The sequence below is a fragment of the Aliivibrio sifiae genome, from assembly GCF_002954715.1.
Taxonomy (GTDB): domain Bacteria; phylum Pseudomonadota; class Gammaproteobacteria; order Enterobacterales; family Vibrionaceae; genus Aliivibrio; species Aliivibrio sifiae.
On sequence record NZ_MSCP01000002.1, the window covers coordinates 997,297 to 1,050,554 of the forward strand.

46 protein-coding genes are annotated in these 53,258 nt (G+C 38.7%); 28 read left to right on the forward strand and 18 right to left on the reverse strand.

Annotation, left to right across the window (positions count from 1 at the left end; genetic code table 11):
- The first annotated feature begins 285 nt into the window (after window positions 1-285).
- Window positions 286-1,269 carry an integron integrase gene (locus BTO23_RS15745; RefSeq protein WP_061005843.1) on the forward strand — a complete coding sequence of 328 codons (984 nt, stop codon included), beginning with the start codon at window positions 286-288 and terminating at the stop codon, window positions 1,267-1,269.
- A gap of 6 nt (window positions 1,270-1,275) precedes the next feature.
- Here the strand turns inward: BTO23_RS15745 and BTO23_RS15750 are convergent, their stop codons facing one another.
- From BTO23_RS15750 to BTO23_RS15760, 3 genes are read right to left on the reverse strand one after another with little or no spacing between them, the layout of a single operon-like run.
- Window positions 1,276-1,449: a hypothetical protein gene (locus BTO23_RS15750; protein ID WP_105063991.1), complete on the reverse strand. Its 174-nt coding sequence runs from the start codon at window positions 1,447-1,449 to the stop codon at window positions 1,276-1,278.
- Between the two features lie 2 nt (window positions 1,450-1,451).
- Window positions 1,452-2,276, reverse strand: a complete 825-nt coding sequence (locus BTO23_RS15755; protein ID WP_061005841.1) for an HDOD domain-containing protein — start codon at window positions 2,274-2,276, stop codon at window positions 1,452-1,454.
- Window positions 2,277-2,297: 21 nt separating this feature from the next.
- Window positions 2,298-2,723, reverse strand: a complete 426-nt coding sequence (locus BTO23_RS15760; protein ID WP_061005839.1) for a hotdog fold thioesterase — start codon at window positions 2,721-2,723, stop codon at window positions 2,298-2,300.
- A 147-nt stretch (window positions 2,724-2,870) separates the two neighbouring features.
- On the opposite strand from BTO23_RS15760, the gene BTO23_RS15765 reads away from it, so the two are divergent.
- Entirely contained in the window at window positions 2,871-3,578 is a 708-nt protein-coding gene (locus tag BTO23_RS15765) for a DUF445 domain-containing protein (RefSeq protein WP_061005837.1), read from the forward strand.
- An 80-nt stretch (window positions 3,579-3,658) separates the two neighbouring features.
- On the opposite strand, the gene BTO23_RS15770 is transcribed toward BTO23_RS15765, so the two are convergent.
- Together BTO23_RS15770 and BTO23_RS15775 are read right to left on the reverse strand one after the other, a co-directional pair.
- Window positions 3,659-3,859 (reverse strand): hypothetical protein, encoded by a 201-nt coding sequence (locus BTO23_RS15770; protein ID WP_060993023.1) that lies wholly within the window; start codon window positions 3,857-3,859, stop codon window positions 3,659-3,661.
- 79 nt (window positions 3,860-3,938) lie between these two features.
- Window positions 3,939-5,852, reverse strand: coding sequence for a methyl-accepting chemotaxis protein (locus BTO23_RS15775; protein WP_105063992.1), 1,914 nt, complete (start codon window positions 5,850-5,852; stop codon window positions 3,939-3,941).
- A 193-nt stretch (window positions 5,853-6,045) separates the two neighbouring features.
- On the opposite strand from BTO23_RS15775, the gene BTO23_RS15780 reads away from it, so the two are divergent.
- From BTO23_RS15780 to tkt, 8 genes are all read left to right on the forward strand, one after another.
- Window positions 6,046-7,002: an AAA family ATPase gene (locus BTO23_RS15780; protein WP_061029449.1), complete on the forward strand. Its 957-nt coding sequence runs from the start codon at window positions 6,046-6,048 to the stop codon at window positions 7,000-7,002.
- A gap of 17 nt (window positions 7,003-7,019) precedes the next feature.
- Entirely contained in the window at window positions 7,020-7,991 is a 972-nt protein-coding gene (locus BTO23_RS15785) for a DUF58 domain-containing protein (RefSeq protein WP_105063993.1), read from the forward strand.
- On the forward strand, window positions 7,991-8,521 hold the full coding sequence (locus BTO23_RS15790) for a DUF4381 domain-containing protein (protein WP_105063994.1): 531 nt from the start codon (window positions 7,991-7,993) through the stop codon (window positions 8,519-8,521). Before BTO23_RS15785 ends, BTO23_RS15790 begins: the two co-directional genes overlap by 1 nt.
- A complete protein-coding gene (locus BTO23_RS15795) occupies window positions 8,514-9,479 on the forward strand; it encodes a vWA domain-containing protein (RefSeq protein ID WP_105063995.1) in 966 nt (321 codons plus the stop codon). Before BTO23_RS15790 ends, BTO23_RS15795 begins: the two co-directional genes overlap by 8 nt.
- Window positions 9,472-11,358, forward strand: a complete 1,887-nt coding sequence (locus BTO23_RS15800) for a vWA domain-containing protein (protein ID WP_105063996.1) — start codon at window positions 9,472-9,474, stop codon at window positions 11,356-11,358. The genes BTO23_RS15795 and BTO23_RS15800 overlap by 8 nt, the downstream gene beginning before the upstream one ends.
- A gap of 65 nt (window positions 11,359-11,423) precedes the next feature.
- Window positions 11,424-13,055, forward strand: coding sequence for a BatD family protein (locus tag BTO23_RS15805; protein WP_245922123.1), 1,632 nt, complete (start codon window positions 11,424-11,426; stop codon window positions 13,053-13,055).
- A 380-nt stretch (window positions 13,056-13,435) separates the two neighbouring features.
- Window positions 13,436-14,386, forward strand: a complete 951-nt coding sequence (gene tal / locus BTO23_RS15810; RefSeq protein ID WP_105063998.1) for a transaldolase — start codon at window positions 13,436-13,438, stop codon at window positions 14,384-14,386.
- 190 nt (window positions 14,387-14,576) lie between these two features.
- A complete protein-coding gene (gene tkt / locus BTO23_RS15815) occupies window positions 14,577-16,583 on the forward strand; it encodes a transketolase (RefSeq protein ID WP_105063999.1) in 2,007 nt (668 codons plus the stop codon).
- Window positions 16,584-16,688: 105 nt separating this feature from the next.
- On the opposite strand, the gene BTO23_RS15820 is transcribed toward tkt, so the two are convergent.
- Window positions 16,689-17,642, reverse strand: coding sequence for a Kdo(2)-lipid IV(A) acyltransferase (locus BTO23_RS15820; protein ID WP_060993013.1), 954 nt, complete (start codon window positions 17,640-17,642; stop codon window positions 16,689-16,691).
- A 208-nt stretch (window positions 17,643-17,850) separates the two neighbouring features.
- Entirely contained in the window at window positions 17,851-18,639 is a 789-nt protein-coding gene (locus BTO23_RS15825; protein WP_060993012.1) for a helix-turn-helix domain-containing protein, read from the reverse strand.
- Window positions 18,640-18,898: 259 nt separating this feature from the next.
- Between BTO23_RS15825 and BTO23_RS15830 the strand changes: the two genes are divergently transcribed.
- On the forward strand, window positions 18,899-19,729 hold the full coding sequence (locus BTO23_RS15830) for a hypothetical protein (protein WP_105064000.1): 831 nt from the start codon (window positions 18,899-18,901) through the stop codon (window positions 19,727-19,729).
- Window positions 19,730-19,759: 30 nt separating this feature from the next.
- Window positions 19,760-23,821 carry a zinc-dependent metalloprotease gene (locus BTO23_RS15835; protein ID WP_105064001.1) on the forward strand — a complete coding sequence of 1,354 codons (4,062 nt, stop codon included), beginning with the start codon at window positions 19,760-19,762 and terminating at the stop codon, window positions 23,819-23,821.
- Between the two features lie 64 nt (window positions 23,822-23,885).
- Here the strand turns inward: BTO23_RS15835 and BTO23_RS15840 are convergent, their stop codons facing one another.
- On the reverse strand, window positions 23,886-24,542 hold the full coding sequence (locus BTO23_RS15840; protein WP_060993009.1) for an NAD(P)H-dependent oxidoreductase: 657 nt from the start codon (window positions 24,540-24,542) through the stop codon (window positions 23,886-23,888).
- A gap of 74 nt (window positions 24,543-24,616) precedes the next feature.
- Complete coding sequence (locus BTO23_RS15845; RefSeq protein WP_245922124.1) at window positions 24,617-25,927, reverse strand: GGDEF domain-containing protein; 1,311 nt, start codon at window positions 25,925-25,927, stop codon at window positions 24,617-24,619.
- A 299-nt stretch (window positions 25,928-26,226) separates the two neighbouring features.
- Between BTO23_RS15845 and BTO23_RS15850 the strand changes: the two genes are divergently transcribed.
- Window positions 26,227-26,427: a hypothetical protein gene (locus tag BTO23_RS15850; RefSeq protein ID WP_060993008.1), complete on the forward strand. Its 201-nt coding sequence runs from the start codon at window positions 26,227-26,229 to the stop codon at window positions 26,425-26,427.
- Between the two features lie 68 nt (window positions 26,428-26,495).
- On the opposite strand, the gene BTO23_RS15855 is transcribed toward BTO23_RS15850, so the two are convergent.
- On the reverse strand, window positions 26,496-27,539 hold the full coding sequence (locus tag BTO23_RS15855; protein ID WP_060993007.1) for a GMP reductase: 1,044 nt from the start codon (window positions 27,537-27,539) through the stop codon (window positions 26,496-26,498).
- Between the two features lie 461 nt (window positions 27,540-28,000).
- On the opposite strand from BTO23_RS15855, the gene BTO23_RS15860 reads away from it, so the two are divergent.
- Complete coding sequence (locus tag BTO23_RS15860) at window positions 28,001-29,305, forward strand: inosine/guanosine kinase (RefSeq protein WP_060993006.1); 1,305 nt, start codon at window positions 28,001-28,003, stop codon at window positions 29,303-29,305.
- A 152-nt stretch (window positions 29,306-29,457) separates the two neighbouring features.
- Here the strand turns inward: BTO23_RS15860 and BTO23_RS15865 are convergent, their stop codons facing one another.
- Window positions 29,458-29,736, reverse strand: a complete 279-nt coding sequence (locus tag BTO23_RS15865) for a peptidylprolyl isomerase (protein ID WP_105064002.1) — start codon at window positions 29,734-29,736, stop codon at window positions 29,458-29,460.
- Window positions 29,737-29,879: 143 nt separating this feature from the next.
- Here BTO23_RS15865 and BTO23_RS15870 point away from each other — a divergent pair, with 143 nt between their 5' ends.
- Complete coding sequence (locus BTO23_RS15870) at window positions 29,880-30,779, forward strand: chemotaxis protein (RefSeq protein WP_061005815.1); 900 nt, start codon at window positions 29,880-29,882, stop codon at window positions 30,777-30,779.
- A 91-nt stretch (window positions 30,780-30,870) separates the two neighbouring features.
- Here the strand turns inward: BTO23_RS15870 and BTO23_RS15875 are convergent, their stop codons facing one another.
- The 3 genes from BTO23_RS15875 to BTO23_RS15885 all read right to left on the reverse strand — a co-directional run bounded on the left by BTO23_RS15875 (window position 30,871) and on the right by BTO23_RS15885 (window position 33,785).
- A complete protein-coding gene (locus BTO23_RS15875) occupies window positions 30,871-31,554 on the reverse strand; it encodes a MaoC family dehydratase (protein WP_060993003.1) in 684 nt (227 codons plus the stop codon).
- Between the two features lie 427 nt (window positions 31,555-31,981).
- Window positions 31,982-33,100 (reverse strand): glycine cleavage system aminomethyltransferase GcvT, encoded by a 1,119-nt coding sequence (gcvT, locus tag BTO23_RS15880; protein ID WP_105064003.1) that lies wholly within the window; start codon window positions 33,098-33,100, stop codon window positions 31,982-31,984.
- A 76-nt stretch (window positions 33,101-33,176) separates the two neighbouring features.
- Window positions 33,177-33,785: a helix-turn-helix domain-containing protein gene (locus tag BTO23_RS15885; protein ID WP_105064004.1), complete on the reverse strand. Its 609-nt coding sequence runs from the start codon at window positions 33,783-33,785 to the stop codon at window positions 33,177-33,179.
- A gap of 301 nt (window positions 33,786-34,086) precedes the next feature.
- Here BTO23_RS15885 and gcvH point away from each other — a divergent pair, with 301 nt between their 5' ends.
- From gcvH to BTO23_RS15900, 3 genes are all read left to right on the forward strand, one after another.
- A complete protein-coding gene (gcvH, locus tag BTO23_RS15890; RefSeq protein WP_060993000.1) occupies window positions 34,087-34,467 on the forward strand; it encodes a glycine cleavage system protein GcvH in 381 nt (126 codons plus the stop codon).
- Window positions 34,468-34,490: 23 nt separating this feature from the next.
- Window positions 34,491-37,358: an aminomethyl-transferring glycine dehydrogenase gene (gene gcvP, locus BTO23_RS15895; RefSeq protein ID WP_105064005.1), complete on the forward strand. Its 2,868-nt coding sequence runs from the start codon at window positions 34,491-34,493 to the stop codon at window positions 37,356-37,358.
- 371 nt (window positions 37,359-37,729) lie between these two features.
- Complete coding sequence (locus BTO23_RS15900; protein ID WP_170066777.1) at window positions 37,730-39,760, forward strand: EAL domain-containing protein; 2,031 nt, start codon at window positions 37,730-37,732, stop codon at window positions 39,758-39,760.
- Between the two features lie 11 nt (window positions 39,761-39,771).
- Here the strand turns inward: BTO23_RS15900 and BTO23_RS15905 are convergent, their stop codons facing one another.
- Entirely contained in the window at window positions 39,772-40,647 is an 876-nt protein-coding gene (locus tag BTO23_RS15905) for a DMT family transporter (RefSeq protein WP_061005807.1), read from the reverse strand.
- Window positions 40,648-40,870: 223 nt separating this feature from the next.
- On the opposite strand from BTO23_RS15905, the gene BTO23_RS15910 reads away from it, so the two are divergent.
- The 3 genes from BTO23_RS15910 to BTO23_RS15920 are packed head-to-tail and all read left to right on the forward strand — an operon-like array spanning window position 40,871 to window position 41,708.
- Window positions 40,871-41,086, forward strand: coding sequence for a DUF4177 domain-containing protein (locus BTO23_RS15910; RefSeq protein ID WP_060992998.1), 216 nt, complete (start codon window positions 40,871-40,873; stop codon window positions 41,084-41,086).
- Window positions 41,086-41,310, forward strand: coding sequence for a membrane protein insertion efficiency factor YidD (yidD, locus tag BTO23_RS15915; RefSeq protein ID WP_060992997.1), 225 nt, complete (start codon window positions 41,086-41,088; stop codon window positions 41,308-41,310). The genes BTO23_RS15910 and yidD overlap by 1 nt, the downstream gene beginning before the upstream one ends.
- A complete protein-coding gene (locus BTO23_RS15920; protein WP_061005804.1) occupies window positions 41,310-41,708 on the forward strand; it encodes a hypothetical protein in 399 nt (132 codons plus the stop codon). Before yidD ends, BTO23_RS15920 begins: the two co-directional genes overlap by 1 nt.
- A 12-nt stretch (window positions 41,709-41,720) precedes the next feature.
- Here BTO23_RS15920 and BTO23_RS15925 read toward each other — a convergent pair whose 3' ends face one another.
- Window positions 41,721-42,575 (reverse strand): helix-turn-helix transcriptional regulator, encoded by an 855-nt coding sequence (locus BTO23_RS15925; protein WP_060992995.1) that lies wholly within the window; start codon window positions 42,573-42,575, stop codon window positions 41,721-41,723.
- A gap of 306 nt (window positions 42,576-42,881) precedes the next feature.
- Here BTO23_RS15925 and BTO23_RS15930 point away from each other — a divergent pair, with 306 nt between their 5' ends.
- Together BTO23_RS15930 and manA are read left to right on the forward strand one after the other, a co-directional pair.
- Window positions 42,882-44,783, forward strand: a complete 1,902-nt coding sequence (locus tag BTO23_RS15930) for a PTS fructose transporter subunit IIABC (RefSeq protein WP_061005802.1) — start codon at window positions 42,882-42,884, stop codon at window positions 44,781-44,783.
- A 72-nt stretch (window positions 44,784-44,855) separates the two neighbouring features.
- Entirely contained in the window at window positions 44,856-46,052 is a 1,197-nt protein-coding gene (gene manA / locus BTO23_RS15935) for a mannose-6-phosphate isomerase, class I (RefSeq protein WP_105064007.1), read from the forward strand.
- Between the two features lie 71 nt (window positions 46,053-46,123).
- Here the strand turns inward: manA and BTO23_RS15940 are convergent, their stop codons facing one another.
- Together BTO23_RS15940 and BTO23_RS15945 are read right to left on the reverse strand one after the other, a co-directional pair.
- A complete protein-coding gene (locus BTO23_RS15940; protein WP_060992992.1) occupies window positions 46,124-46,909 on the reverse strand; it encodes a PTS sugar transporter subunit IIA in 786 nt (261 codons plus the stop codon).
- Complete coding sequence (locus BTO23_RS15945; RefSeq protein WP_060992991.1) at window positions 46,906-47,205, reverse strand: PTS fructose transporter subunit IIB; 300 nt, start codon at window positions 47,203-47,205, stop codon at window positions 46,906-46,908. The genes BTO23_RS15940 and BTO23_RS15945 overlap by 4 nt, the downstream gene beginning before the upstream one ends.
- 191 nt (window positions 47,206-47,396) lie before the next feature.
- Here BTO23_RS15945 and BTO23_RS15950 point away from each other — a divergent pair, with 191 nt between their 5' ends.
- The 5 genes from BTO23_RS15950 to tssK all read left to right on the forward strand — a co-directional run.
- Entirely contained in the window at window positions 47,397-49,286 is a 1,890-nt protein-coding gene (locus BTO23_RS15950) for a fructose-specific PTS transporter subunit EIIC (RefSeq protein WP_105064008.1), read from the forward strand.
- Between the two features lie 345 nt (window positions 49,287-49,631).
- On the forward strand, window positions 49,632-50,234 hold the full coding sequence (locus BTO23_RS15955; RefSeq protein WP_060992989.1) for a hypothetical protein: 603 nt from the start codon (window positions 49,632-49,634) through the stop codon (window positions 50,232-50,234).
- 9 nt (window positions 50,235-50,243) lie between these two features.
- Window positions 50,244-51,668, forward strand: coding sequence for a type VI secretion system-associated FHA domain protein TagH (tagH, locus tag BTO23_RS15960; protein ID WP_105064009.1), 1,425 nt, complete (start codon window positions 50,244-50,246; stop codon window positions 51,666-51,668).
- Window position 51,669: 1 nt separating this feature from the next.
- On the forward strand, window positions 51,670-52,170 hold the full coding sequence (gene tssJ / locus BTO23_RS15965; protein WP_081091631.1) for a type VI secretion system lipoprotein TssJ: 501 nt from the start codon (window positions 51,670-51,672) through the stop codon (window positions 52,168-52,170).
- 11 nt (window positions 52,171-52,181) lie between these two features.
- Window positions 52,182-53,258, forward strand: a 1,077-nt coding sequence (gene tssK, locus BTO23_RS15970) for a type VI secretion system baseplate subunit TssK (protein ID WP_105064010.1), incomplete at its 3' end; no start/stop codon positions are given.

Below are 53,258 nucleotides of genomic sequence, written 5' to 3' on the forward strand. Positions count from 1 at the left end.
ATTTAATTATACCAACTAGATTCGCCATTTCTTCCGAATCTATTCCATTACAACTAAATCACCATATTTTACTTTAAAACCAATACAATAACTTATTTTCGACCTGAAAAAACAACTAAAATATCTGAATATGATTCGTATATCCCACTTTATGGTTTCGCACATGTAACTGATTAATCTAACATTTCCATTAAATTAATAACCACATTACAAATATGCGAAACTAAATTGCGAGTTAAACTTAAATCACTACACTCACCTTATCATTCACAAAAATTAGTTACTATGGATATTCCATTAAACCTTAATCCAAGCTCACAACGTTTTACAGATCAATTACGTATTTTTATCCGAACACGCGGCCTCGCTTATAATACCGAAAAGCATTATATTTACTGGATAAGTAATTTCATTCGTTATAAAAATTATACATCAAAAGATGAAATCGAAGCATTTGATATCCCTAGCTATCTCGAACACCTTGTTGTAAAACAAAATGTCTCACCCAATACACAAAAAACAGCATTAAACGCCCTAATATTTTTATGTCGTGAATTTTTACAACAATCTGTCGATAACTTGGATTTTAAACGCTCTAAAAAAGCGACTAAACTACCCACTGTATTTACTCATAATGAAGCGATATCTGTTATTAACGAATTGAAACACCCCATGAAATTAATTGCACAGCTTATGTACGGCAGTGGATTAAGGATAAACGAAACACTACGACTCAGAGTTAATGATATAAATGTAGACAAAAAAATAATTACTATTAAAAGTGGAAAAGGAAATAAAGATCGAACATCGATATTACCTGACAGCGTTATTAACTCGATTAAAACCCAACTCGACTTTGTAAAACAGCAGCATAAACTTGATGCCTTAAATGGCAACGATGAGGTTTATATGCCTTACGCTTTGGCTGAAAAATACCCTACACAAGCCAAAAGTTATGGCTGGCAATATGTATTTCCATCACCACAGTTAAGTAATGACCCTCGTTCAGAAAAATACCGACGTCATCATTTATTAGATAGAACCGTTCAATCGGCAGTGAGGAAAGCAATACAAAAAGTAGGGATAGATAAGAAAGCAAGTTGCCACACCTTTCGGCACAGTTTTGCGACTCGAATTCTAGAAAGGGGGGCGGATTTAAGAACAATACAAGAATTACTGGGTCATTCTGATATCAAAACGACCCAAATTTACACTCATGTTATTGGTTTACATTTTTCAGGAACAAAAAGTCCATTGGATTTCGACTAATAACAATTACATCTCATATTGACGATGTTTTAGTGAGTAAAAAATAGCTTTTACTGCTTTCGCCAAAAAGATCACTGCGATAATCACAAAAATTTTACTCGCAATAAAACCAGGCGCTAAATACGAAATGATGGCAAAAAAAGCACCGATAAGTGCAGACAACATCCACTCTTTTTGCATGATTACATTACCAACCGAGCCATTTCAATACCAGAGCCTTTTACTCCCTCGATATTTTCAATAATAGAATTATTAATAAATAAAATATCAGCTTCAATCTGCTCTGATAACCACACTGATTTTGCATCCATTGTTGGTAGATTATCCCAATCACGATTAATCGCATTTGCTAGACGAACGGTTGCCGCTAATGGAGAATAAATATTATCTATTTTTGGTTCATACTGTTCAGAAATAGCAAAAACTAACTCTTCAGAGAAAGACCAGTTCTCAGCCAATTTAGCCCCTAAAATCGCACTATCTGTCCCAATAGTTGAGCGCTGCGCTGTAACTTTAGCGCTACCCGCTTCCATTTTTTCAAGGATTGTTGATACTTTCTCAGCCATTACAGTGTAGATCATTAAATCGCCAATATTATGTAACATGCCTGCAGTAAAAGCACTGTTAGGATTTACTGTACAGCTTTGAGCAATTGCTTTACTTAAAATAGCGACTTCAAACGTCTCTTGCCAGAACGTTTCTAAATCGATGACTTCTACGTATGGGAAGGCACTAACTAAAGAAGAGGCAATGATTAACGTTTTTAGTGGCTCAAGCCCTAAACGAACAACAGCTTGATCAACTGATGATACACTTTTACCACGAGAGAAATGTGCAGAGTTAGCTAAACGAATAACACGTGCACTGACAACTTGTTCCATTGAAATAGTTCGAGCTAACTCTTGAAGCTCTACTTCAGGATCATTTACAAGCTCCATCATTTCACGGATCACTTTTGGGATCTTTGGCAACTCATGCGCATGACTTAAAATTTCATTTTGTTCCATTTTCTTCTCCACAACGAGTCGCTATTTTTTCTTTTTCATCACAGCAACAGTAAAACGACTGGTGCAGACTAAGCGTTCTCGCTGATCTCTAATATCAATTAACCAAACTTGGGTTATTGCACCTAAATGCATTGGTTTTGCTGTAGCGTAAACTGTACCTTCTCGTACAGCACGAATGTGATTGGCATTTATATCCAACCCCACACAATATTTTGATTCATCAACACACCAATTAGCAGCGATTGAAGCGACTGACTCAGCCAACGCAACAGAGGCTCCACCATGTAACATTCTAAGGGGCTGGTGTACTGTCGAGTTTACAGGCATTGACGCAGTAAGGGAGTCATCAGTGTACTGACAATACTCAATATTTAATGCTTCCATCAAAGTATTTCGTGATGTTGAATTTAATATTGCCAAGTCCATCGGACGCTTCCAAATACTCATCGCCTATCCTTAAATTATCTTTGCTAATGTGTATCGCCTCAGTTTACACCCAACAAACCAGATCAAAAACACATTTTCACTTGTTGTCTGCTTTTAGTAGCTGATAAACTTCACAAAATTTTTCACTTTCTACTTCATAGGCTTGATATGTTAAATAAAAGCATGATCACTAATTTAATCTCACTACTCTTGTTAGCAGTCGGTTATTACATGCAACAAAATACTCTGTACTATATTGGCTTATTTGCTTTTTCTGGCGCATTAACTAACTGGCTTGCCATTCATATGTTATTTGAGAAAGTTCCTGGTCTATATGGTTCTGGTGTGATCCCTGCACGATTTGAAGAGTTTAAAGCCAGCATCAAACATTTGATGATGGAACAATTTTTCACAAAATCAAATGTAGATAAATTCCTATCTAAAGAGATGGCCTCGGCAACCAATATCAATCTAGAGCCAGTGATTGAAAAAATCGATCTATCGCCTGCGTTTGATTCTTTAGTTGACGTGATCATGAACTCTCAATTTGGTGGCATGTTAGCAATGATGGGTGGCAGTGAAGCGATTCAGCCTATGCGTGAACCTTTTATTGAAAAGATGAAAATATCGATCACTGAAATCAGTCAACAAGATCAATTTAAGAACGCACTAAAAGATGAATTAGAAAGCCCTGCGATGATGGATGATATTCAAGTAACTATTGAGGAGATCATTGACCAACGCTTGAACGAGCTTACACCTAAGTTAGTCAAAGAGATGGTTCAGGGTATGATTAAGAAACACCTTGGCTGGCTTGTTGTTTGGGGCGGTATCTTTGGTGGCGTGATTGGACTTCTGTCTACGCTCATACAATAACTCCAAGCTACAAATACAAAAATGCCAGCAATTCAATTGAAATGCTGGCATTTTTATTAGATGAAAAACAAATTCAGCAATTAGTGAATTGGGGCTTCATCATCTGCATTAAACTTACCAAAATGCGCTTCAAGAATTTCAGGTGTTAGTTCCCCTGCTTCTTCAAGACGTTTAAGCTCTGCAACAATCGCTTTTTGCTCTTCAATAGAAGGCAATGCTACTTCTGGTTTATCTGATTCTTGTTGAACCATATCTTGCAGTTCTTTTTCGATATCACTCATGATTATTTTCTCAATTCACTAAAACAATTACGGAGATTCTACAAGAAATCCTCGTTAAAGGTAAACCTAAAGCAGTCGGTTATACTTTAAAAGCACCAACTAATTGATCTAATCGTTGTGAAAGTGCGTTAAGTTGCTGACTTGAATCTGCCAACTCTTGTGCTGTAGCCGTGGTTAACTCATTAATACCATTGATCTCTTCAATATTTTGATTAATGGTGTACACCACAGTAGATTGCTCTTCTGTTGCCGTTGCTACTTGTGTGTTCATGTCTGATATGTCGGTGATACTTAACGCAATACCCGCTAACACTTCAGTTGCATTATCTGCCGATGACACTCCACGAGCCGTAACAGTATGACTGGCTTCCATTGCGTTTACTGCGTTTTGAGCTTCAGTTTGCAGCTGATCAATCATTTTCTGAATTTCATCCGTAGACTCTGAAGTACGACTTGCTAGCTGACGAACCTCATCTGCAACGACGGCAAACCCACGACCATGCTCACCAGCACGTGCGGCTTCAATGGCAGCATTCAATGCTAATAGGTTAGTTTGGTCTGAAATACCACGAATTACATCTAGGATTGAACCAATATCTTGTGTGGTTCCTGCAAGTTGTTCCACCACATGACTTACTTGGACTAAATCACCTTCAAGTTGCGTAATAGCATCACGAGATTCAATAACGGTTTGACGACCCTCTTGCGTGCTTACTTCTGCCTTATTTGCTGATTGCGCTGCGCTTGCTGCATTAGAGGCAATCTCATGAATCGTTGACCCCATTTGGTTGATCGCGGTAACGACTTGCAAGGTTTGATCACGTTGCATTTCACTATTATCACGAGTCGATGTTGCTTTTAATGCGACATGCTCTGCTGTTGTATGCAATACATGACCAGTTTCAACCACTTCTGATACGGTATTGTGAATCTTCTCTACAAAGCTGTTAAAGCCTTTTGAAAGCTCTGCAATTTCATCATTGCCTTTAACTTCGATACGATGAGTTAAGTCTCCCTCTCCTTCACCTAGCTCACGAAAACGACACGCTAATTCATTAATTTTATTAGTAATAGAACCAGCACCCCAAATAGCTATAGTGATAAATACCGCAATAATAACGACAATCCACATTACAATGTCTTGTGTTGAGCTATGAAGGCTTTCAAATACTTCATCTACAGGCACTTCAGCAACGATAAACCACTCCATTGACGGAATGTAATGCGATGCAATGAAGATCTCTTGGCCATCTTTCATTATACGGCTTAAATTGAAGTTTTGTTTGGTAAGTAAAACAGAGGCTTCTTGAGATCCAACCACATTACTAATAGATTGTTTACCCATGATGCTATTATTTTTATGGATCTTAATATCCCCATTTCCATCCATTAAATAAACAAATCCGGTTTTTTCTATTGTGAACCCATTGAGCAGCGATACCATATCATCGAGTGATTTAGAGAAACCAGCCATAGATACACCATTCAATTGCTGGAAGTTAACGAAAAGTTTAACCTCACCATTCTGCTCAGTGAATACATTCAGCATTCGCTCTGGCCCACCTTGAGTGAAGCCAAAGAACCAAGCATCTTGTTGTTGAGTCAACTGACGTAAGAAACCGTCTTGATTCCAATAATATGCGTTATGACGGTTAGCAACCGAGGCATCATTCAACTGATATTGTTGTTTTAATTGTTTTAATTGTTGAATAAGAACCGTTTGCTCTTCTGGTGAGATAGTTGGATCAGAAATCGCATCAATAATGAAGCTGTTATTTGCCATTTGTTCTGCGGCAGAAGATATAACCTCTACTTCTTTATCAACCTCCCCACCAATTTGGTTAAGAATGGTTGGCAGTTCGAGAGTGGTTAAACGCTCATCTAGTGTCTCGAATGCTTTTTTTTGGGCAACAATACCCACAAGTGAAGTCGATGCAATAATTGCAATTACAATACCAGCGACGAGTTTCTGTTTAATTGTTAGATTTATCATATTAATTCCACAGCTTTGAATAGACATTTTATATATCGACTTGGATCATAATAGCTTTAATAAATGGTTACAAATTTATTCACGACCTAAATACTTGAATAATCGAAATTAAACCTCATCTATTAAGGAACTAATGTGATTTTCATCAGTCACAAAGAAATAATTACTACGTAATCCAGAAAATGGGTGAACTATGCCAGCGTTAAAAATTCAACAGTTACAAACTTATCTTGAATCTCAAGTCATTGGTCAGCCTGCATTAGTGAAGCAGTTACTGATTGCTCTGCTTGCCGATGGTCATATTTTAGTTGAAGGTCCTCCGGGTTTGGCTAAGACTCGTGCCGTGAAAATTCTAGCGGATTCTATTGAGGGGGATTTCCACCGCATTCAATTTACCCCTGACCTATTGCCTTCAGATTTAACGGGAACGGATATTTATCGCCAAGAGACGGGAGAATTTACCTTCCAGCCGGGTCCTATTTTTAACTCATTGGTTTTAGCCGATGAGATCAACCGTGCGCCAGCCAAAGTACAAGCGGCAATGCTAGAAGCGATGGCCGAAAAACAAATATCAGCAGGTCGTAAAACGTACCAGTTACCTGAGCTTTTCTTGGTAATGGCAACGCAAAACCCGATTGAACAAGAAGGAACATACCCTCTTCCAGAAGCGCAGCTTGACCGTTTCTTAATGCATTTAGATGTTGATTACCCGGGTGCAGAAGACGAATTAGCAATCCTGCGTTTAAACCGTGGTGAAGCTTTAGGTGAGCAAGCAATAAAGCCTCAACCCCTAGCACAAAGTGAGATCTTTAAAGCTCGTAAAGAAGTGCTGTCTATTTATATGGCACCTGAGATTGAGCAATACATTATCCGTATTACGATGGCGACCCGTAAGCCAGAGCAATACTGCCAAGAGTTAGCGAAGCAATTAGAGATGGGCGTCAGTCCTCGTGCCACATTAGCGCTTGATCGTTGTGCGCGTGCTCATGCATGGTTAGCCGGTCGTGATTTTGTTAGCCCTGAGGATGTGCAAGCGATGGCTTACCCTGTATTACGTCACCGTTTATTACTGAGCTTCCAAGCACAAGCGGAAGGGACAACTGCTAATAAAGTGGTTGAACGTTTATTACAAATGGTTGCGGCTTCTTAACGTCGTAAAATAACTATATGAAAAAGACTACTCTATCGCTGCCACCACACAGCAATGGCGTTACATTGTCACTTAATGAATTGGTTAATTATAAAAACCACTCATTACAATGGCTGCCGCCTGCGCAATCAGTATGGTCAAAAATGAATGGCAGTCACCAAAGCCGACAAAAAGGCCGCGGTATGGATTTCTCAGAAGTACGTCAATACCAACCGGGCGATGATATTCGCTCGATTGATTGGCGCGTGACAGCACGTACCGGTAAAACGCACACGAAACTCTACAGCGAAGAGCGTGAGCAACCGACCATGCTCTTTGTGGATGTCAGTGACACCATGCGTTTTGGGTCTCAACTGCTATTTAAATCAGTTCAGGCTGCGCATTTTGCCAGTTTATTAAGTTGGATAACGTTAGCAGCAAAAGATCGCGTCGGTGGGATCATCTTTGATGGAATTTCAACGCTCGATTGTAAACCCTCTTCTCGTCAGAAGGTCGTGTTACAGTTTCTTCAAAAAATCATTGAGAAACATAACACCAATAATCAGTCTGAACCTCAGGATACTGCGCAACAAGTCAGCTCGTTTGTTAAAGGGTTAAGTCAGTTGCAGCGTTTATGCCCTAAAGGCAGTGAGATTGTGATTATCAGCGATTTTTATGCCCTAACCGATGAGTGTAAGGCGATCTTCAGCCAACTAAGTAAACACAATCGTATTCAGTTTGTGATGATAAGTGATCCTCTAGAGCAAGGCTCAACGCGTTTTAATGGTTCTGAATATGTATCAGATAACAAGCGTTCTGCGTGGTTGGATTTTTCATCATCATCGACCAAAAAAGCATTAGAGCAGCAAGCCAATCTTCATAAAGCCTATGTACAGAATATGGCGATGCAATTGGGAATTAAATTACACAGTTTGTCTTCAGGCTTGCCGTTATTATCGCAACTGACGTCTTCACAAGATCCATCACAACAAGATAAAGGAATCATGTAATGTCTTTATCTTCAGCGCAACAAGCACCAGCAAGTAACGTATTGCCATTGGCAGATATTCATTTACCTGCTGCACCATCGTGGGGATTGTCTCTGCAAGGTTATGGACTAGTGATTATGTTACTGTTATTTATCGCGGCCATTGTGTGGTTTATTCATCGTAAACGCCAACAAGGCACACTTAAACGTGTAGCGTTACAACAGTTATCACAATTAACACCACAACAGACCAATGACATTGCGCGTTTATTAAAACAAGCCGCGTTAAGTCACTTTCCTCGTGAACGCATTGCCTCACTTCATGGTTTAGCGTGGTGGCATTTTGTTGAACAACAGCTACCTGTGAAAAAACAGGCCAATGTTCATTTCTCATCTCGTTCTGACATGTTAGAACAAGCTTTGTATGGACAACAGCCTTTATCTGAAACCAATCAACAACGTTTCTATGATGATGTGCGTTATTGGCTATCTCATGCTTTGCCTGTAAAAAAAGTAATAGCAACATCAACAAAAGGACATCAACATGCTTGAATTCGTTTGGTGGTGGGCATGGTTTTTATTACCTATTCCCTTCCTGTTTTACTTTTTTGTGCCTGAAAAAGACGTAGGTACTGCGATTCACCTTCCTCGACTGCCAGAGCAAGGAGAATATAAGCAACCGAATAAACGCATAAATATTGCTTTATTGTCTGTCGCTTGGCTGTTATTGATTTCAGCTTTAGCTCGTCCGGTGTGGTATGGCGATCCGGTTGATATTCAGCCTGAGCACAGAGACATGATGTTAGTGGTCGATTTATCTGGCTCAATGGCCGAAGAAGACATGCAAACTGAGAGCGGTGATTTTGTAGATCGCTTAACCGCGGTTAAAAAAGTCGTGTCTGATTTTATTGATGAGCGTAAAGGCGACCGTCTTGGGTTAGTACTGTTTGGTGATCACGCTTATCTGCAAACCCCACTCACCTTTGATAGAAAAACAGTCGAAGAACAACTCGACCGTACTGTTCTTGGTTTAGTCGGACAAATGACCGCAATGGGTGAAGGCTTAGGACTTGCAACCAAAACCTTTATCGAAAGCAATGCTCCGCAACGAACCATTATTCTACTCAGTGATGGTGGCAATACCGCTGGGGTGCTAGAGCCATTAGAAGCAGCACAACTAGCCAAAGATAATAACGCCAAGATTTATACTATTGGTATTGGTGCGGGCGAAATGCAGGTTCGTGGTTTCTTTGGTAAGCAAACCGTCAATACTGCGCGTGATTTGGATGAGAAAACACTGACTGAAATCGCCACAATGACGGGTGGACAATATTTCCGCGCACGTAACGCCGATGAGTTAGCGCAGATCTACCAAACCATCGACCAACTAGAGCCCATTACTCAAGCAACACAAACGTGGCGACCACATGAAGAGTGGTTCCGCTATCCGTTAATGGGGTATCTATTTTTCTTCTTTATTATTGTGGGAGTAAGAAAGCGTCATGGCTAATTTTACTTTTCTTTATCCACTGTGGTTCTTAGCCCTTATCCCTCTTGGGGTATTGGTGCTTATTCAACGTAAAAACAAAAACACCACAGGGTTGATCGCTCCGCACATTGCCAAACAATTGGGAATGACTCAAAAAACACAAGGCAATGGTTTTACCCTTGGACTAGTTTTAGCATGGTTATCTGTGACTACCGCCCTCGCAGGACCAAGTTTTGGTTATAAAGACTCGCCAAGTTTTCAGCTCTCTGGGGCACGAGTACTTGTGATGGATATGTCACGCTCTGTGTATGCGACCGACGTAAAACCAAATCGCCTAACGCAAGAGAAATACAAAGCAAAAGATCTACTGCCCTATTGGAAAGAAGGCATGACCGGGTTAGTTGCCTATGGCGCTGATAGTTACTTAGTCAGCCCGTTAACTGAAGATAGCCAAACGCTCAATAACTTAATCACGAATCTATCGCCAGAGATCATGCCCTATAAAGGTAAGGGCAGTAACTTGTTAGCCGCGGTTGCTCAAAGTATTGATATGATGACAAAATCAGGCCATCAACAAGGTGACATTATTGTTTTGACTGATGGAATATCAAACCAACAGCTAGATAAAGTGATGAGTCGTGTCAAAGGCACCAAATGGCGTATCAGTTTATTAGGTATAGGAACTAAAAATGGCGCTCCAATTGAATTGCCTTCTGGTCAGTTGCTCACCGATTCTTCAGGTAAAACGGTTGTCGCGACTTTAGATTCCGATCCTCTAGTAACACTGGCGCAAGCAACCAATGGTGTGGCTCAGCTTATTCAATCGGATAATAGTGATATTGAAACCATTGCTCGCTTAACTAAAACGCCTTTAGAACAAGTAACACAAAACAGTGATACACAAGTGAACAGTCGTGCCAATCATGGCTATTGGTTACTTTTCCCATTGGTACTGTTCTCACTGCTGTCTTTTAGAAAAGGAATGTTCTTAGCGCTGCTATTGGTGTTATTGCCTGTCGATAAATCAATGGCAAACACAGACGTATCAAATAGTTTAATTTCTAATGATTACACAGCTCATCAACAATTTGAGCAGAAAAACTATCAAGCAGCAAGCGAGCAGTTCAAATCCAAACAATGGAAAGGAGCCGCTCAATATAAGGCTGGCGATTATAAAGGGGCTATTGAGAGCCTAACTGGTCTTGAAGATACTCAATCACAATATAATCTTGCTAATGCTTTAGCGCAAAATGGTCAACTGGAAGAAGCAAAAGAGAAGTATGAGTCTTTATTAAAAACTGAACCTGATATGAAAGATGCGAAGAAGAATCTTGATGTCGTCAATAAAGCGCTAGAACAAAAACAGCAACAGCAGCAGCAGCAGCAGCAAGACGATAAAAATAAACAATCGGATCAAAATAAAGACGACAAGCAAGATAAAAAACAGGATAAACAAAACCAAGACAGCAAAGACGGCTCTGACCAATCTTCAGATTCAAAAGACTCACAATCTCAAGATTCACAGCAGAATCAGCAGAATCAGCAGAATCAGCAGAAAAATGAATCTCAATCTGATGATAAATCACAGTCTGATAAGCAAGATAAGTCAGAGGCATCTTCTCAAGAGCAGCAACAAAAAGAACAAGAGAAGAAAGACAAAGAGCAAGCTGCACAAGCTCGTGATGATAAAGATAAGCAACCTAAATCGGACGAAGAAAAAGAGCGACAAGCTCAAATGCAATCACAACAAGCAAAAGCCGACAGTGACGCAATTAAAACCGATCCTCGTTTACAAAAATTAGAACAATCAGGCGCAAAAGAAGATGAACTGCTGCGTGCCCTATTGTATCTCCAAGCAAAACAACAAGAAGCACCACAAGCTTCTGAGAATGAATGGTAATTTAAATGAGTATAAGACAAACCAGTCCCTACTCTACTGTAAAGAGTTCGACAATGAAGGCTTCTATGAAAAAGACAGCGCTAATAAAAAAAGTGTTCTTATTTGCGACCTTATGCGTTAGTGGTATCTCGGCAAGTTATGCCCAAGCCATTGCGACGGTGAGTAAAAACCAAATTACTGAAAACGAAGTGATTCAATTAATGGTGTCTGTCGATAAAAGTGCAGACCAAAGTAAGTTTGACCCAAGCCAACTCGCGCCTGATTTTCGCAGTGGCCAAGTCAGCTTTGGCAGCTCTCGTTCATTAATGAATGGAGATTACAGCGTACAGAGCCAATGGACGGTCTCTATTGCTCCAACCAAAATAGGCACGCTAACCATTCCTAGCATGGATGTCGCTGGTGAGCAAACTAATCCAATAACGATTCGTGTAACTAAAGACGCCACAGCTCCAAAAAGCAGCGATGTCATTAAAGTAAGCGGCTCGCTAACTAAAGATGAATTGTATGAAGGTGAAACCGCTCAATTTGATGCCAAGATTGCTATCTTTGCGGATATTCGTCGTTTAAAAGATCCAAACATCATCACACCGCAAGGCACTGGTATTGAGTTCTCTCCTATTGGTGAAAGCAAACAATACCAAACCGTGATTGATGGTCTGCAAGCCACTGTGGTTGAACAAGCCTTCAGTATCAGTGCAAGCCAAGCAGGTAAATTAAGCTTTGATGGCTTAGCCTTTACTGGTGGATTAGTGCAAACCGATCGTTATGGCCGTAGCACCAAATTAATCTCATTAAATATCAGTCCTAAACAATACCAATTAACAGTATTAGAAAAACCTGCTGATTTCACCGGTACTTGGTTACCGACTACGGATTTAAAACTAGGACAACAATGGTTAGTTGATGGAAAGCCACTAACAAGTACCACAGTAGAAGCCGGAACTACCATTACACGTCAAATCACGCTAATGATAGCAGATGTCCCACCAGAGAAATTACCAAAACTGGATATTGATTATCCTAAATCAGTTCGCATGTACGATGAGAAACCCGTAATAGGTAAAGACAGTCAAGGCAATAGTGTGATGACAATTAAGCAAGTAATCATCCCTCATGCCAATGGTACGGTTCAATTACCCGCTGTTTCGATTCAATGGTGGAACAGCACTACACGAAAATCTGAGACAGCAACACTCGATTCACTGATGTTAACAGTAACACCAAGCACTCAAGTTAATGAGCAAAAGATCGAGAACCAAACAAATGCTCAACCAAAAACCACAATAAAGCGTGAAGTTGATCATGGTTTTTGGCCATATACTACACTCGCTTTTGCTCTTTTATGGATATTAACGGCAATTGGTTGGGCAATAAGCCGAACAAAAGTAAAGGCAACAAACACAACTGCCAATCAAAAAACTATAGTGATAGGTAATGGCAGTAAAGCACTTATCTCTGCTTTAAAAGAAAATAATACAATTCTTGCTCATCAGATCCTTGCAGACCACAATGAGCAGTGGGCTAAGCAAGGCATTGACGTTACTGATATTAAAGAACTCATCACACAATTAAGCCAACAACAGTATGCAAGAAATACGAGTAATAACTCTACAAAACAAATAATTAGCAATATAGAAAAGAAATTATCATCGACAAATAAGTCATCAAGCTCTGTATCTGAACTTGAAAGATTATAACGAATTTTAATTTCATTATTTTAAGGCGGAACACCATTTAATTGTCCGCCTTTTTTTCACCTTAGATTCTGACGCTTTATGTACCCTTAATCTTTCTGTACCCCTTATCTGCTCTCACTTCTTTATTTATAGTGCAAATTAATCTATCACCAGAGGCTTTGCTTCTTTGCGCAAACGATCTCCCTCAAATATTCACATAAAAATCTATGTATTCTCACACTATCTTTCATTTGCCATTGACATCTGAGTCAGAAAACACAATTATCAAGCTATCAAATGTTCACTACCATCGCATTTGCTCATAAAGATTAGCATGATGGCAGCGAGACGGACTTTCAAAGAAGATGCTAAATAGCATGTGATCAGTAAGGGTAAGTAGTATGACAACTAAATTAGAACAACTTCGTAAACTAACAACAGTAGTAGCAGACACAGGTGATATTGAAGCAATCGCAAAATACACACCAGAAGACGCAACCACTAACCCTTCTCTAATTTTAAAAGCAGCTCAAATCGCAGAATATGCTCCGCTGATTGACGCTTCAATCGCTTATGCAAAAGCACAAAGCAACAATAAAGCACAACAGGTACAAGATACATGTGACATGCTTGCAGTTAGCATCGGTAAAGAAATCCTAAAAGTAGTTCCAGGTCGAATCTCTACTGAAGTAGACGCTTGCCTTTCTTACGACACTGAAGGCAGCATTGCAAAAGCTCGCCAACTGATCAAAATGTACAACGATGCAGGCATTACTAATGACCGTATCCTTATCAAGCTAGCTTCAACGTGGGAAGGCATCCGTGCTGCTGAAGTACTAGAAAAAGAAGGCATCAACTGTAACTTAACGCTTCTTTTCTCTTTCGCTCAGGCGCGTGCATGTGCTGAAGCTGGCGTGTTCTTAATCTCTCCTTTTGTTGGTCGCATCATGGACTGGTACAAAGCAAAAGAAGGCCGTGATTTCGAAGCATCTGAAGATCCAGGCGTTATCTCTGTTGCTGATATCTACAACTACTACAAAGAACACGGCTACAACACAGTAGTAATGGGCGCAAGCTTCCGTAACATCGGTGAGATCCTTGAGCTTGCGGGTTGTGACCGTCTAACTATCAGCCCTGACTTACTTCAACAGCTTGAAGAAGCAACTGGCGAAGTGGTTGAGAAACTGGTTGATACTAACGGCAACAAAGAACGCCCAGCAGCAATGACTCACGCTGAGTTCTTATGGGATCACAACCAAGACGCGATGGCTGTTGAGAAACTGGCTGAAGGCATCCGTAACTTTGCGGTTGACCAAGGTAAGCTAGAAGACATGATCGCTGCTAAGCTATAAAACTAGAAACTAGAACGCTTCGCTACTATAAGAGCAAAAGCAATCACGTTATAAGTAACACTCTCAACGTGCGTATTCCATGATCTTATAGTTTCTAGAAGCGAAGCGTCTATAGTTTCTAGCTCATCACCCTATTCAAATCGGGTTGAACCTCTCAATCCTTCATTTTAAAATATTCGAGTTAATCATTATGAACCGACCTTCTCTAACAAATAAGTATTTAGCTAACGCTATTCGTGCTCTAAGCATGGACGGCGTACAACAAGCAAACTCTGGTCACCCTGGCGCACCAATGGGCATGGCTGACATCGCTGAAGTGCTTTGGCGCTCACACCTAAACCATAACCCTGCAAACCCTGAATGGGCAGATCGCGACCGTTTTATTCTTTCTAACGGCCACGGCTCTATGCTGATTTATTCTCTGCTTCACCTAGCAGGCTATGAGTTACCAATTGAAGAGCTTAGAAACTTCCGTCAACTGCATTCAAAAACTCCAGGTCACCCTGAGTACGGTTACGCACCAGGCATCGAAACCACAACAGGTCCTCTAGGCCAAGGCATCACCAATGCCGTTGGTATGGCGATGGCTGAAAAAGCATTAGCGGCTCAATTCAATAAAGAAGGCCACGACATCGTTGATCACTACACTTATGCATTCATGGGTGATGGCTGTCTGATGGAAGGTATCTCTCATGAAGCGTGTTCTCTAGCAGGTACATTAGGTCTTGGTAAGCTGGTTGCTTTCTGGGATGACAACGGTATCTCTATCGATGGTGAAGTGGAAGGTTGGTTCTCTGACGATACGCCTAAACGTTTTGAAGCATACGGCTGGCATGTAATTCCTGCTGTCGATGGTCACGATGCTGATGCAATCAATGCAGCAATCGTAGCAGCTAAAGCAGATCCTCGCCCTACTCTGATTTGTACTAAAACTATCATTGGTTTTGGTTCTCCAAACAAGCAAGGTACACACGACTGTCACGGTGCTCCACTAGGCGCTGAAGAAATTAAAGCAGCGAAAGCACAATTAGGTTGGGAGCACGGCGCATTTGAAATTCCGCAAGAAGTTTACGCAGAATGGGACGCGAAAGAAGCAGGCGCAGCTAAGGAAGCGTCGTGGAACGAGAAATTTGCAGCTTATGAAGCAGCATACCCAGAGCTTGCAGCCGAGTTTACTCGCCGCGTAAACGGTGACTTACCAAAAGAGTGGGAAGAGAAAGCCTCTGCAATCATTGCTGATCTTCAAGCTAATCCTGCAAACATCGCATCACGTAAAGCGTCTCAAAATGCACTAGAAGCGTTTGGTGCTATGTTACCTGAATTCATGGGTGGCTCTGCTGACCTTGCGCCTTCTAACCTAACGATGTGGTCTGGTTCTAAGTCTCTAACTACTGAAGATTTCTCTGGTAACTACATTCACTACGGTGTGCGTGAATTCGGTATGACAGCTATCATGAACGGTATTGCTCTGCACGGTGGTTTCGTACCATACGGTGCGACTTTCCTAATGTTCATGGAATACGCTCGTAACGCAATGCGCATGGCTGCATTGATGAAAGTGCAAAATATCCAAGTATACACGCATGACTCTATCGGTCTTGGCGAAGATGGTCCAACTCACCAACCGGTTGAGCAAATCGCTTCTCTACGTCTAACGCCAAACATGAGCACATGGCGTCCATGTGACCAAGTTGAATCTGCAGTTGCTTGGAAACTAGCAATTGAACGTCGCGATGGTCCATCAGCACTTATCTTCTCTCGTCAAAATCTTGCACAACAAGATCGTGATGCAGAGCAAGTAGCTAACATCGCTAAAGGTGGCTACATTCTTAAAGATAGTGAAGGCCAACCTGAGCTTATTTTCATTGCTACTGGTTCTGAAGTTCAATTAGCGGTTGAAGCTGCGGCTCAACTAACTGCTGAAGGCAAAGCGGTACGTGTTGTATCAATGCCTGCAACTGATGCATTTGATAAGCAAGATGAAGCGTACCGTGAATCAGTACTTCCATCAGCAGTAACAAAACGTGTTGCGATTGAAGCGGGTATTGCTGACTTCTGGTTCAAGTACGTTGGTTTAAACGGCAAGATCATCGGTATGACAACGTTTGGTGAATCTGCACCGGCTGAAGAACTATTTAAAATGTTCGGCTTTACTACTGAAAATGCAGTGAAAACAGCAAAAGAGCTTTTAGCTTAATAAGCAAATAAAAAAGAGTTATCTACATTTAAAGATTAACTTCCTTCAAAAAGAAAGCCCCATTATCTTACGTGGATAATGGGGCTTTTTTATATGTCAGATAATTTAATTTGCTAATGCACTATGTTTATATCTGTCTTGTTCTATAGAGTCTTCTGGTAACGTTTTAAATCGTTTATGTAACCACATCCATTGCGATGGCTCTTTCTCTATTAAACGTTCTATTTCTTTATTTAATACTGTTGCTGTTGTCACTGCATCACGACGGGGAATATCACCACTCAAATCATCACCCACTTCTAATGTGTAGTGATTGCCCTTGCGTATGCTTGAACCTGACATTACCGCACATTTTGTCATATCAATTAAAAAACTAGAGCCTGTTGTTGTTGCGGCCTCTTTTACTGCAAAAAAAGGAACAAAAACAGAATTACGTCTTCCATAATCATGGTCAGGTAAATACCAGAGGCGATTACCAGATTTAAGTACTTTAATCATACTTTTCACATCGTGGCGATCTATCATTTGGTGACCTTTACGCGTACGCCCTCTGTGCTGAATAAATTCATAAACAGGATTGCTGTTCGCACGATACACACCATAACCAGGAGCAAAAAGACTAAAGATACGTGCTGTCATCTCTAAGTTTAAAAAGTGACAGCAAACCACTAAAACGCCGCGGCCTTCTTTCTCTTGCTCTAATATCTTTTCTTTTCCAATAATCGATATATATCGTTTTACTCTCCAATCAGGCCAAAACCATGCCATACCTGTTTCTATCAGCGCTAATCCGGTATTTTTAAAGTTTTCAAGTACCAGTTTTTCGATTTCTATCGATGAATATTGAGGAAAACACAGTGCTAAATTTTTTCTGGCTATGTCTGCCCGTTTCTTTAAAAAGAGCTGCGACAAACGACCAATACCGCCACCTAGAACTCTAAGCATAAAGAAAGGAAGTACGTTGACTAAAAAGGCAAGAAGAGAAAAAGATAGCCACACTAACCAATATTTTGGAGACAACAGCGCCCATGAAAATTTAGGGCTTGGAACTGTTTTCATTATTTGACCTTATCAAAACTAAGACGATTGTCATAGTAATACAACAAAAGTATAATTTTAGTGGAAAATTCTGGTTAGCTCAATTTAAGTTTATCTAATTTGGTCATTTAAAGTGAAAACTTATAAAACTTATATTTAGAAAAGGTAGGTAATCATATTACCTACCTCTGTAGAAAGTATGATGCAGCTCGAATAATAAACAAGAATATTATATTAATTTAACTTCATCGTTATTTACAGTTTCATATATTTCTTTTAATAACGTTGATTCTATATTAACCAATCCGTTAGAAAGATGTATATAATTACCATCTGTTACACTTAGCAATATATTCTTTCTAATTAATTCACTTTCTTTTGATTCTTTATTTTGAAAATGGAAATGTTGTGTTTTTTCATAAATCATTTCTGATATTTGGTCTATTTGCTCTTGAGTTAAACACACGCGAGACATACCAACTTCAGGCCGATAATTCTGAGATAGTACTTCTAATCTTAATTTTTCAGTAAAAAGTTCATCTAATTTAGACCCTTCGAAAAACGTATAATACGGCGGAGTTAAAAAACATGGAACTCCATCAGACCTCAACTCTAATAAGCCAAGAATTTCAAGAGACCTCAAGTAGATATAAATGCTTTGTTCAGATAACTCTGATTCTTTAGCAACTTCGTCAACCGAACGCCCTTTCACATGAACTTCATAAAAGAAATCATATAGATAAGGATGATTAAAAAACACCTCATCTAGAACTTCCGTCCTCGTTCCCTCTTCTCTATTATGAATATCTCGTGCGATTTGAGAAAGTTCTTCTATATTCGTATTTAATACCGTTGCATATTCCATTAGCTTATCTATACCAATAGAATTACTATGAAAATGACGTTTTAAAGTTGAGATTGGTACATTAACTTTTAATGACAATTCATTATAAGTTAGATTGTTTTCTTTCAGTTTAACTCTTAATGCATTTAATAATAAACTTGCACAAAATCCCATAACTACTTCCTTGCTGTTATTAAGCTATTAAAATAACGTTACTGTATATTATTCATAATTGCTAGTTCAGTTTCATTATTTAGTGTTATGGAACTCAAAAAATAAAACCTCGCAACCTCTCGATGTATATCTTGTTGCATATACCACCCGCCAAAGGTTACAAATATGTTACATCGTCAATATTATGACGAGATAATAATTAAAATAACAATGTCAGTTTTTGCTCATAGACGAGCATATTAATACATGGAAGTTACACATGCAGATAAAAAAAATAAATGTGTCGGTGTTATCTGGTTTTATTGCCTGCACTTTAGCAATCAAACAACCAGTACTGGCTAATGAAACATATGATATAAAAGGAGAAAGTACATCATGGGGTGGTTCCTTATCCCTAGGCTACGACAGTAACTTTTTCCAAGAATCGGATTATCGATCAAATAGGGCTCTATCATTTCATGGTTCACTGTATTTAAGCTTTTGGGATAGCTATTCCCTATATGCTAATTCCGGAGGCTATCGTACTTTGCAGCATGCAGAAGGATATTACTCAACAGACACTGTAATAGGGTTATCACGCTCGTCACTATTCACTTTTGGAGAATCAGGAAAAGTAGGAATGAGTGGTCAGTTCTCGATCCCCACTTCTGAGTTTTCGCAAGATAATCATTTAAATACCGCTTTTAGAATCCAAACTCCTCTCTCATTTACACTGCTAGATATTGATATGACTGTTGCACCAAGAATACGTAAAAACTTTCATCAATATACGACCTCACCTTCTGGAACCGTAAATATCTCTTGGGGATTATCATTACTTCTCGTAGCAAATTATTCTTATGACGATGCCTTTTTCTTTGCATCTGCCCTGGGAGGGACTTCAATTAACTACAACGGACGATGGGCTGATGGATACAGTTACGGAGGTAGTTTAGGTGCCGGTTATAAGCTACTAGAAAATTTATCAATTTCTTTAACCTTTGCTTCTTCAGGCGTATACACAGATGCAGCACAAGGCACCTTAGGTAGCTTTGACATTTTTGATGAAGCCAAAGCAACTTACTCACTTGGAATGACTTATTCATTTTAAGGAAGAACAATAAAAACAGGATGTTACTATATGAATTATAAAAAGTTTTCCCTAACTGTAGCCATAGCGGTTGCCCTCACAGGTTGCGCTCCAGAAGAGCAAGAGTACGATACGCTTGATAAAGACTTAACCGAAGTGCAAGTGCAAGATCTCCGTGTTGAGGGCCGCTGGTTTTATGCCCCAACGACAGGGGCAGCACCTCGCTTTGCCGTCACTCAATTCCCTTTCTTACAAGGTATGGGAAGATACGTTGAACTTTGTTTCTCAAATGAAGGATTAGAGGTTCGTGGCTATGATAATAATAATCCTGATCTTATCTTACCAAAAGATAGAAATGGATTCTGTTTACCACAAGACCAAAACAACATTGGGTCAGATGATCAAGTAAACTTCCCTCACGTTATGACGATTCCTGGTAGCTATACAAAATACCAATGTCGTGAGGACAGCTATGGGGATTGTACTAATGTTGAAGAAACAGATTCAAATCCAAACCTTGGCAATACCACTTTTAGAAATAATACCCACTTTACGCCAAACCCAGAATCTACACTTGTTACTGAGTTAAATTGGGATGAGTTATACGGCACTAAAGATGGCTTAACACCTCAAGGGGGGCCTGAAGTTATTTCATGGGAATTTGACCCGAAAAAAGGGGTGTTAAATTTTGAGCTTGAACAGACTTTCACAATTAGTTTTGATAAGTTATCTCGCTATATGGACTGGTCAGCAATGGAAGAAGAAATGGGAAAAGGGTCATTTAAAGCTCGTTTCTTCTACTCTTTAGTCCATGAAGATCACTTAGCGTCAAAAGACTATCAACCCGTTTTATATCCTGTTAATGATGAAAATGACATTGGTTTTTTTACCACAACAACAAAGAAAAAAGATCCAATAACTAACAAGTATGACTCTGTTACCTATTTAAATCGTTTTAACCCAAACAAAGGCACAATTAAGTATTATTTGTCGGATAACTTTTTTGAAGAAAAAAATAAAATTTTCTTAGACTCCACCATTACAACCATTAATAAAATGAACGAAACTTTGCGTTTACTTGAGCCAAACTCAGATAAACCGATGCTTGAAATTGTAAACAAAACTGAAGGCATGGGCATTCACGCGGGTGATTTACGTTATAACGTGATTAACCTCGTTGATGAACCACTAGATAATGGTTTATTAGGTTATGGTCCATCTATTGCTAACCCTATTACAGGAGAGATAATCAAAGCTCACGTAAATCAATATTCAGGGGTTGCTAGAACTGGTGTTCCTTATTATTGGGATAACATGGCCCGTTTATACAACCGCGGGCAACTCGAGTTAAATGGACTTTCCTCTGTTGATGAAACACCAACGGTTACTTCCCGTATCGCATTACAAAAACACAAGCAGATTGCATCAAATTTAGAAATAAATCATGCAGGTCATGATCACACTACAACCTCTTTAAATGAAGAAAATATCGTTCAATTTTTGGCTCAACAAAGCATTAAAAATAAATTATCGCCAACAAAACTTGGGCAAATGCATGATGGCATGGACCTAGAACAAATTGTTCAAGCTGAAGAAGATCGCATTGCATTTTGGAGCGAAAATAATGTTTACCCTATTGAGGCCTCTTGGGTATCCTCTTCAAGTAAGGCAGTTATTGATAACCTGCCTTTAACTGATGAAGGTTACTTTACTACCGTTACTGATAGTGAATCAGGCATTGTAACGAAAACATTAAAAGTATGGTCAGATTTACCTAAAAATCTAAAAACAATCGCAGCAGATGCTATCACGGTAACAACATATGCAAATACACTGGTCCACGAGATTGGTCATAATGTAGGCTTACGTCATAACTTCAAAGGCTCTAATGACATTGATAACTACTTATCAAAAGAACAATCTAAACTACTTGGGTTGAGTAATGTACCTGCATACAGTTCAACTATGGATTATGCACCAAGTATGCTAGATGAAATTCCTACATGGGGATTATACGACTTAGCTGCGTTTAAATTTGCTTATGGACGTAAACTAGACCTTATTGAAGCTTCACCAATGACGAATGAACAGCGCTCAGTTAAAGGTGGAGAATTAGAATATGCTGATTCATTTTATAATAAATACGGTATAACTGCTGATAATAACGCTCTGATGGTATGTTCTGAACAATCCGCTATTCTTAATGATTCAGGCCAACCAACGGGGCAATCAAACTATACATGTGATTTCTCCCGCTTAGATACTGCTGCATTAAATGGTGATCCTCGAGCAGAACATGGAGTACTTTACTATCTTGATGACATACTTGGTTTCACGCGTAAAGCCTATGCATTCTGTACCGATGGGAATGTCTCTTTAAACAGTGATTGTAACCGTTTTGATGAAGGAACTACCCTTCAAGAAATCGCTACGTATCAATGGCAACAATATCTCGATAGCTATGATGCAAGAAATGCAGGGTTATACCGTGATGGAACGTTCAATTCTGATTACCCTTCATACATTATTCGTCGATTCCGTGAAATGAATACGGTTCGAGATATGATCGAAGATAATGAGCGTATTGATACATTATTCCATGATTATGGTGACGCATCGGCTTCAGATAAACCGACAGAGTTTTTACAACGAGTTGCGGCTAATCCAACTATCTGTACTTACTCATCAGATAGAGAACTTACTGCAGGAAATTCATGGTTATGTGACTACGCTTATGGTGCAACTAAAGCGTCGGAATTCTTCTTAGATATCTTAAGAACACCAGAGTCTCAGTGTATTATTACAGACCGCGCAGGCGTTATGCGTAGTATCTCTTTGGGAGAGACATTGAGCGCTCAGAGTTACAACATTCCTAGTGACTATGACATTACACGTGCAGACTGTTTTGATGACGTTGCAAAATCAATCATTACAAATTTACATGGTGCTACGGCTATTCATGCAAAATCAATTAACTCAAATTTTTTAAACTCAGTTGGTTCATTTGACCCTGCAAACCCATATTCAAATGCCGTTTCCGTTCTGGGAATGTGGCCAGATAAAGGACTGGCAAGCTACCAACTCGCTCGTCGTTATTCTTTACGTTACACCGATGAAAGTGCTTTTGCATCATTATTGGATTTACCAGGAATAAAAGCAGAATACGATGCCATCATGGCACATTTAGTCGCCAAAGAACCATTGATTAATGCCGTAGAATTTATTGATAGTACTGGTGCACCTTATGAACCTACGATTGATATTAATCTCCATGTCACTCAACTTGTTGAGTCACTGCCACCACTACCACAAGGAATATTAAACTTTTATAACTTGAGTACTGTTGCTCGTACAGATATGTCTACCATGCTCTTATCTATGGGGGCAAAACAAATGCAAACAAGAGACTTTACGTTTGCTGAAACGGCTCAAAAACAAAAGAACAGTTTAACAAAACAATTGGACCACTATGGCTTATTAAACGATGATGCTGTTACCGTTTCTTTAGAAGGCGTTAGCTATAAAATTACTAAAGATAATGTTCTAGCAAACCGCATTGCTTCTAAACTATTTACGAGCGAAGGTTACAATGCAAAAGTAGCATTAGACCAAACATCAGCAGAAACGTTAGATTCCATTCTATCGGCATGGGAGCCAGTCGCTGGATTCCAATCAAATTTCCATACTCCAATACTTGCTTTAGATGCACCATTTATTGAACTTATTGTAAATTCATATAAAGCACAAATTGCCTCTGGTGAAGTCGATTTAACATTTGAAAAAGTCGTTGATGGAGTACTAGCTCAAGACGGTGTCATTTATGATGCTGAGACTGATATGATTATTTACAATGGTGGAAAATCTCACACTAAAAATAGTGTCACTACAATTATCGATTATACATTGGCTTATGTTAATGCAGGTCTAGAGCCTAAATTATTAACCGCAAGCTTTGCTTTATATAATGGTTATACTGTTGCCACTAATACTGAGAAGTTTGCTTGGACACTAACACACAGTATGGTTACCTCTTACTTATCAGGCGACTATACAAATATGGTCGGACAACATTACGAGACTCTTCGTAAACTACCAGTCAAAAACGTATATTAGCTTGGTTTATAACACAACAAAAAAACCAGCATAACGCTGGTTTTTTTATCTCAAACAATAAAATCTAAAGAACAGTAATCACATCTTTAAATGCTTTACGAGATTTCGGTAGTGTGGCATTAAAATCTTCACTTTCATGATGATAACCAACAGCCAAAGCAACATGGCACTCATACCCTTTTAACTCATTAGAAAAAAGCTCGCCAAGTAAACTAGAATCTACACCTTCCATTGTTGTTGAATCAATGTTTAAGCGAGCCAGAGTATGCAAAGCATTACCCAATGCTAAATAGGCTTGAGGCTTAGTCCATGCTTTATGTTGATTATTTTCATCAACATTTAAGTCGACAAACTTAAATGATCCAAATGCTGCTTCTTTTTGTTCTTCTGTAATACGTCCATCTAAAATAGCTTTATTAAGAACCGTTTCATAATCACTTCTAGTGTATTCAAGTTTATTAGCAAACAAAATTACATGTGAGCATGCTTTTATATGATGCTGGTTAAACTGGTGCATATTTGCAAAAGAATCATGCATACGCTGTTTCGCTTCATCTGACTCAATAACAATAAACTTCCATGGTTGAGAGTTAATAGAGGACGCAGATAGACGTAATGCTTCTAATAAAACAGCAAGATCATCTTGAGATACTTTTTTACTTGGATCGTATTTTTTAGTTGTATAACGATTTTCTAAATCATTAATAATCTCATGCTTCATAATCACTCACTTATAAGTTCAATTCATTTAATATTTTAGAAAAAGAGTTTACACGCCAAAGCTAATGAGTCAACTTACCTATCAATCGTAACTTTATTTCGACCGCCTTCCTTAGAAGCATATAATGCGGCATCCGCTCGCTTATAAGCATCGGTAAATGGTAAGTCATCCACGACTACTCCGCCCAAAGATATAGTCACGGTGACTCCTTTAACCTTCTCTTTTTCAATAGCATATCGGATTACCTCCGCTTCTTTTTCTAGTTCGTTTTGAGTTAATAAATCAAACGCAATAATAAACTCTTCTCCCCCCCAACGAATCGCTATATCTTTAAAACGAATATTATTTAAAATTCGAGCTGCAACCTCTTGAATCACATCATCACCTTTCTTATGACCATAAGTATCATTGATTCGTTTAAAATGATCGATATCGATTAAAAGTAATGAGTGTGATTTCATTTTATATAACCGTTTTTCGTAATAATCACGACGATAAAAACCAGTCATGCGATCAAACTGTAATAAATACTTACGGCGATTAAAGTTCAACCTTAAAAAATAAAGTGTTAAAGAAAACAATAGAGATGGCAATAATACTATTTTAACTATATCAACAAGCTTAATACCTAAACTGATCTTATCTTGATCTGAACAAGGTAAAAATAACGATTTTTTATAGTTATTACCTATATCATCACTATTAATAGCTGTATTATATTCGTCATTAAATTGAGATACCTTCTCAGATAGTAATGACGCTTTAAGATCAATAACTAACAGCGAGTCAAGGTGCTTTTTATTATATATTGGATAATAAATTGATCGGACCTCTTTATTCGTTTGCTTTTCAATGTATTTTTCAGTGAGTCTTAAATTACACCCATAGAAAGATTGATAGGTTGCATTGAGGCTTTTCTTATCAACAATATCTTCAATCACATTTTCATGATTAAGCCCTTTATAAAATATTTCATATTGTTTTCTAAGAGGATCAAAATGCATGTAGTAAGAGGGGTTTTGAAAAACGGCAACGGTCCACAAGCTATCATCAATTAATTTTTCTAATTCAATTCGTAACTTTTTTATCCCAGAAGATAATATCTTAACTTGACTATCGCGATTAACAACAATACTTACGCCATTTCTATGATAATCACCTTTTTCTAAAAATACAGAATCGACATTATTATAATAAGAAGAGAAACGACGAGTAATTGAATAAATAGCTTTATAATCATCAACCACGCCACGCTGTAAACGATTTAGAGAAATAATATTAAAACAAAAATAAGCAATAGAAAATACAATAAGAACAATACACCATATCTTCGAAAAAATAAGTATGTCTTTAGTTACTACATTATCTAGCTTATTTACTGTCATAATTAATCGCATCATAAAAATTCTAAATATATATCAACAAATCACCAAAGCAATCGATATCTTTTACAAAATGAGACACTGTCTCCATTAAGAGAACAAAAGTACAAAAAAATAACATAAAAACCTATTTTTTATCATTAATAACAAAGATTTATGTAAGTTTCATTTAAACTATACAAGTTAACTCTCTTTAAATATGTTAGTTATAGAGGTATTTTTCTGTGACATTCATTTACTTTCTATCAAACAATATATGCTAGGGTTTTATTGATTTAAATATAACAAGGAGAAGGATAACCATGAAACCTGAATTTGTGTACAAGGTAGCAGAAGAACTAGGGGCTACAGGCCAAGCAACTGCAGAAAGAGAGGCGGAAGAACTTTATTCTCAATTAGTAGGTAAAGGTGCTAGAAATATGACCGAAATCAAGATTGAAATAAGAGATATGAATGTCATTGCAAGTTGGGTAATCGATGGTGAAAGGTATTATAATAATTAATACTTTATCTAAAAAAGGGCCGCACACTGCGACCCTAAATCAAGCATAATTTCATAAAAAGTAAATTATCACTCTTTACCGAAAACGTTGTTCTCTTGCTCTTGTACTCGGATGAAAGTAGTACGCTTAGTTAGCTCTTTAAGCTGTGCCGCGCCTACGTATGTACAAGTTGAACGTACACCGCCAAGGATGTCTGAAATCGTTGTATGAACTGAACCACGGTATGGTAATAGCACGGTTTTACCTTCAGCAGCACGGTACTTAGCAACACCACCTGAGTGCTTGTCCATCGCGCTTTGTGAAGACATTCCGTAGAATTTCATGAATTGCTTACCGTCTTGTTCAATTACTTCACCGCCCGACTCTTCGTGACCAGCTAGCATACCGCCAAGCATTACGAAATCAGCACCGCCGCCGAACGCTTTAGAAACGTCACCAGCACAAGAGCAACCACCGTCACCAATGATACGACCACCAAGACCGTGTGCTGCGTCAGCACATTCAATGATTGCAGAAAGTTGTGGGTAACCAACACCTGTTTTAACACGTGTAGTACATACAGAACCTGGGCCAATACCAACTTTAACAATGTCTGCACCAGCTAGGATAAGCTCTTCAACCATATCACCAGTAACAACGTTACCAGCAGAGATCACTTTATCAGGAAATTCAGCACGTACTTTTTCTACGTATTGAACTAAATGCTCAGAATAACCGTTTGCAATATCAACACAAATAAAGATCAAGTCATCTGTTAATGCCATGATATCTTTAGTCTTTTGGAAATCTGCTTCAGAAGTACCAGTAGAAACCATTGCGTTTTTCAGAACCGATGCATCATTTTCTTTTACAAAACTTGCCCAATCTTCAACAGTATAATGTTTATGAATCGCAGTCATTACACCATGCTCAGAAAGTGCTTTTGCCATTGCAAAACTACCTACAGAATCCATGTTAGCTGCAATTACAGGTGTACCAGACCATTGACGACCGCTATGCTTAAATGTAAACTCGCGGGTTAATTCGACTTGAGAGCGACTTTTCAGTGTTGAACGCTTAGGACGAAACAGTACATCTTTGAAGCCTAACTTTAACTCTTGTTCGATACGCATGATAAATTCCTCGTATTATCGATACTGGCTCTACTATCTCTTGTTGCCTTTGGCAGAAGGCAGTTAACAAACCAAGATAGCAGGCACAAAAAAACCGGAGCGCTGGCAGGCGCTCCGGTTTTCAGTATTATAGGGCCGGAAACTTATTTCGCAAGCCTGATAATTCATTTTTTTTTGTGATACTATTGATAAATCTACAAACAAATAACATCCTTCAGGATAATTACCCTAACAGAGAAGCCACCCCAAACAATATCACTAAAAAACACTAATAATCAGCATTTTATATCGAACGATAAACTGGATATTTTCACACCAAAACCATAGAAGTAAACGTTTGCTATTTGAGCGAATAAAATCAAAGTGATCTAGATCTCAACTTTTTACTATATTCATGAATGTTAATGAAAAAACTTGTGATATAATCTCGGAAAATTCACTTATTAACTGATCTTTAATTCATGAAGTTTCCTGGCCAACGTAAGTCTAAACACTATTTTCCTGTTCACACTCGCGATCCATTAGTGAATCAAATCAAACAAACCCCTAAACTTGAACGCACCCACCTTATTGGTGTTGGTCAAACCATCGTCGATATCGAAGCTAAAGTTGATGATGATTTCTTAGCGCGTCACCAGTTAAGTAAAGGTCATTCTTTGGTTCTTGAAGAATCAAAAGCAGAAGCTTTATATAAAGAACTGTTTGAAAGAAACTTGATCAGTCATGAGTATCCTGGCGATACCATTGGTAACACACTTCATAACTACTCTGTTCTCGCAGACAGCAAGTCTATTCTGCTTGGTGTAATGAGTGAAAATATCAAAATCGGTTCTTACGCTTATCGTTACCTATGTAACACAACAAGCCGAATGGACTTAGACCACCTACAACCAGTTCAAGGCCCTATCGGTCGTTGTTACACCTTGATCTCAGAAGATGGCGAACGTACGTTTGCGATCAATGAAGGTGACATGAACCAACTTTGTCCTGCTCACGTTCCTGAGCACATTTTTGAAAAAGCCTCTGCATTAGTGATTTCTTCTTACCTTGTTCGTGGTAAAGAAGGCGATCCAATGATGGATGCGGTTCAAAAAGCGATCGATTGTGCAAAATCTCATAACGTCCCTGTAGTTCTTACTTTAGGCACTAAATACGTAATTGAAGGAAAAGCAGATTGGTGGCAAGCGTTCTTAAAAGAGAATGTGACTGTTGTTGCAATGAACGAAGAAGAAGCTGAAGCCCTTACGGGTGAAAAAGATCCTCTACTAGCAGCAGATAAAGCGTTAGAATGGGTAGATTTAGTGCTTTGTACTGCTGGCCCAGTTGGTTTATACATGGCTGGTTTCACAGAAGAAAGTATTAAACGCGAAACTGATAAGCCACTTCTTCCTGGTAATATCCCTGAATTCAACCGTTTTGAATACAGTCGCCCAATGATGAAAGCACAATGTACTAAGCCAATTAAAGTCTCTTCTCACATAGCCCCTTACATGGGTGGTCCAATGGAGATTAAAAATACCAATGGCGCTGGTGATGCTGCATTATCTGCTCTTCTTCATGATATGGCCGCTAACTACTACCATAAAGAGAATGTGCCAAACTCAAGCAAACACGATGCTGATTATTTAACTTACTCTTCTTTCTCTCAAATTTGTAAGTACTCAAACCGTGCAAGCTACGAGGTATTAACTCAACATTCACCACGTCTATCTAAATCAATGCCAGAGCGTGAAGATTGTTTAGAGGAAGCCTACTGGGAACGTTAATTTTCTCAAGCTTACGTTGAACAGGTAATAAAAAATCCGACATAATAAGTCGGATTTTTTTTATGTCTCTTAGAGGCAATTACTTATGTGCGGTAAAGAACCTTAGTTACATGTTCAAAACAAACAAACTTTCAAGTCCTTTAAAAAGTTTGTCAAGTACGCCACAGTACTTTAATTACATGCCAGCCAAATTTAGTTTTCACTAGGTGTGGTACAAGAGTTTCCCCACTAAAGCACACTTTATCAAACTGTGGTACCATTTGGCCTTTTTTAAATTCACCTAAATCTCCCCCTTTTTTACCAGAAGGACAGCTAGAGTATTTTTTCGCTAATACGTGAAATTTAGCGCCTTTTTTAAGCTGCTGAATAATGTCTTCTGCTTGTTCTTTATGCTTAACAAGAATATGTAGCGCTGCTGCAGTGCTAGCCATGAATACCTCAAAATGATCCTAGATAAATTTAGTTCAATTATATCGTTTATATAGAGACAATTGATAGCCTCACCTTTAAAAAGTGTCTCAAAAAAACTACAATCACACCTATAAGAAAAATTATTTCCACAAGGCTATTATTTATGAAAAGCAAAGCGAACCAATCTCAGGGAATGCTGCTATTTAAACTCACGCTAACTCAACGTTTTGCCATTGGTACGTTAAAAGTGCGCGAGATTGTGCCTTTTCAAACTCTCACCTCCATCCCTTATTCTCACCACCATGTATTAGGAACAGCAACAATCCGAAATATGGCAATCCCCATTATTGATATGTCTGCCGCGGTTGGGTTTAGATCTCTTCAAGAAGAAGAATTAAAAGATTGTTATATTATCATCACAGACTGCATGCGCACTGTTGTAGGCTTCGCAGTTAGAGCTATCGACAAAATCATTGAATGCGATTGGAAAGCAATTGAAGCATCTCCAGAAACTGCAGGTTCAAATGTATTTGTGACAGGGATTACTCGTGTTGAAGATAAAATAGTTCAACTTTTGGATGTAGAACTTCTATTATCAAAAATTTACCCCGAAGATACTTCAAATCTTTATCCTATTTTAGCCGACGTCGAAAGGGAGAAGCTCAAAGCGCTTAATATCTTATTGGTTGATGACTCTTTTGTCGCTCGTAAGCAATTATCAACCGCCTTAGACAGCATTAACATAATTTATCATGTTGCGACCAATGGACTTGATGCTTATGAAACCTTAAAGCGAGCAGCAGAAGAAAACAATCCATTTGATATTGTGGTCAGTGATATAGAAATGCCGGGCTTAGATGGCTATGAGTTGGCATTTGAAATTCAAAATGACACCAAGTTAAAAGACGCTTACGTTATTCTCCACACCTCTCTTTCAAGCGAAATTTGTGTTGAGCAAGCCAAGCAAGTTGGTGCGCATGAAGCGCTAACTAAATTTGAAGCAACAGAGTTAGTTCAAGCGATGTTACGTGGCGCTAATCACAATCGAAAAAAAGTAGCTTAAATCATTATCGACATAAAAAAAGCCGCGTTAATCTTCATAGCATAAAGATTAACGCGACTTTTTTATGTATTTAAATCAGCTTTATCCGTGATTAAAAATACAAACGTATGACAGAAACAGCAACACACCCTGGTCTACGGCACTTTTCAATTTCAACTTTAACTTCAGTTTCAATTTCTAAACCACGCTTAATTGGAGTAACCGACATTAGCGTACTTCTCGCACGAATTCGTTTACCCGCTTTTACAGGGTATGGAAAACGTACTTTGTTCAAACCATAGTTGACTGTCATTTTCGCCGTAGGGAATAATAAGTTATCACTGCCTACGTTATCTGTTAATTTTGATAGCATTGAAAGCGTCAAAAAGCCATGAGCAATGGGAGTTTTAAATGGGGATTCTGCTGATGCTCTTTCTGGATCGGTATGGATCCATTGCATATCTTCGGTTACAGCACCGAATTGATTAATACGTTCTTGATCCATCATTGACCAATCGCCAATATGGATTTCTTCGCCCAAACGAGCGGTTAACTCTTCAAATACAGCTTGAGTATCTAGATTCATTTCTATTGGCTCAGGTTGAACTACATCTTGCTGCGGTCCATTTGCAGCACGCTTGTGTTCTTTAACCCATGAAATAATGTGAATATTATTGGCTTTCTGTAAAAATTCAATCCAGTAATCTTTAATGGTTGGTGACATCCAGTCTTTTAATTCAAACGGATGTTTAGCCAGATATTCACGCTTATGCTTTAGAAAATCGACAACCTTCATAGAGAAACCTTATTTGATATCTAATCGTAAAAACAATGCTTAGTAAGTGCCAGAATTATAATTGTGTTACACATCACGTTTTTATGCAAACACTTTCCTAGCTTACAAGCGTTCGCTAGAATCGGGTTTATTATTAAATTACATAGACTTGCGAATAATGAACAGTGTTCAAAAAAGATCAATAGTGAGAAGTAAAACTCATTAATCTTCTTAAAATCAGCAAAAATCTATCTAAAATAAACCAATCACAAAAAATAAAGAACAACTGAACTGAAACTATTTCCTCCATACATTATTAATGTTTAGTGTACATTTTATGAAATTTCCAATATTTATTACATTCTATACATAAAACCCTCTCGCTGATGTAAGCATAGAGGGTTTTGTGAATATCATAAATAGAGCTAATAATATCTAACCAAAAGTATTAACCGCGATAATAACGCTGAGGAACAAATGGCATTTTTTCAACCGTCATGGCTAGTTTTTTACCTCGAACTTCAGCGAACACTTCAGTACCAATGACAGCAAGATCGGTTCTTACATAGCCCATAGATACCGGTTTACCCGCTGTCGGTCCTGCTGTACCAGAGGTTACAATACCAATTTCATTATCAGCGGCATCAAATAACTTACAACCTTCACGCACTGGCGCTTTGCTTTGACCCACTAAACCGACACGTTTACGATTCACATCTTTCGTTTCGATTTGCTTTAAGATTATATCTGCACCTGGGAAGCCTCCTGCACGATCACCGTCTGCACGACGATTTTTGCTGATACCCCATAGTAAGCTTGCTTCTACTGGTGTCGTAGTCGTGTCTAAATCATGCCCGTATAAACATAAACCACATTCAAGACGCAGCGAATCTCGCGCCCCAAGACCAATCCATTCCACTTCTTCAAATGACGTTAATGCTGTTGCAAGCTCTGCGGCTTTATCATTTGGCACTGAGATTTCATAACCATCTTCACCTGTGTAGCCAGAGCGACTGATGTAGCACTCAATGCCATTGATCTCAATAACTGCCGTATCCATAAACAACATAGAAGCAACTGACGGTTGAAGTCGTGATAATACATCTGCCGCTTGAGGGCCTTGTAATGCCAATAAAGCGCGATCTTCAATCACTTCAAGCTCAACACCTTCAGGAAGGTTCGCTTGTAGATGTACAATGTCTTGTTCTTTACACGCGGCATTCACAACAACAAATAAGTGATCGCCAAAATTAGCTACCATTAAGTCATCCATAATACCGCCAGCATCATTTGTGAAGAACGCATAACGCTGCTTTTGAGAAGGAAGGTCAATAATATCAACAGGCACTAACGCTTCTAGTGCCGCCGCCGCACCTTTACCTTTCAATCGAAGTTGCCCCATGTGCGATACATCAAACAAACCTGCGGCATCACGCGTGTGAAGATGTTCTTTCTTTACACCAAGTGGATACTGAACAGGCATATCATAACCGGCAAATGGCACTATTTTTGCGCCAGCAGCTACGTGCATATCAAAAAGTGCAGTTTTGTTTAATTGTTCTGACATTCTTCTTTCTCCATGTGCCATCACTGGCTGATTTGTCGTTATCTTTCTAATTAAGTAGGCGTTTATCGGTTACATTTTATTTTGCGGTAACCCAGAGAATTTGAGCGTCTTCTTCACTGATTGAAATAAGTACGTGTCCCATACTTGCTTCATAATAAACACTATCTCCTACGGCTAAATTAACAGGTTCATAAAATTCACTGTAAAAACAGACTTCGCCTTCTAGAACCAATAAAAATTCTTCTCCGTCATGACGCACCCATTCTGCATACGCATCAAAATTACGTGCTCGAATACGACTTTTAAATGGCATCATCCTTTTATTAGATAATTGTGTCGCTAACAGTTCATGTTCATAAGTCGCTGTAGGATGAGGTTTACCCTGTTCTACACGAGTGATATCTCTTCTGCCCACCGCGCCTTTCTGTTTTGGTGGTTCAAATATTTGCGGAATATCAATATCTAACCCACTAGCCAATTTTTGTAATGCTTGAAAGGTAGGCGAGATTTGTTCATTTTCAATTTTAGAAAGCGTTGAACGAGCTAATCCTGTTCGCTTACTTGCCTCTTCTAATGTCAATCCAAGTTGAATTCGAATGTCTTTTAATCGCTTACCAAGATCAAGCGGTGCAATCGGTTGCTCCTCGCTATTTTCATCAACTTTAACGATCTTTGCTTCTGCCATTATATTTTTAAGCTCGTTCAAGCGTTCCTCCTTGCTCATTAAGCATCCAAGTTACTCTATTAATATTCATCTTACGGAGGAAAATTGCGAGATAAAAAGCAACAAGAATGCTTAAATAGTGCGCTAGGTAGCAAAATGGGAAACAAAGTTTCTTATTGGAAACTTCAGCATTGAATGTTGCATTTCACACTTGTATGTTTAGGAATAATTATCGTTGTTAATATACATAACACGACATTTTTCGCTAACGCTATTTTGCAAGAGCTAATTTGCTAAAGGCAATTCATACTGGAGAAGAATCATGGAAAAAGATCTTAAATTTACAGCAAGCCACGAATGGGTACGTGAAAATGGTGACGGTACAGTAACCGTTGGTATCTCTGCTCACGCTCAAAGCCTACTTGGTGATGTTGTATTTGTAGACTTACCTGACGTAGATGATGAAGTAACAGCAGAAGAGAGTTTCTCTTTAGTTGAATCAGTAAAAGCAGCTTCAGATATTTACTCACCAGTCTCTGGTGTGATTGTAGAAATCAACGAAGAATTAGAAGACAGTCCTGAACTTGTAAATGAAGAACCATATGAAGGTGGTTGGATTGCTAAAATCAAACTGTCTGATGAAGGACAACTAGAAAGCTTAATTCCTGGCGATCAATACCTTGAAAGCATCGAAGAAGAATAAAAATAACAAAAAGGATTAAGATCATGAGTCAGCTTCTTCAACAATTAGGCACGGATAACGAGTTTATTCGTCGCCACAATGGTCCCGCTTCTTCACAGCATCAACATATGCTTAATACCGTTGGCGCTGAAACACTAGAAAAATTAATCGAAGAAACCGTACCAAGCTCAATTCGTTTACCTCAGCCAATGCAATTACCTCATGGCCTTTCTGAAAATGCCATGCTTGCTGAGTTAAAACAAATCGCTCAACAAAACACCCTTAATACAAGCTATATCGGCCAAGGTTATTACAACACGCACACGCCAAACGTGATCCTGCGTAATGTATTAGAAAATCCAGGCTGGTACACCGCGTATACCCCTTATCAACCTGAAATATCTCAAGGTCGTTTAGAAGCTCTACTAAACTACCAACAGATGGTAATGGATTTAACAGGTCTTGATATTGCTAATGCATCTCTTCTTGATGAAGCAACTGCCGCTGCAGAAGCAATGACTCTGTGTAAGCGTGGTGGTAAAAATAAGAGTTCTACTTTCTTTGTAGCTGATTATGTTCACCCACAAACATTAGCGGTAATAAAAACTCGAGCGAAATTCATCGGTTTTGATGTTGTTGTTGATACTGACTCAAATTTAGATTCACATGATGTATTTGGAGCTCTACTTCAATACCCGGGAACCACGGGTGAAGTTAAAGATCTCACAACATTGATCGACCAAGCACACGCAAAAAAAACACTCGTAGTTGTCGCTACAGATCTACTTGCTTCTGTATTGCTAAAACCTGTGGGTGAAATGGGTGCAGATATTGCCATTGGTAGTGCACAACGCTTTGGTGTACCAATGGGATATGGCGGTCCACACGCTGCATTCATGGCAACACGTGAAAAACTAAAACGTTCTATGCCGGGTCGTGTTATTGGTGTGTCTATTGATTCAAAAGGCAACCAAGCACTGCGTATGGCAATGCAAACACGCGAGCAGCATATTCGTCGTGAAAAAGCGACATCAAATATTTGTACGGCTCAAGCATTACTTGCAAATATGGCCTCTTTCTATGCGGTATATCATGGTCCAGAAGGATTAAAAACCATTGCTCGCCGTGTGCATCATTTCACGGCTATCGTGGCAAAAGCATTACAATCCGCAGGTTTTGAATTAACGCATCAAAGCTTCTTTGATACGCTAACCATTAAGACAGAGCAACAAACGGATATTCTTTATACCAAAGCATTAGCAGCAAGTATCAACCTACGTAAATTTGATACTAAACTTGGTATCAGTTTTGATGAAACCACCACGGTTTCTGATTTAGTTGCACTACTGACGGTATTTGGTGTTGATAATGCAGAATGTGAAACGCTTTCAAACGAAGTAGCTCAAGATGAATTTGCAGCAATCCCTGAAATGTGTCGTCGCACCTCATCATTCTTAACACACCCAGTGTTCAACACACACCACAGCGAAACACAAATGCTGCGCTACTTGAAAAAACTGGAAAACAAAGATTTCTCATTAACTCACGGTATGATCCCACTTGGTTCTTGTACCATGAAGCTAAACGCCGTGGCAGAAATGCTACCAGTGACGTGGCCTGAGTTTGGTGGTATTCACCCATTCGCCCCACTCAACCAAGCCGCTGGCTACACTACATTAGCAACATCGCTAAAATCGATGCTGTGTGAAATCACAGGCTACGATGATTTTTCTCTTCAACCGAACTCTGGTGCATCTGGCGAATATGCAGGATTAATTGCGATTCAGCGTTACCATGAAAGCCGCAACGAAGGTCACCGTAATGTGTGCTTGATTCCAAGTTCTGCACACGGTACTAACCCTGCAACAGCTTCAATGGTGTCAATGAAAGTCGTTGTAGTGAAGTGTGATGATAACGGCAACATCGACATGTTCGATTTAGCTGAAAAAATCGCAAAACATCAAGAAAATCTATCTAGCATCATGATCACTTACCCTTCGACACACGGTGTGTATGAAGAGCAAGTGCGTGAAGTGTGTGACATGGTTCATGAAGCTGGCGGCCAAGTATATCTTGATGGTGCCAACATGAATGCACAGGTTGGTTTAACAAGCCCAGGCTTTATTGGCTCTGATGTTTCTCACCTAAACTTGCATAAAACCTTCTGTATTCCGCATGGCGGTGGTGGTCCAGGTATGGGTCCTATCGGTGTTAAATCGCACCTAGCACCTTTCTTACCTGGTCACTCAGAGAATGGTGTTCAAGGTTCAGATTACGCAGTTTCTGCGGCTGATCTAGGCAGTGCCTCTATTCTTCCTATCTCATGGGCATACATTGCAATGATGGGAGAAATGGGCCTGACTGAAGCGACTAAAGTTGCGATCTTAAATGCGAACTACGTGATGGAGCGTTTACGTCCTCACTACCCAGTTTTATACCGTGGCACTAATGGTCGTATCGCACACGAATGTATTATTGATATTCGTCCGCTAAAAGAAGCGACAGGGATCAGCGAAGAAGACATTGCAAAACGTTTAATGGACTTTGGTTTCCATGCGCCAACCATGTCATTCCCAGTGGCGGGAACGTTAATGATTGAACCAACAGAATCTGAAGACTTAACAGAGCTTGATCGCTTCTGTGAGGCAATGATCGCGATTCGTGAAGAGATGAACAAGGTTCAACAAGGCGAATGGCCATTAGACAATAACCCACTAGTGAATGCACCACACACTCAAGTGGATTTAATGTCGAATGAATGGGATCACCCATACACTCGTGAAGTAGCTTGCTTCCCATCAATTCAAGCAAAAGCATCTAAGTATTGGCCAACGGTAAATCGCGTAGATAACGTGTATGGTGACCGAAACTTAATTTGTTCTTGCCCGAGTATTGAGAATTACGAAGAGTAGTCTTCTAAAAAGTTCTATTTATAAATACAACAAAGGCAAGCCAATTGGTTTGCCTTTTTCTTTCTTTAAAAAGAGAGTTATTAACTGAACAATTGTTCCTCTAAATTCGATTATTTAAAGTAAAAACATGACAAAATACATGGTTAAACACCAATATAGTGGTAAGATGCGCCTTAATACACAACTTATTTTATGAAGTAAAATAACGAATTTTCATAAACATTACTTTATATTAATCATGATGATTTATTGCTATAGTCCGACACTTTATTTTTGGCACTTTTTTGGCTTACGATAAGATCATTTATTGGATACAATCTTTGAAAACCAACAATTACCCTAACTCATTAAGCACAACATGTTTAGGCTTACTGTCAGTATTTAAAAATAAACTGACATCACGTAATAATGACTCATACTCTTATATTTATGATCTGTCAGCCATTGCACTACTATTATTACCATTAACATTATCAAATGCGCTTGCAATGTTATTAGGGCATACATTTAACGTTCTTGAGCTGCCTTTTTTCTCTGAATTGTGTTTTCATTTATCCAATTTATTAATCAATATTTACCCACTCTCTTTTTGTATTATTTCAGGTTACTATTTATCTCATAAAACCACATTTAATAGTGCTCTCTTTATAATCTATTCATTGGTTTTGTTTTACCTTATCTCTATAGAAAATGGCAGCCTTTCTACCGCTTACTACTTGCCAAACAATCCATTAATTGCGTTATTAAGTGCTCTCGTCACTTTTATTTACTGTACCCGTTTCAATCTACTGCAACTCGAACCACAGGCATTAGATTTTTCATCCCGTTTATTCAAACATGTGCTGCATTTTTTCGTCTTTATCGGCTCTGCATTGTTCTTATCTAAAGTCGTGGTTAAAGTAATCGAATACTTTACATCGCTTATTAGTGGGTTAAGCCTTGATCCTTTGACTTTTTCAGGAGGATTAATTTATCAAACCTTACTGGGTTTACTAGGTGCCATAGGGATTAACGGCCACAACATGCTGTTTTCCACAAAGCAAACTATCTACTCTGCTACACAAGAAAATATGACGGCTTGGGCTACAGGAGAAACGCCTCTTAATATCATTAGCCAAGGGTTCTACGATGCTTTTATGTCAATGGGCGGTTCAGGTAACAGCATAAGCTTATTATTGTGTGTATTAATATTCTCTAAAGAACGTAATCACATCATGCTAGCGCTAGCTGCGTTACCACTAGTTATTTTTAATATTAATGAAGTTCTACTGTTTGGCTTACCTATCATCTTTAACCCACTTCTTATCATTCCATTTGTAGGGTTGCCTTTAGTTAGCTTTCTTATTACTTATCTTTGCATTTCATCTGGGCTTGTTTCTCCTGTAGTAGAAATTGTAAATTGGATGACTCCACCACTGTTTAGTGGTTACATCGCAATGGGAAATAATATCGAAGGAACGCTACTGCAATTATTCATTATTATTATCGGCATTTTTATTTACCGCCCTTTCTATCTCTCTTTTGCAGGTAAATACTCAATTCGTTTAAAGTCGGTGATGTCAGAAACATTGGTTGAAAAAAGTATTTTCACCAACTTGTTAGATAGTGTTAGAACCTCTGCAAGTAACAGCTTAAATAAGTCTTCAGCCCAAAAACGACTGGCTACCTTACTTCACGAAGGTGAGTTATTAATGCATTATCAATTGTTACAATCAGTACTAGATAAGCATTCCTTTTCATTCGAAGCATTATTACGTTATCAAGATAAAACAGGAAAACTGCATCCACCAACTTTTATCTGTGACTTTCAATTACTAAACATGATGCCAATGTTAGATAACCTAGTCATTGATAAAGTATTGTTGGATATGCAACAAATGACATTGTCACCACTGCATCGAGTTGCCATTAATATCTCTGTGGCCTCTATAGAAAAAACTGATTTTGTTTCCCATTTATTGGCACGGTTAAGTCACTTCTCTATCCCTCCACAATGGCTAGAGCTAGAGATAACAGAAGAAGCGATTTTAAGTGATAATCTTCCTCTCTTACAAACAATGGAAAACTTAAAATCACATGGGCTCAAAATCTCAATGGACGACTTTGGAACAGGTTACGCGTCGTTCCCTCATTTAAATAAATACCCATTTGATAAAATTAAGCTCGATCGTTCTTTATTACAAGATACCGTCACACCAAAAGGAAAAGAGCTTTATCAATTAATAGCAAAGATGGGAGAAATCGCTGATTGCGAAGTCATTGCAGAAGGTGTTGAAACTACAGAAGAATATGAGTTTGTAGCAAAATGCGGAGTTGATGCGGTACAAGGCTATTTATTAGCAAAACCACAACCACTTTCTGCCACTCTTAAACTCATAGGGCAATATCAACGTATTAGTTAACCGACTTCATGCTATTGCCACATGACTAAAACAGCAGCAATCGCAATTAAAAACAGAGCAAATATGTCTTTTCTCTTAATGCCTTCTTTTAACCAAAAGAAAGAGATTAAAATAGTAAAAAACACTTCAACTTGACCAAGTGTTTTAACCAATGGCACAGTTTGCAATGACATTGCACTAAACCAACCTAACGAGCCAATAAAGCTTGCGATGCTAGTCATTACAACTAGTTTAGGCTTGGTAAACATCCTTTTTAAGGTACTACGATTATTAACTAACATATAAGCCACAAGTAATAATGTTTGCAGTAAGATAACCAACAATAATACCCAAGCAGCACGATGAGGAAATGGCAACGTTAATGTTAAACTCGCCTCTCTAACCCACAATGAAGTTAAAGCAAAAGAAGTACTGCACGCTAGGCCAATCAATGCTGTTTTTAATGAAATACTGCGAATACCATCGGGACAACTCAACATAAAGACCGCAATCGCACCAACGGCAACCCCTAACCAACCAAATAACGATAATGACGTACCAAAGAAAAGAACACCAAGAAAGGCCGCCACTGGCGCTTCACTCTTTGCTAACCCCGCGCCAATCGCAAAATTCTTTTGTTTAAACAATACCACCATTAGGCCGGTTGCAAGAATCTGCATTATTGAGGCCCCAATAATAAAAAAATAAGAATAGGCAGTAAAAGTAGGCAGAGAAACCGGCTGATATAGATAAAGTGATAACAAGTAAAGTGCCGCCAGCGGACTGGCCCAAAGAAATCGTGACAGTGTAACCCCTACAACGTTCATTTCTTTGCTTAAACGACTCTGAAATGCGTTACGCCATGATTGGCTGAATGCCGCCAGTAAGGTAAAAAGTATCCAGCTCAAAATAATCCTTTATTTAGCATAATTAGTCTCAATGGAAACCAACTTAACCCTATTTTTGTAACATGTGAAGCCAGTCTTTCTATTTAGTTAAATATAAAAAATTGCGTTCGAAATAATAATTGAGAGCTACACCACAAATACCTACTCTTCTATTTTTTTAAATTGTAAATTTACAGATTATAAAATACATTCTTTTCTTTTAAAAACAACAGAGTAAATAGTAATGACAAGCTTCAAAGAATACAAAGTAATTCATTTAGTAGAAGGCGGTTGTGGCACTATATTTCTAGGAGCGAGCGGTGTTCCAATCCAAAAAATGGAAGCAGAACTGAACAAGCATGCTCAAGAAGGTTGGCAACTGGCTTTTCAAATCGTAGAGCAAAAACGCTTTCTTCTTTTTTGGAAACGTGAAGCCGTTATTATTACATTAGGTCGTTAATGCTCGCGCAACTATCTATTACTTTGATCCGCTCCTATCAAAATAAAGGTGGCTCAAAAAAGCTATTAAATCTTGAATGTAACTTCGAACCGACTTGTTCTGAATATACAAAACAATGTATTCAAAAATACGGAGCTCTGAAGGGGTGGAAGTTAGGCATACAAAGAATAAAACGCTGTAATCAGCCCGATTTGGTTGAAGTGATTTATGATGAGGTTCCGTAATGAATTTTCTTGGTAATTTAAACGAATTAGAAGAAAAAGAAGAGTTACTTAGAAAACAGGTCGCTGAATTATCTAATGAAGAGCGTAAGATATTTTATCAGAAACAAAGCGAACAGCTTAAAGATCCTGATACGTATGCAACTCTTAATTATCTATTTTTAGGCGGTTTTCATCATCTGTATTTAGAAAAATATCTATGGTTTTTTGGTGAGTTACTTGCGTTAGTGTTAAGTCTATTCTTGATTTTCTCAGGCGAAGACTTCGGATTTTGCATCCTTATTGCAATTGCGATTATAGAACTGCCTCAATTGTTTTTTTCTCAAAAAATAGCAAGAGATCATAACTACAAACTCTCCTGTGAATTATTAGAAAAAATCAAAAATAAGTGTTTAATCTAGGGCATTTATGCCCTATTTTATCATTGTTCTGTAATCTGAAGGTGTATAAGTTGTTTTATTTTTAAATACTCGATAGAAATAGTTTACATCTTGAAAACCACAACGAGTCGCCACTTCGGTTAATCTAAACGTATATTTTTTCAGCATAAACTTAGCTCGTTCAATTCGAACCCATGTAATGTAATCTGCTAATGTCATGTGCCCTTGTTGTCTAAACATTCTCGACAGGTGATTTGGCGAAATATTAAATCGATTTGCAATATTGGTTCTATCGATGTTGCGATGGAAATTTTCCTGAATATAAATACATATTCCTTGATAGAGATCTTCACTGCGTTTTTTCGGGGAAATCACATCATTCGGCTCACCTAGCATAGCATTACTGTAACTTAATAAAGCAAGTAACAAGTGCTCATCCATTGGTTTTTTCTTAGGCTCTCTCGCTAGGGCATTTAAGGCTTCTAAAATATTATCGATTGCATGACCTGTACGTGTTTGAATACTGTATTTCTGCACATCATAAAAACCTGAATCTCCTTTATGCTTACTCACCAAACTAAAGCCAACCTGACGGCGACCAAATAACAAACTCAATACTGAGCAATCTTCATCCCAGCTCGGTTTATTCCAACAGTTTGGTGGTATATATAAGGCATCCCCCGCCATTACTTTAATTTCAGTGATACCCAATTCGGGATCTTCAATTTGATTTAAATATTCACCACTTACCACTAACTCTAAACGAGGGAAATTTACCTGATAGCTAAATTGTGGAGGGGTAACTTTATCGCCAGCAAACCAAATTTGGTTGAAGCTTTCTCGCTCAGACAAAAGTGCTTCTAGCACACTATTAAATACAACTGTCATTTTACCTCACACCAAACAAACTCAATTAACGCTACTTTTATCCACTAAAAATCAAAAGAAACCAGAAGTACCATGTGGATAATCAAATAAAAAACAAACCAAAAACACGCTTAACTAGTTATTTATTAAATACTTTTTTGACTCGTACATTATAGTCATTTAGTTTTATAAAAATCAGATCTTAATCACACTTGCCACTACAGGATACAATAATCCAGTAAATGCCTTTCTAACACACTTATCAATAAATCTTATTCGCCTCACACTATTCCCACTTAAGAAAATCATAAAAACGGGGAATAAATCATGATCACCGACTTAATTAATGAACAACTCATTTGTTTAGATCTTAAAGCAAAAACAAAAGATGACGTATTTTCAGAAATGGCAAATACGTTACATCAGCAAGGTCGCATCAATGACAAACAACAATTTTTAACAGATATCTATGCCCGTGAAGAATTAGGCAATACCGGTTTTGAAGAAGGGGTAGCTTTACCTCATGCAAAAAGCTCGGCAGTAATTTCACCAGCAGTCATGATCGGCGTAAGCAAAGAAGGCATTGAATACGGCGCAGAAGATGGATTGCCATCTCGATTATTCTTTATGATCGCATCCCCTGCAAACGGTGCCGACCACCATATTGAAGTGTTAGCGGAACTCTCTTCTAAATTAATTGAAGATGGCTTTATTGAACAATTTCTTAAAACTACCTCTTCAAAAGCAGCACTCGAACTACTACTTCAAGAACCTGAAATAACTAATACTGTAGAAGCAAACAATGGTTTTCTTATTGGTGTGACTGGTTGTCCTGCAGGTATTGCTCATACTTATCTAGCTTGCGAAGCCCTAGAAAAAGGCGCAGCTGAACTTGGTTATAAAATCAAAGTCGAAACTAATGGTTCTATTGGCGTTAAAAATAGTCCTACAGCAGAAGAAATCGAACAAGCCGATGCCATTATTGTCGCCTGTGATAAGCAAGTAGATCTAACCCGCTTTGCCGGAAAAAAACTAATTCAAACGAATGTAAAAGCACCAATCAAAGATGCAAAAGGCTTAATCACTCAATCACTAACTCAGCCCCCTTTTGTGGCTGATTCATCATCTTCTTCAAGTGACACCAAGAGTAGCGTCTCTCAAACACGTTCAGATTTATACCGTTACCTAATGAATGGTGTATCTCACATGATCCCGTTTGTTGTTACAGGCGGCTTATTGATTGCGCTTGCATTAGCACTAGGTGGTCAACCAACAGAAAGTGGAATGGCAATCCCACCGGGCAGCCTCTGGAATAAAGTTCTTGATGTGGGTGTTGTTGCCTTTACATTAATGATCCCCGTTCTTGCCGGTTACATCGCTTATGCTATTGCTGATCGTCCAGCATTAACACCTGGTCTCATCGGTGGTTGGATTGCTAATAACGGTTCTTTCTATGGAGCGGATGCAGGTACAGGCTTCATTGGAGCCATCATTGCTGGTCTATTAGTCGGTTACTTTGTTAAATTTATCGTAAGTATTAATTACCACAAATTTATTCAACCGCTTGTACCAATCATGATTGCGCCTATTGCTGGTTCACTGTTCATTTCTGGTCTATTCATCTTTGTTATTGGCGCACCAATCGCAAGCTTAATGGATTCATTAACGGCTCTATTAACTGATTTAAGTACTGGTAACGTCGTTCTGCTTGGTATCGTTCTTGGTGGTATGGCAGGCTTTGATATGGGTGGTCCATTTAATAAGGTCGCCTTCCTATTCTCTGTAGGCATGATTGCAAGTGGTCAAACTCAATTCATGGGTGCGATGGCGTGTGCTATCCCAGTAGCACCATTAGGAATGTCTTTAGCAACCGTTATTGGTCGCAAGTTCAATATCTTTGAATCATCAGAAATCGAAGCTGGTAAAGCGTCAGGTGCGATGGGTCTAGTGGGTATTTCTGAAGGTGCAATTCCATTTGCTGCTCAAGATCCAATCTCAGTAATCCCTGCAAATATGCTTGGTTCAATGACCGCGGCAGTAATGGCTTTCTCATTCGGCATTACTAACAGCGTAGCTCATGGCGGCCCTGTAGTTGCTCTATTGGGTGCAATGAATAAACCAGTACTTGCTATCGCTTGTATGGCTGCGGGTACGGTTGTTACTGCTCTTGTTTGTGTATCAATCAAGAAAATGCGTCAAAACAAAAACTTCACTGTAGCAACGGCTTAATTAACTTTGGACACCCTTATTGACTCTTCCGAATGTAATAAGGGTGTCGCTCTAATATCATACGAGTCCATTATGAACGCATGCAAAAAACACTTTTTTTACCCTATGAATAACGTCATTCAAGATTACGCTTGGGGTAGCTACACTTCAATCGAAGCTCTTTTCGACATAAAAAATACAACCGAAAAGCCTCAAGCTGAATTGTGGATGGGGGCTCACCCAAATGGTTGTTCTGTTGTAACAATCAATGGCAATTCAGTATTACTTTCTGATTTAATCAATGAAGATAAAGACGCCTTCTTATCTTCACCTACTGCACAAAGTTTTGGTGAACTACCTTATCTTTTTAAAGTCCTTGCCGCAGAGAAAGCGCTGTCAATTCAAGTTCACCCGAACAAGCAGCAAGCGATAGAAGGGTACAACAAAGAAGAGAAAGCAGGTATCGCTATCAATGCGTTTAATCGTAATTACAAAGACAGCAACCACAAACCTGAGTTGGTTTATGCATTAACAACTTATAAAGCAATGAACGGATTTAGAGAGTTTGACGACATCATCTCACTGTTTTCTTCAATGTCGTTGCCTTCAATTAACTCTCTTGTCACTGACTTTTCTCAAGATCCAAGCTCTAACGGGCTGAAAGCATTCTTTAATGCACTCTTATCTCTAGAAAGTGAAGCAAAAGACACCGCCTTAACTGAATTAGTTAACTTCGCTTCACAAAGTACCGATGAGTTATTTATTCAAATTCAAGATCTCATTGAACAATACCCAAATGACATTGGTCTATTTACTCCATTAATGTTGAACGTAATCACGCTTCAACCAGGTGAAGCCATGTATCTAAAAGCATGTACCCCTCACGCTTATATTAATGGTACCGGTCTGGAAATTATGGCGAATTCTGACAATGTATTACGAGCAGGACTAACGCCTAAATATATGGATATTGATGAATTGATGGCATGTACTGAGTTTAATAGTATTCCGCAATCAGCATTATTAATGGAGCCAATACATATTGATGGTGGGATGAACTACCCTATTCCTGTCGATGACTTTAAGTTCTCAGTATTGACGCCTCACACAGAATTGCCATTAACAACCCAAAGCGCCGAGATCTTATTTGCGATTGACCAAGATATGATTGTAAACCATACCTCTGGGGAATCCGTTTCTGTGCCTAAAGGTCATTCTATCTTTATACCAGCTTACACAGAGCAATATACGTTACAAAGCCAAGGTAAGGTTGCGAGAGCGTTTAATTAACTTAGTAAAATAAAGTACTAACCTAAATCCCCCTAAATAGCTGGCGAATGGCTCCTTTCGTTGGCTATTTTTTATTCTTGGCACATAGCATGAAGTAGTAAGGCTTGTAATCCCATTGGCTGTCTTGTGCTAATAAGTCTTTGACTGAAATCAGTCGATAGCATGCTACGGGTTAGTTTCGTCGCACTTATGATCATATCTCGAGTAGGTTTCTCGGGTAAAACCAAAGCGATAACTAAGTTCACATCCCCCATTTTAGAGGCCCAATCAACAGAGTAATCGCTGCGAATAATCGCAATGGTTGGTTTATCAACGAAAGAGGTGATCACATGAGGTAACGCAATTTGCCTCGCCATCGACGTTGACGAACGCTCTTCACGCTTAATAAAAAGAAGTAATAACTCGTCAGTTTCTTCAGGACAAATCAGCAATGATAATCCTTTCAGTATTTCAAACTTTGAAAGCTGGGTTTGTGCTTTTACGTAATGAAAGTTAATGTCACATTTCGGGGTTAATTTAGGGTGCTTATTTGCAATGGCTTCAGAAAAATCACAAGACTTATCAGAAGCAATAAAATCAAATCCCGAAGAGAGTAAATCTGTTAATACAAAGTTTGCCCACTCCGCATCGATACCAACCGTAACTAATTGACAAAAATCGCCTTCCGTTAATGCTAATTGCAATAAACCAAGAGAACTTGATACATCAGAACGGCGATCTCGGGTGATATTTTCAATATAAACCAAACACTTGAATTTTTTTGCTAATCGGGTCAACTGGCTTGCCAATTTAGGTGGTAAGCCACTCTGCTTTACAAAAAAGGTAATTCGATAATCATTTGTTACGGGTTCAATCATGGAAGATGCTTGGATAAAATTTGGTCAACATCCGTCAATACTAACTCAATATTGTATTGTTTTGTATTTATCCCAACAAAACGGTTTTTGTTTGCGATTTCAATATCAGAAGCAATGATCACAACATCAGCGTTCACGATATCAGCTAACGTTAATTCATTTTCAATTCCCATTGCTCCTTGCGTTTCAACTTTAATAGAGACGCCATATTTTGCTGCGGCTTTAGTTAATACATCCGCTGCCATATAAGTGTGTGCAATGCCAGTTGGACACGCAGTTACTGCCACAATTTTCATGATTTACTCTTAAAAAATACAAACTAACGGTATAATAAAATGCTTTATATCAATGCATAACGATTAGAATCACACTTTACGACTCAGGGTACAATAATCCAGTAAAAGCCTTTTTTGTGCTGTATTTAAAAGAGGGATATTTACTTACATTAACACCTAATAACTATAATATAATCAATAATGAGCAAATCATGAACATCCATTCTCTTATCGATACCAACGTTATTTGTTTAGATCTCAAAGCGACCTCTAAAGAGAGTATTCTTGAAGAGATGGTTCAGATTTTGGATGATGCAGGCAAACTCTCTGATAGAAAACAATATTTATTAGATGTTTGGGCAAGAGAAGAAATTGGAAATACCGGATTTGAAGATGGCATTGCCATCCCTCATGCAAAAAGCTCTGCGGTAATCACCCCCGCAGTTGCTGTTGGTATTAGTCGTCATGGTATTGATTATGGTGCCGAAGATGGTGAGCCTTCTGACATCTTCTTTATGCTCGCGTCTCCTGACGGTGACGATACACACCATATAGAAGTATTAGCTCAAATATCTAGCCGACTCATTGAAGATGGTTTTACCGACAAGCTCAAATCAGTATCGACTCAAGCCGAAGCTCTCGCTCTTTTTACCGATAATATTAAATTAGAAAAAGAATACACTCCTAGTGATCTTCCCCCTCCACCACCAGAAAAAAGTGAATGCCAACGTCGATTAGGACGAGCTAAAGAACACCTATTATTTGGTACATCACACATGATCCCATTCATTGTTGCTGGCGGTGTATTACTCTCACTTTCAGTGATGATTTCAGGCCACGGAGCCGTTCCGACCGAAGGGGTTTTGGCTGATATAGCTCAAATGGGCATCGCCGGTTTAACTTTATTTACTGCCATTCTTGGCGGCTATATTGCTTATTCTATTGCAGATAAACCGGGCTTAGCGCCGGGAATGATAGGCTCTTGGATAGCTGTTCAGCAATACAATACTGGATTTTTAGGTGCGATTATCATCGGATTTTTTGCAGGATTTGTTGTTCGGGCTTTAAAACAGATCAAATTGCCAGACAGTATGACCTCACTAGGATCGATTTTTATTTACCCCCTAATTGGTACTTTTATTACCTGTGCTGCTGTCATGTGGGTAATTGGGGCTCCGATTGCCAATACAATGACCATGTTAAACGAATGGCTTGCAAGTATGGCTGGCTCAGGAAAAATAGCACTTGGCGCGATCCTTGGAGCAATGACCGCCTTTGATATGGGTGGACCAATCAATAAAGTTGCAACACTCTTTGCGCAAACTCAAGTAAACACCCAACCTTGGCTTATGGGAGGGGTCGGCATTGCTATTTGCACTCCACCTCTTGGCATGGCCTTAGCTACATTTTTATCCCCTAAGAAATTTAAACAAGAAGAGAGAGAAGCAGGAAAAGCAGCAGGCATTATGGGTATGATTGGCATCACTGAAGGTGCTATTCCATTTGCAGCGGCGGATCCTGCTCGTGTTATTCCCGCAATCGTTGCCGGCGGTATCGTTGGCAATATTACTGGCTTCTTATTTAATGTACTTAACCATGCACCATGGGGCGGCTGGATAGTATTACCGGTTGTGGATGGTAAATTTGGTTATGTTATTGGAACACTTATGGGGGCATTCACCACCGCTATCATTGTTATTTCATTAAAGAAAAATGCAGTTGAAGATGATGAGAAAAAAAATCCAGAACTTGTATTCTCATCCATTAAAGAAGAAGGAATAGCCGAGGTATTAGCTATTACAGCTTGCCCTTCAGGCGTAGCTCATACCTTTCTCGCCGCCAAAAGCTTAGAAAAAGCAGCTCATCGCTTAGGAATTAAAATTAAGGTTGAAACACAGGGTGCTGACGGCATTAATAACCGAATAACCCCTCTTGATGTGAAGAATGCTAAACTAGTCATCTTTGCACATGATGTTGCAATTAAAGAGCCATTACGCTTTAAAGGGAAACAAATGCTTGATGTAAGTACAAAGGAAGCGATGTACAATGGCGAGCAATTGCTAAAAACTAACCCCCTGAGCACTAAGCGCTATACTTTATAATGACTATTATTATTTGGCATTCATAAAACGTCTTCAGCTCACTTTATGAATGTCTATTCTTCTAACCACTCCCTCTTTATTTCTGTATCTCTATATTTAAACTTTGTCCTATTTCTTCCTTAATAAGTTCCGCATAAAACCATATTCTTTTTTTAATTTTTCCTAAAAATACCAAAAAAACGCACTGGCATAACAACTAAATTATCAGTGATTCTAACTATTCAAATAGTGATTCCGAGTGTTTTTTTATAAAGCCGTCCTACCGTATTGAAATAACAAATTAAGTTGATATTTTGGCAAGCTAAATAGGATGTAACAAAAATATTTTGCTAGAGGATTAACAAAATGGCTAAGCCAATCCAACTGGGTTTTATGGCTTTAATACTGGCTTTTTCTACTCCAACATTTGCCAAAGGTGAACGTTATGGTGTGGTTGCTAGTATGAAGACAATCGAATCTACTGAGTACGAACAAGGAATGAGTGGCGAACTCAGCACAATCAGTTACGGTTTAGTTCATACCCGCCCCATTGATGAGAACAATAACCGCTGGCGTTGGTGGCTTGGATTTAATTATCTCTCAGACTACATTGATGCTCCGGCCAATGGCGTATATCAAGAAGTCACAAATTACGAACTTCGCATCGTTCCTCAATTCGCACTCGGTAACTGGTGGGCTTTTACCCCTTATGTGGGTGCAGGATTATCTCTTGGATACAGTCAATATAGTGATCGCTGGGCAGTAGATGAAGACGGTTACAAGTATGGCAAACAGCTTGATGATATTGACCAGTTTGAAGTTGGTGCTGTGTTCTCTTTTGGTACCGTCATTAAAATTGGCAGTAACCCTGACGCCCATCTTCAACTGATCCCTCAAGCCTCTTATATTCAACCTCTCTATAATGATGGCCTAGGTGGGCTTGAGTTATCCGTAGCATTATTATTCTAAGGAGCTCTTGTGCATTTAAATCAACTCACTCTGTTTATTACAAAATCTCCTGAAGAATACACAGGCGGTAAACACATTGAAATGCCAGAAAATGGTGGATCACTTGGCCGGAATCCAAGTAACACCGTCAGTTTAATTGACCACAATCGCTTTATCTCTGGTTCTCATTGCCTTATTAGTATTTATGGTGATACCTATTATCTTAGTGATGTAAGTACCAACGGCACACTTGTTAACGGCAATAAACTATTAAAAAACCAACCGATCTCATTATACGATGGCGATACGATCGTTCTTGGTCGTTATGAAATCAGCATTGGGTTAGAAAAGCTGTCTAACTCGGTCAACATTGCTGCTGATATTTCAGAAGAAACAGACTCTATCGATCCTTTAGCGAACCTTGCTGAATACACCGCGGATGATACAGAAGATAAAGGTAACATTGCTGATCTATTTAAAGAAACCCGAATAGATAAAGTAGACAGTTCTGATCCTGTCGCTCATTTGAATTTCAGAAACCAAATGAATAATGATGAACATCTACTCCACGGAACTGAAAAAAAAGCAACCATAAAGCCGACAGAGACCGTAAATACTCGTCAATTACTTGATGATAGCAATAGTGTTCATTCTGAATTTGATATTCCAAATCTTATTCCCGAAGATTGGTTTTCAACTGACTTTAGTGACCTTGCTCCATCCACTACTCAACAAAAAACACAAATAATAACTCCCATTCAACCTACTGTAGAAACTGAATTACCTAAAGAGAAACCTTTACCAACAGAGCAGCAACCTTGGGAAGACGTAACCCAAACAATACAATCAACAGCAACGACAGTAGAAAGAGAAGAGCCTTACCCTTCTCTGGATATCATTACACAAGACATTCCATCTCTACAGCCAACGTATGTACCAGAAATCAGTAATGATATAAAGGCGGCATTCTTTAAGGGGTTGGGCGTTTCTGAATCGCAAGTTGAACAAAGCGATGCGCAATTCTTCCAGCAAATGGGGACTTGTTTACGTTTATGTATTAACGATTTACAAAAAGATCTTACCGAATTAAGAACAATAAAAGAGACAGAACAAGACACATCTATTACTAATATCGTCGAGTTGATGCTGTCATTAAATCAACAAAAGCTTTTGTCTCCAAATGAATTAATCGAACAAATTCTGGACGAACTGGATAGTCACAAATTCAAAATGGCTCAAGCCACGAATGAGGTGATCAACCAAAAATTACAATCATTAAATCCTACAGAATTTGCTCAAGTCATACGTTCTCAGTCGAGATTAAAAAGTAATGGCAAATTATGGAAAGAGTACGTCGATTTCTATCAAAAAAACAACAATGACAAAGTGGATATTTCTAGCTCAGTTGTACAACAAAAAATTAAAGAACAATATTCTAAGACATTAAAGGCTTAACATGCGAAATCTACTCATAGTTACATTGGTTTTAGTTCTTTCTGGTTGCACCATGTGGGACCAATTTAAAGAATCAACAGGAATAACACCAGAAACGTCTTCGATCGAATTAATTATTACCGCAGATAGCGTACTTAATGTTCGTGAAGGTGGTCAATCATCTCCTGTGATCCTTCGAATTCATGAACTTAACTCGCCAGTACTGTTCCGTAACCTCGATTTTTTTGCTTTATTTGAAAATGATAAAGCCGCACTTGGTGATGAATACATTAAACGCTACGAATACCAAATACAGCCAGGCGATGTCATTCATGAAACCTTAGTACTTGATCCTGAAACGCGAGCAATTGGTTTCTCTGTCGCCTTTCGAGACATTAATGGGTCATCGTGGCGCAAAGTCGAATTAATCGAAGAAAAAAGCGAATACTTCTTAAAGCTAAACCTAAAAGAAAGTGAACTTAGCTCCAACAATACTCGTGGTATTGAACAAACATATTTTTAAGGATATCAACAATGTCATTATATAACCCTGTCGTGTGGCAAGATGGAATGTTTATGAAGCCGCAGCATTTCCAGCAGTTAGATCGCTATCAAGGCAAACAAAGTGGAATGCTAAGTGGGTTTGAATCTCCTCTTCATTGGGGAATAAAACGCATTGAAATCAATACCGAATTATTGGCTTTAGGTAAAATAGGCATCACTCATGCTGAAGGGATCTTGCAAGATCGCACCCCTTTTGACTTACCACTTCACGCTTCATTGCCAGAAGTAAAAGATGTTGATGCTTCTATTGCAAATAAAGTCTTATATTTGTGCTGCCCCTTGCCATCAGAGCGCTCTGAGTTATTCGGCACAAATAAAGACGGCGCTCGTTACACAATGCATACTCAAGATGCGGTAGATGCATGCTATGACAGTGAAGAAATTGCCAATATCACCATTGGTAAGCTGAATTTTTGCTTAATGTACGAAGACGAAGATAAGAGTGCCTATACCTCTATTCCTATTCTGAAAATTTCAGAAGTAAAACCTGACGGCAGTATTATTCTAGATAAATCATACATCCCTACGTGTATTGATATTAACGCCTCAAGTGTACTTAAAAAATTCACAACCGAATTTGCATCTATGCTCCGTCACCGTGCTGAATCGATTGTTCAACGTTTAGGCGTTGTTGACCAGCAAGGCGTGTCTTCGGTTTCTGACTTTATGCTTTTACAAGCCTTGAATCGTTATGAACCTTTGTTCTGGCACTTTTCGAATATTGAAGGTGTGCATCCAGAAGCTTTCTATCGTGTTCTATTGCAAGCTGAAGGTGAATTAGCCACGTTATGCTCGGCGTCTCGTCGTCCACAGGAGTTTGTTCCTTACAACCACGGTAACTTAACAAGTTGTTTATCAACGATCCTGAATAACTCAAAAATGACCTTGAGTGTGATGTCTGAGCAACGTGCTATCCCGCTTGTTCTTAAAGAGCAAGGTTACGGTATTCGTATTGCGCCAATTTCAGATAGAAGTATTGTTGAGTCAACCACCTTTATTTTGGCAGTTAAAGCAGACGTTACCTTGGATATTCTTCATACCCAATTC

What these genes read in the sequence shown, in the direction of transcription:
- BTO23_RS15745 (WP_061005843.1), top strand. Translation starts at nt 286, where the DNA reads ATGGATATTCCATTAAACCTTAATCCAAGCTCACAACGTTTTACAGAT.
- BTO23_RS15750 (WP_105063991.1), bottom strand. Translation starts at nt 1,449, where the DNA reads ATGCAAAAAGAGTGGATGTTGTCTGCACTTATCGGTGCTTTTTTTGCC.
- BTO23_RS15755 (WP_061005841.1), bottom strand. Translation starts at nt 2,276, where the DNA reads ATGGAACAAAATGAAATTTTAAGTCATGCGCATGAGTTGCCAAAGATC.
- BTO23_RS15760 (WP_061005839.1), bottom strand. Translation starts at nt 2,723, where the DNA reads ATGAGTATTTGGAAGCGTCCGATGGACTTGGCAATATTAAATTCAACA.
- BTO23_RS15765 (WP_061005837.1), top strand. Translation starts at nt 2,871, where the DNA reads ATGTTAAATAAAAGCATGATCACTAATTTAATCTCACTACTCTTGTTA.
- BTO23_RS15770 (WP_060993023.1), bottom strand. Translation starts at nt 3,859, where the DNA reads ATGAGTGATATCGAAAAAGAACTGCAAGATATGGTTCAACAAGAATCA.
- BTO23_RS15775 (WP_105063992.1), bottom strand. Translation starts at nt 5,852, where the DNA reads ATGATAAATCTAACAATTAAACAGAAACTCGTCGCTGGTATTGTAATT.
- BTO23_RS15780 (WP_061029449.1), top strand. Translation starts at nt 6,046, where the DNA reads ATGCCAGCGTTAAAAATTCAACAGTTACAAACTTATCTTGAATCTCAA.
- BTO23_RS15785 (WP_105063993.1), top strand. Translation starts at nt 7,020, where the DNA reads ATGAAAAAGACTACTCTATCGCTGCCACCACACAGCAATGGCGTTACA.
- BTO23_RS15790 (WP_105063994.1), top strand. Translation starts at nt 7,991, where the DNA reads ATGTCTTTATCTTCAGCGCAACAAGCACCAGCAAGTAACGTATTGCCA.
- BTO23_RS15795 (WP_105063995.1), top strand. Translation starts at nt 8,514, where the DNA reads ATGCTTGAATTCGTTTGGTGGTGGGCATGGTTTTTATTACCTATTCCC.
- BTO23_RS15800 (WP_105063996.1), top strand. Translation starts at nt 9,472, where the DNA reads ATGGCTAATTTTACTTTTCTTTATCCACTGTGGTTCTTAGCCCTTATC.
- BTO23_RS15805 (WP_245922123.1), top strand. Translation starts at nt 11,424, where the DNA reads ATGAAAAAGACAGCGCTAATAAAAAAAGTGTTCTTATTTGCGACCTTA.
- tal (WP_105063998.1), top strand. Translation starts at nt 13,436, where the DNA reads ATGACAACTAAATTAGAACAACTTCGTAAACTAACAACAGTAGTAGCA.
- tkt (WP_105063999.1), top strand. Translation starts at nt 14,577, where the DNA reads ATGAACCGACCTTCTCTAACAAATAAGTATTTAGCTAACGCTATTCGT.
- BTO23_RS15820 (WP_060993013.1), bottom strand. Translation starts at nt 17,642, where the DNA reads ATGAAAACAGTTCCAAGCCCTAAATTTTCATGGGCGCTGTTGTCTCCA.
- BTO23_RS15825 (WP_060993012.1), bottom strand. Translation starts at nt 18,639, where the DNA reads ATGGGATTTTGTGCAAGTTTATTATTAAATGCATTAAGAGTTAAACTG.
- BTO23_RS15830 (WP_105064000.1), top strand. Translation starts at nt 18,899, where the DNA reads ATGCAGATAAAAAAAATAAATGTGTCGGTGTTATCTGGTTTTATTGCC.
- BTO23_RS15835 (WP_105064001.1), top strand. Translation starts at nt 19,760, where the DNA reads ATGAATTATAAAAAGTTTTCCCTAACTGTAGCCATAGCGGTTGCCCTC.
- BTO23_RS15840 (WP_060993009.1), bottom strand. Translation starts at nt 24,542, where the DNA reads ATGAAGCATGAGATTATTAATGATTTAGAAAATCGTTATACAACTAAA.
- BTO23_RS15845 (WP_245922124.1), bottom strand. Translation starts at nt 25,927, where the DNA reads ATGACAGTAAATAAGCTAGATAATGTAGTAACTAAAGACATACTTATT.
- BTO23_RS15850 (WP_060993008.1), top strand. Translation starts at nt 26,227, where the DNA reads ATGAAACCTGAATTTGTGTACAAGGTAGCAGAAGAACTAGGGGCTACA.
- BTO23_RS15855 (WP_060993007.1), bottom strand. Translation starts at nt 27,539, where the DNA reads ATGCGTATCGAACAAGAGTTAAAGTTAGGCTTCAAAGATGTACTGTTT.
- BTO23_RS15860 (WP_060993006.1), top strand. Translation starts at nt 28,001, where the DNA reads ATGAAGTTTCCTGGCCAACGTAAGTCTAAACACTATTTTCCTGTTCAC.
- BTO23_RS15865 (WP_105064002.1), bottom strand. Translation starts at nt 29,736, where the DNA reads ATGGCTAGCACTGCAGCAGCGCTACATATTCTTGTTAAGCATAAAGAA.
- BTO23_RS15870 (WP_061005815.1), top strand. Translation starts at nt 29,880, where the DNA reads ATGAAAAGCAAAGCGAACCAATCTCAGGGAATGCTGCTATTTAAACTC.
- BTO23_RS15875 (WP_060993003.1), bottom strand. Translation starts at nt 31,554, where the DNA reads ATGAAGGTTGTCGATTTTCTAAAGCATAAGCGTGAATATCTGGCTAAA.
- gcvT (WP_105064003.1), bottom strand. Translation starts at nt 33,100, where the DNA reads ATGTCAGAACAATTAAACAAAACTGCACTTTTTGATATGCACGTAGCT.
- BTO23_RS15885 (WP_105064004.1), bottom strand. Translation starts at nt 33,785, where the DNA reads ATGGCAGAAGCAAAGATCGTTAAAGTTGATGAAAATAGCGAGGAGCAA.
- gcvH (WP_060993000.1), top strand. Translation starts at nt 34,087, where the DNA reads ATGGAAAAAGATCTTAAATTTACAGCAAGCCACGAATGGGTACGTGAA.
- gcvP (WP_105064005.1), top strand. Translation starts at nt 34,491, where the DNA reads ATGAGTCAGCTTCTTCAACAATTAGGCACGGATAACGAGTTTATTCGT.
- BTO23_RS15910 (WP_060992998.1), top strand. Translation starts at nt 40,871, where the DNA reads ATGACAAGCTTCAAAGAATACAAAGTAATTCATTTAGTAGAAGGCGGT.
- yidD (WP_060992997.1), top strand. Translation starts at nt 41,086, where the DNA reads ATGCTCGCGCAACTATCTATTACTTTGATCCGCTCCTATCAAAATAAA.
- BTO23_RS15920 (WP_061005804.1), top strand. Translation starts at nt 41,310, where the DNA reads ATGAATTTTCTTGGTAATTTAAACGAATTAGAAGAAAAAGAAGAGTTA.
- BTO23_RS15925 (WP_060992995.1), bottom strand. Translation starts at nt 42,575, where the DNA reads ATGACAGTTGTATTTAATAGTGTGCTAGAAGCACTTTTGTCTGAGCGA.
- BTO23_RS15930 (WP_061005802.1), top strand. Translation starts at nt 42,882, where the DNA reads ATGATCACCGACTTAATTAATGAACAACTCATTTGTTTAGATCTTAAA.
- manA (WP_105064007.1), top strand. Translation starts at nt 44,856, where the DNA reads ATGAACGCATGCAAAAAACACTTTTTTTACCCTATGAATAACGTCATT.
- BTO23_RS15940 (WP_060992992.1), bottom strand. Translation starts at nt 46,909, where the DNA reads ATGATTGAACCCGTAACAAATGATTATCGAATTACCTTTTTTGTAAAG.
- BTO23_RS15945 (WP_060992991.1), bottom strand. Translation starts at nt 47,205, where the DNA reads ATGAAAATTGTGGCAGTAACTGCGTGTCCAACTGGCATTGCACACACT.
- BTO23_RS15950 (WP_105064008.1), top strand. Translation starts at nt 47,397, where the DNA reads ATGAACATCCATTCTCTTATCGATACCAACGTTATTTGTTTAGATCTC.
- BTO23_RS15955 (WP_060992989.1), top strand. Translation starts at nt 49,632, where the DNA reads ATGGCTAAGCCAATCCAACTGGGTTTTATGGCTTTAATACTGGCTTTT.
- tssJ (WP_081091631.1), top strand. Translation starts at nt 51,670, where the DNA reads ATGCGAAATCTACTCATAGTTACATTGGTTTTAGTTCTTTCTGGTTGC.